Origin of the sequence: Rhodanobacter sp. MP7CTX1 (assembly GCF_014205795.1) — a bacterium.
Lineage (GTDB): Bacteria > Pseudomonadota > Gammaproteobacteria > Xanthomonadales > Rhodanobacteraceae > Rhodanobacter.
The window spans coordinates 1-57,671 of the sequence record NZ_JACHCN010000005.1 but is presented as its reverse complement, the minus strand read 5'-3'; the positions used below and the strand labels follow the sequence as shown (position 1 = coordinate 57,671).

49 protein-coding genes (1 of these 49 running past the window's edge) are annotated in these 57,671 nt (G+C 62.2%); 43 read left to right on the top strand and 6 right to left on the bottom strand.

From position 1 onward, the window contains the following. The 5 genes from ldcA to HDE77_RS08460 all read left to right on the top strand — a co-directional run. A protein-coding gene (ldcA, locus tag HDE77_RS08480; protein ID WP_184416745.1) for a muramoyltetrapeptide carboxypeptidase crosses the window boundary here: on the top strand, positions 1–792 show its 3' portion. 156 nt of this gene lie to the left of the window's left edge; the window shows 792 of its 948 coding nt (coding positions 157–948); its start codon lies off the left edge, out of view; it ends in the stop codon at positions 790–792. A 279-nt stretch (positions 793–1,071) separates the two neighbouring features. Next, a complete protein-coding gene (gene ribE, locus HDE77_RS08475; RefSeq protein WP_184416744.1) occupies positions 1,072–1,533 on the top strand; it encodes a 6,7-dimethyl-8-ribityllumazine synthase in 462 nt (153 codons plus the stop codon). Further along, complete coding sequence (nusB, locus tag HDE77_RS08470; protein WP_184416743.1) at positions 1,533–1,985, top strand: transcription antitermination factor NusB; 453 nt, start codon at positions 1,533–1,535, stop codon at positions 1,983–1,985. Before ribE ends, nusB begins: the two co-directional genes overlap by 1 nt. A 52-nt stretch (positions 1,986–2,037) precedes the next feature. Further along, entirely contained in the window at positions 2,038–3,006 is a 969-nt protein-coding gene (gene thiL / locus HDE77_RS08465; RefSeq protein WP_184416742.1) for a thiamine-phosphate kinase, read from the top strand. After that, positions 3,003–3,527 carry a phosphatidylglycerophosphatase A gene (locus HDE77_RS08460; RefSeq protein WP_184416741.1) on the top strand — a complete coding sequence of 175 codons (525 nt, stop codon included), beginning with the start codon at positions 3,003–3,005 and terminating at the stop codon, positions 3,525–3,527. Before thiL ends, HDE77_RS08460 begins: the two co-directional genes overlap by 4 nt. Before the next feature lie 104 nt (positions 3,528–3,631). Here HDE77_RS08460 and HDE77_RS08455 read toward each other — a convergent pair whose 3' ends face one another. Then, positions 3,632–4,630, bottom strand: a complete 999-nt coding sequence (locus tag HDE77_RS08455; protein ID WP_184416740.1) for an NAD-dependent epimerase/dehydratase family protein — start codon at positions 4,628–4,630, stop codon at positions 3,632–3,634. 90 nt (positions 4,631–4,720) lie between these two features. Here HDE77_RS08455 and HDE77_RS08450 point away from each other — a divergent pair, with 90 nt between their 5' ends. After that, a complete protein-coding gene (locus HDE77_RS08450) occupies positions 4,721–5,617 on the top strand; it encodes a LysR family transcriptional regulator (RefSeq protein WP_184416739.1) in 897 nt (298 codons plus the stop codon). A 2-nt stretch (positions 5,618–5,619) separates the two neighbouring features. On the opposite strand, the gene HDE77_RS08445 is transcribed toward HDE77_RS08450, so the two are convergent. Further along, a complete protein-coding gene (locus tag HDE77_RS08445; protein WP_184416738.1) occupies positions 5,620–6,633 on the bottom strand; it encodes an NAD(P)-dependent alcohol dehydrogenase in 1,014 nt (337 codons plus the stop codon). Between the two features lie 140 nt (positions 6,634–6,773). On the opposite strand from HDE77_RS08445, the gene HDE77_RS08440 reads away from it, so the two are divergent. The 33 genes from HDE77_RS08440 to HDE77_RS08280 all read left to right on the top strand — a co-directional run bounded on the left by HDE77_RS08440 (position 6,774) and on the right by HDE77_RS08280 (position 47,980). Next, positions 6,774–7,748 carry an aldo/keto reductase gene (locus tag HDE77_RS08440; protein ID WP_184416737.1) on the top strand — a complete coding sequence of 325 codons (975 nt, stop codon included), beginning with the start codon at positions 6,774–6,776 and terminating at the stop codon, positions 7,746–7,748. A gap of 205 nt (positions 7,749–7,953) precedes the next feature. Next, positions 7,954–8,172: a hemin uptake protein HemP gene (locus HDE77_RS08435; RefSeq protein ID WP_255482609.1), complete on the top strand. Its 219-nt coding sequence runs from the start codon at positions 7,954–7,956 to the stop codon at positions 8,170–8,172. 153 nt (positions 8,173–8,325) lie between these two features. Next, positions 8,326–8,916 carry a hypothetical protein gene (locus HDE77_RS08430; protein ID WP_184416736.1) on the top strand — a complete coding sequence of 197 codons (591 nt, stop codon included), beginning with the start codon at positions 8,326–8,328 and terminating at the stop codon, positions 8,914–8,916. Between the two features lie 177 nt (positions 8,917–9,093). Continuing rightward, complete coding sequence (locus tag HDE77_RS08425) at positions 9,094–10,365, top strand: efflux RND transporter periplasmic adaptor subunit (RefSeq protein WP_184416735.1); 1,272 nt, start codon at positions 9,094–9,096, stop codon at positions 10,363–10,365. A 152-nt stretch (positions 10,366–10,517) separates the two neighbouring features. Then, positions 10,518–11,240 (top strand): ABC transporter ATP-binding protein, encoded by a 723-nt coding sequence (locus HDE77_RS08420; protein ID WP_184416734.1) that lies wholly within the window; start codon positions 10,518–10,520, stop codon positions 11,238–11,240. Between the two features lie 58 nt (positions 11,241–11,298). Then, complete coding sequence (locus tag HDE77_RS08415) at positions 11,299–12,642, top strand: TolC family outer membrane protein (RefSeq protein WP_184416733.1); 1,344 nt, start codon at positions 11,299–11,301, stop codon at positions 12,640–12,642. A 63-nt stretch (positions 12,643–12,705) separates the two neighbouring features. Next, positions 12,706–14,016, top strand: a complete 1,311-nt coding sequence (locus tag HDE77_RS08410) for an ABC transporter permease (protein ID WP_184416732.1) — start codon at positions 12,706–12,708, stop codon at positions 14,014–14,016. A 12-nt stretch (positions 14,017–14,028) separates the two neighbouring features. Next, positions 14,029–15,261, top strand: a complete 1,233-nt coding sequence (locus HDE77_RS08405) for an FtsX-like permease family protein (protein ID WP_184416731.1) — start codon at positions 14,029–14,031, stop codon at positions 15,259–15,261. Between the two features lie 60 nt (positions 15,262–15,321). Continuing rightward, a complete protein-coding gene (locus HDE77_RS08400) occupies positions 15,322–16,638 on the top strand; it encodes an ABC transporter permease (protein ID WP_184416730.1) in 1,317 nt (438 codons plus the stop codon). Between the two features lie 10 nt (positions 16,639–16,648). Further along, on the top strand, positions 16,649–17,878 hold the full coding sequence (locus HDE77_RS08395; protein WP_184416729.1) for an FtsX-like permease family protein: 1,230 nt from the start codon (positions 16,649–16,651) through the stop codon (positions 17,876–17,878). A gap of 52 nt (positions 17,879–17,930) precedes the next feature. Beyond that, a complete protein-coding gene (locus HDE77_RS08390) occupies positions 17,931–19,250 on the top strand; it encodes an ABC transporter permease (protein ID WP_184416728.1) in 1,320 nt (439 codons plus the stop codon). A gap of 10 nt (positions 19,251–19,260) precedes the next feature. Continuing rightward, on the top strand, positions 19,261–20,505 hold the full coding sequence (locus tag HDE77_RS08385; RefSeq protein ID WP_184416727.1) for an ABC transporter permease: 1,245 nt from the start codon (positions 19,261–19,263) through the stop codon (positions 20,503–20,505). A gap of 72 nt (positions 20,506–20,577) precedes the next feature. Continuing rightward, positions 20,578–21,897: an ABC transporter permease gene (locus HDE77_RS08380; protein WP_184416726.1), complete on the top strand. Its 1,320-nt coding sequence runs from the start codon at positions 20,578–20,580 to the stop codon at positions 21,895–21,897. A gap of 10 nt (positions 21,898–21,907) precedes the next feature. Next, positions 21,908–23,158 carry an FtsX-like permease family protein gene (locus HDE77_RS08375; RefSeq protein WP_184416725.1) on the top strand — a complete coding sequence of 417 codons (1,251 nt, stop codon included), beginning with the start codon at positions 21,908–21,910 and terminating at the stop codon, positions 23,156–23,158. A 143-nt stretch (positions 23,159–23,301) separates the two neighbouring features. Continuing rightward, on the top strand, positions 23,302–24,600 hold the full coding sequence (locus HDE77_RS08370) for an ABC transporter permease (RefSeq protein WP_184416724.1): 1,299 nt from the start codon (positions 23,302–23,304) through the stop codon (positions 24,598–24,600). Position 24,601: 1 nt separating this feature from the next. Beyond that, positions 24,602–25,834 carry an FtsX-like permease family protein gene (locus tag HDE77_RS08365; RefSeq protein WP_184416723.1) on the top strand — a complete coding sequence of 411 codons (1,233 nt, stop codon included), beginning with the start codon at positions 24,602–24,604 and terminating at the stop codon, positions 25,832–25,834. Positions 25,835–25,885: 51 nt separating this feature from the next. Then, positions 25,886–27,211 (top strand): ABC transporter permease, encoded by a 1,326-nt coding sequence (locus HDE77_RS08360; protein WP_184416722.1) that lies wholly within the window; start codon positions 25,886–25,888, stop codon positions 27,209–27,211. A 13-nt stretch (positions 27,212–27,224) separates the two neighbouring features. After that, positions 27,225–28,439, top strand: coding sequence for an FtsX-like permease family protein (locus tag HDE77_RS08355; RefSeq protein WP_184416721.1), 1,215 nt, complete (start codon positions 27,225–27,227; stop codon positions 28,437–28,439). Positions 28,440–28,499: 60 nt separating this feature from the next. Then, on the top strand, positions 28,500–29,807 hold the full coding sequence (locus tag HDE77_RS08350; protein ID WP_184416720.1) for an ABC transporter permease: 1,308 nt from the start codon (positions 28,500–28,502) through the stop codon (positions 29,805–29,807). Positions 29,808–29,815: 8 nt separating this feature from the next. Then, the gene (locus HDE77_RS08345; RefSeq protein WP_184416719.1) at positions 29,816–31,048 is read left to right on the top strand and encodes an FtsX-like permease family protein; all 1,233 of its coding nucleotides are present in this window, start codon (positions 29,816–29,818) and stop codon (positions 31,046–31,048) included. 82 nt (positions 31,049–31,130) lie between these two features. Next, entirely contained in the window at positions 31,131–32,432 is a 1,302-nt protein-coding gene (locus HDE77_RS08340) for an ABC transporter permease (protein ID WP_184416718.1), read from the top strand. Positions 32,433–32,439: 7 nt separating this feature from the next. Continuing rightward, positions 32,440–33,645 carry an FtsX-like permease family protein gene (locus HDE77_RS08335; protein ID WP_184416717.1) on the top strand — a complete coding sequence of 402 codons (1,206 nt, stop codon included), beginning with the start codon at positions 32,440–32,442 and terminating at the stop codon, positions 33,643–33,645. A 78-nt stretch (positions 33,646–33,723) separates the two neighbouring features. Further along, positions 33,724–35,553, top strand: a complete 1,830-nt coding sequence (locus tag HDE77_RS08330; RefSeq protein ID WP_184416716.1) for a DUF885 domain-containing protein — start codon at positions 33,724–33,726, stop codon at positions 35,551–35,553. 64 nt (positions 35,554–35,617) lie between these two features. Further along, positions 35,618–36,052: a PDZ domain-containing protein gene (locus HDE77_RS08325; RefSeq protein WP_184416715.1), complete on the top strand. Its 435-nt coding sequence runs from the start codon at positions 35,618–35,620 to the stop codon at positions 36,050–36,052. A 100-nt stretch (positions 36,053–36,152) separates the two neighbouring features. Next, on the top strand, positions 36,153–37,493 hold the full coding sequence (locus HDE77_RS08320) for a sigma-54 dependent transcriptional regulator (RefSeq protein WP_184416714.1): 1,341 nt from the start codon (positions 36,153–36,155) through the stop codon (positions 37,491–37,493). Positions 37,494–37,624: 131 nt separating this feature from the next. Then, complete coding sequence (locus tag HDE77_RS08315) at positions 37,625–38,998, top strand: ATP-binding protein (RefSeq protein WP_184416713.1); 1,374 nt, start codon at positions 37,625–37,627, stop codon at positions 38,996–38,998. A gap of 387 nt (positions 38,999–39,385) precedes the next feature. Continuing rightward, complete coding sequence (locus HDE77_RS08310; protein WP_184417013.1) at positions 39,386–40,330, top strand: SPFH domain-containing protein; 945 nt, start codon at positions 39,386–39,388, stop codon at positions 40,328–40,330. Positions 40,331–40,340: 10 nt separating this feature from the next. Next, positions 40,341–40,787, top strand: coding sequence for an NfeD family protein (locus HDE77_RS08305; protein ID WP_184416712.1), 447 nt, complete (start codon positions 40,341–40,343; stop codon positions 40,785–40,787). A 391-nt stretch (positions 40,788–41,178) separates the two neighbouring features. Then, on the top strand, positions 41,179–41,721 hold the full coding sequence (locus HDE77_RS08300; protein ID WP_184416711.1) for a fimbrial protein: 543 nt from the start codon (positions 41,179–41,181) through the stop codon (positions 41,719–41,721). Positions 41,722–41,846: 125 nt separating this feature from the next. Next, entirely contained in the window at positions 41,847–42,602 is a 756-nt protein-coding gene (locus HDE77_RS08295) for a fimbria/pilus periplasmic chaperone (protein WP_184416710.1), read from the top strand. 4 nt (positions 42,603–42,606) lie between these two features. Beyond that, entirely contained in the window at positions 42,607–45,234 is a 2,628-nt protein-coding gene (locus HDE77_RS08290; protein ID WP_221444186.1) for a fimbria/pilus outer membrane usher protein, read from the top strand. A 10-nt stretch (positions 45,235–45,244) separates the two neighbouring features. After that, complete coding sequence (locus HDE77_RS08285; RefSeq protein ID WP_184416709.1) at positions 45,245–46,414, top strand: fimbrial protein; 1,170 nt, start codon at positions 45,245–45,247, stop codon at positions 46,412–46,414. 291 nt (positions 46,415–46,705) lie between these two features. After that, positions 46,706–47,980 (top strand): threonine/serine exporter family protein, encoded by a 1,275-nt coding sequence (locus tag HDE77_RS08280; protein WP_184416708.1) that lies wholly within the window; start codon positions 46,706–46,708, stop codon positions 47,978–47,980. Between the two features lie 175 nt (positions 47,981–48,155). On the opposite strand, the gene HDE77_RS08275 is transcribed toward HDE77_RS08280, so the two are convergent. The 3 genes from HDE77_RS08275 to HDE77_RS08265 form a co-directional block, all read right to left on the bottom strand. Further along, positions 48,156–48,479 carry an H-NS histone family protein gene (locus tag HDE77_RS08275; protein ID WP_184416707.1) on the bottom strand — a complete coding sequence of 108 codons (324 nt, stop codon included), beginning with the start codon at positions 48,477–48,479 and terminating at the stop codon, positions 48,156–48,158. Between the two features lie 351 nt (positions 48,480–48,830). After that, positions 48,831–50,528 (bottom strand): proline--tRNA ligase, encoded by a 1,698-nt coding sequence (locus tag HDE77_RS08270; RefSeq protein ID WP_184416706.1) that lies wholly within the window; start codon positions 50,526–50,528, stop codon positions 48,831–48,833. Between the two features lie 113 nt (positions 50,529–50,641). Then, positions 50,642–51,070, bottom strand: coding sequence for a DUF4124 domain-containing protein (locus tag HDE77_RS08265; protein ID WP_255482607.1), 429 nt, complete (start codon positions 51,068–51,070; stop codon positions 50,642–50,644). Positions 51,071–51,178: 108 nt separating this feature from the next. Between HDE77_RS08265 and HDE77_RS08260 the strand changes: the two genes are divergently transcribed. The 3 genes from HDE77_RS08260 to rimI are packed head-to-tail and all read left to right on the top strand — an operon-like array spanning position 51,179 to position 52,937. Next, a complete protein-coding gene (locus HDE77_RS08260) occupies positions 51,179–51,961 on the top strand; it encodes a phosphatidylcholine/phosphatidylserine synthase (protein WP_184416705.1) in 783 nt (260 codons plus the stop codon). Next, positions 51,958–52,461, top strand: a complete 504-nt coding sequence (locus tag HDE77_RS08255) for a hypothetical protein (protein ID WP_184416704.1) — start codon at positions 51,958–51,960, stop codon at positions 52,459–52,461. The genes HDE77_RS08260 and HDE77_RS08255 overlap by 4 nt, the downstream gene beginning before the upstream one ends. A gap of 5 nt (positions 52,462–52,466) precedes the next feature. Further along, the gene (rimI, locus tag HDE77_RS08250; RefSeq protein ID WP_184416703.1) at positions 52,467–52,937 is read left to right on the top strand and encodes a ribosomal protein S18-alanine N-acetyltransferase; all 471 of its coding nucleotides are present in this window, start codon (positions 52,467–52,469) and stop codon (positions 52,935–52,937) included. A gap of 605 nt (positions 52,938–53,542) precedes the next feature. Here rimI and HDE77_RS08245 read toward each other — a convergent pair. Next, positions 53,543–56,437 carry a valine--tRNA ligase gene (locus HDE77_RS08245; protein WP_184416702.1) on the bottom strand — a complete coding sequence of 965 codons (2,895 nt, stop codon included), beginning with the start codon at positions 56,435–56,437 and terminating at the stop codon, positions 53,543–53,545. A gap of 604 nt (positions 56,438–57,041) precedes the next feature. Here HDE77_RS08245 and HDE77_RS08240 point away from each other — a divergent pair. Next, positions 57,042–57,671: DDE-type integrase/transposase/recombinase (locus HDE77_RS08240; RefSeq protein ID WP_184416701.1), on the top strand; the 630-nt coding region annotated here is incomplete at its 3' end.

Here is a 57,671-nt window from a genome sequence, read left to right as displayed (position 1 = left end):
GCCGAGCGGGTGGCCGACATCAATGCATTGGCGACATTGCCGTCGTTGCCGGACATCGCGCTGGCCATTCGTGGCGGCTACGGCGCAACGCGGTTGCTGGAGCACCTGCACTACGACGCGCTGCGCGAGCGCTTGGCCAGTAATAGCACCGTGTTGGTCGGGCATAGCGATTTCACCGCCCTGCAGATGGCACTGTTCGTGCGTAGCGGGCTGGTCACCTTTGGCGGCCCGATGCTGGGCCCGGATTTCGGCGCCGAAATCGCCAACGAGCGCTCCCTGCAGCATTTCTGGGACACCGTGGGGTCGCCACAGTCGCAGGCAAGCTGGACCACCGGCGACGAGGCGGACATCGACGTGGAGGGGCCGCTATGGGGCGGCAACCTGGCGATGTTGTGCAGCCTGCTTGGCACCTCCTATTTTCCCGGCGTCGATGGTCGCGGGATCGACGGCGGCATCCTGTTCGTCGAGGACATTGGCGAACCGCCGTTCCGGATCGAACGATTGCTGTATCAGTTGCATCTGTCCGGTGTACTGGGTCGCCAGCGCGCGCTGTTGCTGGGCCATTTCAGTCATTGCCGCCCAACCGGTTACGACAACGGTTACGGTCTGACGGACGGTTTTGCGCAACTGCGTCGCGTGACGGACATCCCGGTTATCGACGGGCTGCCATTCGGTCACGAGCCGGACAAGTTCACCCTGCCTTTTGGTGTTCCCGCGCGGTTGCGGGTTTCCGGTGGGCGCGCGCAGCTGGACTTCAGCGGCTATCCGCATCTGGCTGCTTGGGAGCAATGAACGACGGCTCCCTCGCCGCCGGTTTTGCTCCTCCCTCTGATTGCCGGGGGAGGTAGGGAGGGGGTGGCGCTCTAGATTGAGGGTCAAGAGCGACCCCACCCCCGCCGCGTCCCCTGCAAGCAGAGGAGGGAGCACAGCGGGAGCACAGCAGGGAGCGGGGCAGAGAGCAAGGCTGCGTGCGGGGCTCAGGCCAATGGTGGCCTGCCGCAAGCAGGAGTTTGGGCAAACCCGTAAAATAAGCGGCCCGAATGGGCTTGTCGCCTACAGGAACAGCAATCCATGAAGATCATCGAAGGCGATTTCGCCACGCCGAAAGGCCGTTTTGCCATCGTCGCCGGCCGTTTCAACGGCTTCGTCGTGGAGCCGCTGGTGGCTGGTGCGCGTGATGCGCTGGTACGCCACGGAGTGAAGGACGACGCGATCGAGTTGATCCGCGTGCCGGGCGCATGGGAAATCGCGCTGGCCGCGCACAAGTTGGCGAACTCCGGTAAATACGTGGCGGTGATCGCGCTGGGTGCCGTGATTCGCGGCTCTACTCCGCATTTCGACTTCGTAGCCGGTGAATGCGCCAAGGGTCTGGCACAAGCCGCCTACAGTTCCGGTGTGCCGGTGGCGTTCGGCGTGCTGACCACCGACAGCATCGAACAGGCGATTGAGCGCTCCGGTACCAAGGCCGGCAACAAGGGTGCCGATGCAGCGATCGCAGCGCTCGAGATGGTCAATCTGTACGGGAAGCTTTAATGAGCCAGCATCCGCAGGGCCTCGATCTTGCCGCGCGTTCACGCGCTCGGCGTCGCGCACTGCAGGCGCTGTATGCGTGGCAGCTGAGCGGCAGTCACATGAACGCGGTGATCGACCAGTTCCGCCACGAGCAGGACATGGAAGTCGCCGATCTCGAATATTTCGAAGACTTGCTACGCGGCGTGGAGACCAACGTCGCCACGCTGGACGAATCCCTGCGTCCGCATATCGATCGCGAGGTTTCGCAGATCGATCCAATCGAACGTGCCGTGCTGCGATTGGCTGCGTACGAACTGAAGTACCGTCCGGATGTGCCATACCGGGTAATCATCAACGAGGCGATCGAAGTCACCAAGCGCTTCGGTGCCGACCATGGCCACAGCTACGTCAACGGCGTGCTGGACAAGCTGGCGGTTGACCTGCGTTCGGTCGAGAAACAGCACGGTCGCTGAGTGACGTTGCGGCAAGGTATTGTTTGCGGATCAACTGCCAGCCCGGAGCGTCATGGAATTCCGACTGATCGAGCGCATCCGCGAACTGACGGCGCAACCTCGCGACGATGTGCGGATCGGCATTGGCGACGATGCTGCCGTGTTGGCGGTGCCGCCGGGGCAGGAACTGGTGGTGGCGATCGATACGCTGGTCGATGGCGTGCATTTCCCGCGAGGCACGGCGCCGGTAGATATTGGCTGGAAGGCGCTGGCCGTGAATCTGTCCGATCTCGCAGCGATGGGCGCCACGCCTGCATGGGCGCTATTGGCGCTGACGCTGCCTGATGCGGATCCCATTTTCGTCGATGGATTCGCGGAAGGTTTTTCACGGCTGGCGCAACCGCATCGACTGGCGCTGGTCGGTGGTGACACCACCCGCGGACCGCTGAGCATCAGCGTGGCCGTGCATGGCTTCGTGCCACCCGGTCAGGCACTCACGCGAGCCGGCGCGCGAGTTGGCGATCTGGTGCTGGTCACCGGCACGCTGGGCGATGCCGCCGCTGGACTGCATGCGTTGCAGAATCCATTGCATGGTGACGACCCCCGCGCCAGCTTGCGCGACTTCCTGATCGCGCGGCTAAACCGTCCTACGCCACGACTGGCTGCCGGTGCCGCGTTGCGAGGGCAGGCGAATGCATGCATCGATATCTCCGATGGCCTGCTCGCGGACCTGGGACATATCTGCACCGCCAGTGGCGTCGGTGTGGAAATCGAGGCTGCCCTGCTGCCACGTTCATCGGCACTGCTGGACTTGTACGACGAGACCAGCGCGCTGCACTTTGCGCTGAGCGGCGGTGACGATTACGAGCTTTGTTTCAGCGTGCCCGCGCAGCGACTCGCCGAGGTGCAGTCGGATCTTTCCCGGCTCGGTTGTGGCGTCACCAAGATCGGCCGCGTCGTGGAAGGCGACAGCGTCCGTGTGCGTGGCACCGACAACGCATGGCTCGCGACCGACCATCGGGGCTGGGAGCATTTCGCTTGAACCCGAAGAAGTATCTGAGTCCCGAACAGCGCCTAGCGCTGTTGGCAACGCCTGCCGGTTGGCTGGCTTGCGGTTTCGGTTCGGGCCTGACGCCCGTCGCGCAGGGCACGTTCGGTTCGCTGGCGGCGTTGCTGCCATGGTTGGCGCTGCGCGAGCTGTCGCTGCCCGTCTATCTGGTCGTGTTGCTGCTCGGCTTTGCCGTGGGCGTGTGGGCGTGCAACGTTGCCGGGCGCGCGGTCGGCGTGGATGATCACCGCAGTCTGGTGTGGGATGAATTCATCGGCCAGTGGATCGCGCTGATCCCGCTGCTGATTCCTGCGCTACTCCCGGACAGCGGTGTCAGCTGGTGGATGTTGCTCGCCGGTTTCGCGCTGTTTCGTCTATTCGATGTATGGAAGCCATGGCCGATTCGCTGGCTGGATCGGCATCTCAAGGGCGGTATGGGCGTGATGGTCGATGACGTGGTTGCCGGCGTGTTTGCTGCGGTCGTGCTTGGGTGTTTACTGCGCGTTGTGGTTTAGGAGATGTACGTCCGTTTCGTTTTCCGGGCTCGGGTGAATTGAGCAGAGCAAACACCGGGCGATCGCGGTGATTTGATGTTGGGCATCACTGCGTTCAGCCCAACCTACGCGTTTCGATGAAGCTGTCGCGGGTTGCCTGGCTCGGCGGCAACGTTGTCCAGGCAATGCAGGCCGAGCAGGGTCTCGCGGGTTGCTTGATCCAGGCTGGTATGTGGTTCTGTTCCGAGCAGGCTGACCAGCTTGCGGTTGTCCAGTTGTAGCGGCTGCTTCCAGAGATAGTGCATCTCGCGCAGTTCGCGGAAAAGCGTCACGAACGGGGAGGCGAGTGTCACGAGCCACCAGGGGAAACTCCGCACGGAGAGCTGCGGATTGCCCACGGCATGTCGAATGGCATCCGCCATGGTGTTGCCATCTACCCAGTGGCCAGCGAAGTGGAAGCGTTCAAACACAGCCAGTTCGCTCTCGCGCTCCAGCAATCGCGCCACGGTTTCACCGACGTCCGGCAGATATGCCCAGGCGTGGCGCAAGTCTCGGCGGCTTGGGTAGGTCATCGAGCGCACCGGCTTTCCCGGTTTCACCATGGCCGCAAACCAGTTGTTCCCGGCATGCGGGCCGAAGAAGTCGCCGCAGCGCAGGATCAACGAACGCACACCCTCTTGCGCTGCCTGTTCCAGACGACGTTCCATTTCCACCCGGATCGCACCCTTGCGGGTCAATGGTCGCTGTGGCGAGGTTTCGCCCAACAATGGAAAAGCGTCCGGTCCAAAGTTGTATACGGTGCCGGGCAACACGATTCGCGCACCGGCCGAACGGGCTGCGGCAATGGTGTTGTCGAGCATCGGCAGTACAAGCTTGTTCCAGTCGCGGTAGCCGGGTGGATTTACCGCGTGGACGATGACCTTGACACCGCGTGCCGCCTGCGCCACATCAGCGGCATTCATTGCGTCGCCGGCACGCCATTCGATGTTCGTTGCCAGGTTGGGTCGCTTCGTATCGCGCACCAACCCGCGCACCATCCAGCCGCGGCGCAGTAGTGCGGCGGCGATCTCGCCGCCTGAACCACCAGTGGCTCCGATGACGAGGGCTGTACGTGGGTTGTTCATGCCGTTCTCCTGCTCAAGGTGAGATCAGGATGGTCCTTTCCGGCATAAATGAGAATTCGCCATAAGCGAACTTTTGCTATACATATATGCATGGCCAAGAGCGAACCCGGTTGGGAGCTGTATCGATCCTTTCTCGCGGTCGTGCGCGAGGGAAGCCTCTCCGCCGCGGCACGCACGCTGGGCATGACTCAGCCCAGCCTCGGGCGTCATGTCAGGCAACTCGAAGCGGATCTCGGCGTGGCCCTGTTCACTCGTTCGCCACAAGGGTTGACGCCTACCGACCTTGGTGAAGAACTGGCTACTCACGCGCAGGCGATGCTTGCGGCATCCGCTTCGCTGCGCCGTGCCGCTTCAGGTAGCAATCACGAAGTGCGCGGAGTGGTGCGCATTACCTGCAGCGAGGTCATTGGCGCTGAAGTACTGCCACCGATCCTGGCGGACTTCCGACAGCACTATCCCGGCATCGTGATCGAGCTGTCGCTCTCCAATCAGAACGAGGATCTGCTGCGCAAGGATGCGGATATCGCCGTGCGCATGTTGCGTCCCGTCCAGGCAGCGCTGGTGGCGCGCCACATCGGCAAGATCCCGCTGGGCCTGTACGCGCATCGCCGCTATCTGAAAGCGCATGGCCAGCCGCAGGCGCTGGTCGATCTGACGCAGCACGCGATCATTGGCTTCGACCGCGAAACACCTGCGCTGCGTGCGGTGCTAGGCAAGCTGCCGTTTGGGCGCGAAGATTTCGCGCTGCGTAGCGACAGCGATCTGGCGCAACTGGCGGCGATCCGTGCCGGTTACGGTATGGGTGTCTGCCAGCAACAGATCGCACGACGTGATCGCAACCTGGTGCCTGTGCTGCCAGAAGCATTCAAGTTCGATCTCGATACGTGGCTGGTGATGCACGAGGATCTCAAGACGAGTCGTCGCACGCGCCTGCTGTTCGATCATCTGGCACAAGCGCTGTTGGTCTATGTGGGTGTTGTCGACTAGCTCTACGCATTCGCCTCCAGCACGACGCGATAGCGTGCCTTGCCAGCTTCCAGATGGGCGAGTGCTTCGTTGGCCTTGCTCATCGGGAACATCTCGATCTCCGGGCGCACGTCGTGGCGCGCGGCGAACCTGAGCATGCGGGCAATGTCCACGGGAGAGCCGCTGGGCGAACCGGACACATCGCGTTGACCCAGGATCAGCGTGAATGCTGGCACCGGGATTGGTTCCAATACCGCGCCGACCACGTGCATGCGGCCCTTCGGCGCCAGCGTGCCGAGCAGCGCATTCCAGTCCATGTTTGCATTGACGGTCACCAGCAGCAGATCGAGCGTTCCAGCAATCGCGTTGATCGCATCGGGATCGCGGCTGGCAACGACGTGGTGTGCGCCGAAGCCGCGTGCTTCATCGGCCTTGCTGGCGGTGGAGGTAAACGCGGTGATGTCGCAGCCCCACGCGGCGGCAAACTTGATCGCCATGTGGCCAAGGCCCCCGATGCCGACCACGCCGACACGTGCGGTCGGCGAGATGTTGTAGGCAAGGAACGGTTTGAGCACGGTGATGCCGCCGCAAAGTAGCGGGCCGGCGCTGGCGCGATCGATCCCGTCCGGCAATGGAACCGTCCATGCCCAGTGCGCGCGCACCTTGTCAGCGAAACCTCCGAGATGGCCTCCTGCCGTCGGGATCAACGACGCACACAGATGGTTGTCGCCGGACAGGCATTGCTGGCAGTGCATGCAGGTGGCAGCGGTCCAGCCGATGCCGACGCGCTGGCCGATGACCAGACCTTTGGTTTGTTCGCCCAGTGCCACCACACGCCCGATGACTTCATGTCCCGGGATGAAGGGGTATTTGGAAATGCCCCATTCGTTGTTGATCAGTGACAGATCCGAATGGCAGACGCCGCAGTACTCGACGCTTACCTCGACTTCTTCGGCGCCGAGGGCGCCAACGTCAAACGTTTTCTGCTCGAGCGGTTGATGAGGGGCGATGGAGGCCCAGCCCTGGATCTTCGACATGGCGAACTCCGGCTTCGGGAAAGAGCACCAGATTACGCCGATGTGCAGACGCCGACATCAGCATAGACGCAAATGACGATTGGACGCGGTACCACCGGTGTTGGCATGCTGGGCGTCTTCCCCCTGAGAGGAGCGTCCCCATGCTGTATCGCCGCCTTGGCAAGACTGGTCTGCAAATATCCGCGTTGTCGTTTGGCGCCTGGGTCACGTTCGGCAAGCAGGTGGGCCGAGCACAGGCACGCGACTTGCTTGCGCTCGCCCACGACCGCGGCGTCAATTTTTTTGACAACGCGGAGGTCTACAACAAAGGCGTGGCCGAGCAGGTGATGGGCGACGTGCTCGCCGACCTGCGTTTCCCGCGCGACAGCTATTGCGTGTCGAGCAAGGTTTTTTTTGGCTCGGCGGAAAATCCGCTGCCAACCCAGCGCGGTCTGTCGCGCAAGCATGTGATCGAGGCCTGCCAGCAAGCGCTGCAGCGTTTGCGCGTCGACTATCTGGATCTGTATTTCTGTCATCGGCCGGATCCCGATACACCGATCGAGGAGACAGTAGCGGCGATGGATACGCTGATCCGTCAGGGCAAGGTGCTGTACTGGGGCACCAGCGAATGGCCGGCCGAGGCGATCCACGAAGCGCACCGCATCGCGCGCGAAAATCATCTGTACGCACCAGTGGTCGAGCAGCCGCAGTACAACCTGCTGCACCGCGAACGGGTGGAGCAGGAATATGCGCCGTTGTACGAAGCGTATGGCATGGGCACCACGATCTGGTCGCCGCTGGCGTCGGGTTTGCTGAGCGGCAAGTACAACGATGGCATCCCAGCCGATTCGCGCCTGGCACAGCCCGGTTACGAATGGCTGCGCGAGGACGTGCTGGGCAAGGGCGACGAGCGCCTCGGCAAGGTGCGCGCCCTGCAGTTGATTGCGGCCGAGTTGGGCGTCCCACTGACCCAGTTGGCGATCGCCTGGTGTCTGCTCAATCCACATGTTTCCACGGTGATGCTCGGCGCCAGCCGGGTTGAGCAGCTGGAACAGAATCTGGGGGCGCTGGAGGTGCTGCCGCGTCTGGATGTGGCAGTCGTCGAGCGTATCCAGCGAGCTATTCAAACGACCTGAGGTGCTCTGAGTAAGTACGAACGTTACCCGGCTCGTCATTCCAGCGAAGGCAGGAACCCAGGGACCTCGAAGCCACTGGGTTCCTGCCTTCGCAGGAATGACGGGCAAAGGGCAGTTGTCGAGATTAGTCACAGGGGCCGCGGACAGTTGACACTTAAATGAGAATCATTATCATCTAAGTCACTGCCTTCCTGCGGAGCCCGTCATGCCAACGCCCATGCCCACGCCCATTCTGTCCGTGATACCGATGCACGCATCGCTGCGGCGACCGACGCTGGAGCCAGTGGCGTCCGCGGCCGCGGCCGCGCGGCGTGTTTCCAGTCAGTCGTTGCTGGAAGGGGGGCGCGAGCTGGTGATCCAGCATCAGGGCAGCGAATACCACCTGCGCCTGACCCGCAACGACAAGCTGATCCTGACCAAGTAGAGCCATTGGCCAGGAAGTCATCGTTGAGTTCGGGCATCCGAGGCGCGCATTCATGACGAGGTTGTTGTGGCCATCCCGCGTATTCCATCGCTGCTGCCGCGAATGCAATTCGTCCCGTGGTACCCGCGGACCGAGAACCGCCGGAGGTGATCGATGTTCAGCCGCTTAGCCACTGGCAAGTTCCACAGCCTGCATGTCAGCGTGCCCGCAACAAGACGGCGCTGTTGGCGAGTCTCGCCTGCCATGCTGCTGCGTTATTTGTCTCCGCTGGGTAGCGTGCTGTATCTGCCCATGCAGTTACGTGCGTCGGCCATCGAGGAAATCCCGCGCGGTCTGTTGGTCGAGAACATGCAACTGGCGCCGTTGCTGCAAACACACTACCTGGTAGCAGCCAGCACCATCACCAGCGAGGGCCCGCGCGAGTGGATCGAATGCGTTGATCGGCACGGCCATCTGCTCGCGCGGTTGTATCTGCTGCCGGATACCGACTACCTCGCGTGGGATGCGCTGCCGGCCGGCGCCGAAGCGATGACGATGTCGACGACCGCTTCGATGCAAGCGCGCTGGCCACGGAACACCCGCTCGGTCAGTGCGCATCTGCTGCGTTTCCACTGGCGACAACTCGCCGGCCTGGACGTGCTGGGCGCTGAAGTCGCCACGCAGGTTTCCATCTTGAGCCGGCATCTGGTGGGGCAGGTGGTCGGTGCTGAAGCGCTGTCCTTACAGCCCACGCCTGACGAGTGAATGGGCTGCGCGGACGGCCGTCCGGCTGTCCGTGAAATGTCCGCGGACAGTGATGTACCTCGCTGGATGACTTGCAAGCCATTGAAATAAATCGAATCACCTGAAGATTTTTGGCTGGCACATGGATTGCAATGATCCGTGTGCGACCGCGCTGTGACCGTGGTCAGGAACAGGATGATGATTCGCGATACTTCCGCACAGGACCGCATGGTCGAGGTCAAACCCAACCGCAAGCGCCGGCTGATTCTGCTGGGCGGCGGCGTGCTCGCGCTGGTCCTGCTGGTATGGCTGGCACCAGGCATTGGCCGTCTGTTTTCCGCATCCTCTTCAGTCAGTAGTACACGGCTTTCGTTCGCTGACGTCGAGCGCGGCCCGTTCGTGCGCGATATCGCTGCCGAGGGCAAGGTGGTCGCCGCGGTCAGCCCCACGCTGTATGCCACGTATGGCGGTGCGGTCACGCTGCAGGTGCATGCGGGCGATACGGTGAAGAAAGGGCAGGCACTCGCCGTGATCGATAGCCCGGAGCTCACCAACAAGCTCGCACAAGAGCAGTCCAAGGCTGACGCGATGCAGGTCGATTATCTGCAGTCGCAGGTAGACGCGCGGACCAAGCGCAGCGATCTGCAGAAGGCTTTCGACAATGCGCAGATCGATGCGAAGAGCGCGGAAACCAACCTGGCGCGCGAGCAGAAAGCGTTCACTGCCGGTGCCGCGACCGGTGTGGAAGTCGATCAGTCCAAAGACGCGCTGGAAAAATCGCGCATCACGCTGGCGCATGCCAAGTCCGATCTGGGCATGAACAACGACAGCCTGAAGTTCAACATCCAGTCCAAGAAACTCGCCCACGACAATCAACTGCTGGTGGTGCAGGACCTGCAGCGTCAGGTCGACAACCTCAATGTGAAGTCGCCGGTCGATGGCCAGGTCGGTCAGCTTTTCATCGCCGAGCGCGCCACCGTGGCCAAGGATGCCCAGCTGCTCAGCGTGATCGATCTGTCGGCACTGCAAGTAGAGATGCAGGTGCCGGAAAGTTTTGCGCGCGATCTCGGTATCGGCATGTCCGGTGAGATCAGCGGCAATGGCAATACCTGGAAGGGTCTGGTCAGCGCGATTTCGCCCGAAGTCGTCAACGGTGAAGTGGCGGCTCGGCTGCGCTTCGCTGGCGCCACCCCGAAGGAATTGCGACAGAACCAGCGCCTGTCGGTGCGTGTGCTGCTGGATCATCGCGAGAACGTACTCACCGTGCAGCGTGGCTCGTTCGTCGATGAATCCGGTGGCAGCTACGCGTATGTCGTGCGCGACGGCATTGCGACGAAAACCCCGATCCGCGTTGGCGCAAGCAGCATCGACAAAGTGGAGATCCTCGATGGCCTGAAGGAAGGCGACCGCATCGTGATTTCCGGTACCGACAACTTCAAGAACGCGGATCGCGTCGCGATCAGCAACTGACGAATTCCCTTCTCCCCTTGGGAGAAGGTGCCCGCAGGGCGGATGAGGGTACGGGGCTTGCGCAACCCTTTTCGCAAGACCGAACCCTCACCCCAACCCCTCTCCCGGTGGGAGAGGGGCTCAAACAACTTCACCACCACCGAGGAACAACCATGCTGAAGATGACCCACCTGTCCAAGGTCTACCGCACCGAAGTGGTGGAGACCTATGCGCTGCGCGATTTCAACATCGACGTCAAAGAAGGTGAATTCGTCGCCGTCACTGGCCCATCCGGCTCCGGCAAGACCACCTTCCTGACCATCGCCGGCTTGCTGGAAACCTTCAGTGGCGGCGAGTACCACCTCGACGGCATCGAGGTGAGCAACCTCAACGACAACGCGCGCTCGAAAATCCGTAACGAGAAGATCGGCTTCATCTTTCAGGCGTTCAACCTGATTCCCGATCTCAACGTGTTCGACAACGTCGAAGTGCCGTTGCGCTATCGCGGCATGAAGGCAGCCGAGCGTAAACAGCGGATCATGGATTCGCTTGAGCGCGTTGGTCTGGCTTCGCGTGCCAAGCACTATCCGGCAGAGCTCTCCGGCGGTCAGCAGCAGCGCGTGGCGATCGCCCGTGCGTTGGCTGGATCCCCGCGCCTTCTGCTGGCGGATGAACCGACCGGCAACCTGGATACGCAGATGGCGCGCAGCGTGCTCGAGCTGCTCGAGGACATCCATCGTGAAGGCGCGACCATCGTGATGGTCACGCATGATCCGGAGCTGGCCGCGCGCGCGCAGCGCAACGTGCACATCATCGACGGCCAGGTCGTCGATCTTGCCGAAGATCCGCGCTTCCACAACGTGGCGGCGGCGCATGGCGGCGCCCACTCGATCTGACGCTGATGTCTGCCCCTTGTCCCACTACATGCCTATTCACAGCCTGCGAGTCTGATTCATGCGCCTGAAGTTGCTGCCCTTGCTGCTTTTGCTGGCCGTTGCCCCACTGCCGGGTCACGGCGCAGACCTGATGGAGGCCTACCATCAGGCGATCGCCAACGACCCGGTGCTGGCTACGGCCGATGCGACGCGCCTGGCGGTTGCCGAAGGCGTGCCGCAGGCGCGTGCAGCGCTGTTGCCGCAGTTGTCTGCCGGTCTGGGTCTGGAGCAGATCCATGGCGGCAGCGGCACATCGGTCGACGCGAACGGCAACTCGGTGACCACCAGTGGGGTCGGCCACACCCGCGACCGCGACATCAGTACGCAGCTCAGCCAGACGCTGGTCAATCTGGCTGATATTTCCACGCTGCGGGCCGCGCACGCCACTCGTGACTCGCAGGAGCAGACCTATCTCGCCGCGCTGCAGAACCTCTACGTGCGTGTCGCCAATGCGTACTTCAACGTGCTCATTGCGCGGGATTCGGTAGACGTCTATCAGTCCTACGAAGATGCGTACAAGCAGGAATACGCGCAGTCCAGCGAGCGCTTCAAGGACGGTCTCGCCACGGCGGCGGACATGTCGCAGTCGCAGGCGTTCTACCTGTACATCAAGGCGCAGCGGATTGCCGAACAGGACACCCTGAAGGATGCGTTGCGGGGTCTGGAGCAGATTACCGGGCAGCCGACTGGCGACTTGAAGAAGCTGCGCGAGGACCTGCCCATGCAGGCGCCCACGCCGAACGACGCCAAGGCCTGGGTGGATGCGGCGATGGAGACCAATCCGGCGATACTGGCTGGTCGTTATGCGGTGAGTGCCGACGAGCGCAAGGTCTCCGCAGCGCGTGCCGGACACCTGCCCACCATCAGTGCCAATGTGACCTACGGGAGGTTTGGCAGCTGGTCAGATGCGGTGCCTGGCAGCTCCGCCAACGGCCCCGGGGTTACCACGGTGGGTCTGACACTCAACGTGCCGATCTTCAGCGGCGGCCTCACGCAGTCGCAGGTACGTCAGGCGATCTATCAGCGTGATGAAGATCAGGGCACGCTGGAAACCGAACGCCGCCAGGCCGCGCGTGACGCCAACAACTACTTCAACCTGGTCGCAGATGGCATCGACGCGGTGCAGAGCGCGCGCACGTCGGTGGATGCAGCACAAAAATCCGTGGCCTCGATGCGCGCCGGTTACGCGATCGGTACGCAGAGCCTCACCAACGTAGTGGTCGCGATCGAGCAGCTGGCCCAGTCGCAGTTCCAGTACATCGTCGTGCGCCACCAGTTCATCCTCAACAAGCTGTTGCTCAAGCAGGCAGCCGGCACGGTGGACGTGCACGACCTGGAAGACATCAACCGGTTGCTGCAATGACTACCGACCGTCACTGCCGTGCATTGCGTCTGAAGCCTGGGCATTCACGTGGAGGGCTGAGCCATGTTCGGCTACTACGTTGAACTAGGACTGCGCAGCCTGCGGCGCAACCCGCTACTGACCGCGCTGATGGTGATGGCGATCGGCTTTGGCGTGGCTGCGTCGATGATCACCTGGTCGGTGTTTCGCGCGGTGTCGGGTAATCCGATTCCTGAAAAGTCGAGCCAGTTGTTCACCGCGTTGATCGACAGTCGCGGCCCCAACAACAACAAGGGCGAGCCGCCGTTGGCGCTCAACTACACCGATGCGACCGCCTTGATCAAGGCGCACAAGGCCGAGCACCAGACGTTGCTTTACAACGTATCCCTGTCGGTGCTGCCGGCAGACAGCGACAGCCTGCCTTTCACGGCAGCTGGCTACGCGACCAATACCGATTTCTTCAGCATGTTCGACGCCCCGTTTCAGTACGGCAGCGGCTGGAGCGCGAGCGACGACGAGCGGCACGCGGCTGTGGTGGTGATCAGCCACGAGCTCAACGAGCAGTTGTTCGGCGGTGCCGACAGCGTCGGTCGGGACGTGACGCTGGGCATGCACACCTATCGCGTCGTGGGCGTCACTGCCCACTGGGATCCGAAACCGCGGTTCTACGATTTGTTCGACGGCAACGAATTCGGTGAGCCGGTGCAAATGTACGTGCCGTTCACTCGCGCGATAGATCTGCAGATCGATACCGCGGGCAACAACAATTGCGGCTCGCTCATGGATTACGGCAATGGACGCGAAGCGTGGCTGCGCGGCGAATGCGTGTGGATACCGGTGTGGGTGGAATTGCAGACCGCGGCGGACGTCGCGCGTTACCGCGACTTCCTCACCGCCTATGCGGATGAGCAGCAGCGCGCCGGTCGCTTCCATTGGGCACCGAACGTGCGCCTGCGCGACGTCGCCAATTGGCTCGACTATGAACACGTGGTGCCATCGGAGAGTCGCATTTCGCTGATGGTATCGCTGGGTTTCTTTGCGATCTGCCTGATCAACACGATCGGCCTGCTGCTGGCCAAATTCATGCGCCGTGCGCCGGAGATCGGCGTGCGCCGCGCGCTCGGTGCGCCACGCCGCCAGATCTATGGCCAGTTCCTGATCGAGGCGGCAACGGTCGGATTGGCTGGCGGCTTGCTGGGTTTGTTGTTGACCGCGGTAGGCATGCTTGGCGTCGGCTTGTTGTTCGAAGCGGACATCGCTCGTCTTGCCCATCTGGATCTTTCGCTGGTAGCGACGACCCTGCTGGTGGCGATCTTCGCCACCGTGCTGGCCGCGTTCTACCCCGCATGGCGCGCTGCGCAAGTGCAGCCGGCGTGGCAGCTGAAGTCGAACTGAGGCCGAGCGATCATGCAGATCAAACCCATACTCGCCGCCATGCGCCACCACCGGGCCGGCACCTTGCTGATCGCATTGCAGATCGCACTGACGCTGGCCATCGTGTGCAACGCGCTGTTCATCATCCAGCAGCGAATGACGCGCGTTTCGCGCCCCAGTGGCGTGGACGAATCCAACCTCTTTGTGGTCGAGAACTACTGGGCGGATCAATCTTCGCCGCAGCGTATCGACGCACAGATGCGTGCGGACCTGCTGGCCTTGCGTCAGCTTGGCAGTGTGCAGGACGTGGCGCCCGCGAACAGCTTTCCCCTCCACGGCTCGGGCTGGGACAACTTCGTCAAGACTACACCGGACCAGATCAGGTCGACGCTCGACTCGGCGATCTATTTTGCCGACGACCATACCCTGGCGACGCTCGGTGTACGGCTGATCGCCGGGCGCAATTTCACGAGTAGTGAAGTCGGCAGCCAGACGCCGCCGGATCCGATGCTGGCCTCCGAAGTGATCATCAGCAAGGCGCTCGCGAAGGTGACTTTTCCGCAGGGCTCGGCACTGGGCCAGACGATCTACGTGTCGGGCGGTAACCGTCCATCCACCGTGATCGGTGTCACCGACACATTGCAGGCGCATACCGTCGCCAGCTGGATGAACAACTATGCCTACAACGCCGTACTGCTTCCTGCGCGATTGCTGACCGATCGCACGTTCTACCTGGTGCGGGCGCGGCCGGGGCAGCTGGACGCCGCCATGCGTGACGCACCGAAGACGCTGTACGCGCAAAGCCGCATGCGCATCATCAACCGCAAGGACGGCGTGTTGAGCTTCGCCCAGGTGCGCAAGGCTGCCTATGGCCGAGACCTCGGCATGGCGATCCTGATGGGCATCGTCAGCATGGTGCTACTGGCGATCACCGCTGCCGGCATCGTCGGACTCACCAGCTTCTGGGTGGGTCAGCGGCGCAAGCAAATCGGCATTCGTCGCGCGCTGGGTGCCACGCGGCACGACATCCTCAGTTATTTCCTCACCGAAAACCTTTTGATCGGCATCAGCGGCGTCGTCATCGGCGCGGTGCTCGCACTCGGCATCAACCTGTGGATGGTGACCCAGTTCGAGATGGCGCGGTTGTCGCTCGCCTATGTGGCGATCGGTGTGGTTGCTTTGCTGTTGCTCGGCCAGGGTGCGGTGCTGGCCCCGGCGATGCGTGCCTCGAATGTGCCGCCGGTGGAGGCGACACGTTCGGTTTGAAAAACGTCGCCCTTTCCAGGTGGGAAAGGGAAACATCGGAAAGGGAACCTGGAGGTGCACATGCTTGCCTACTATCTGCGACTCGGCCTGCGCAGCCTGCGTCGCAACCCGGTACTCACCGGGCTGATGATCATGGCGATCGGCTTCGGCGTGGCGGCGTCGATGACTACCTTTGCAGTGTTCCGCGCGGTCTCGGGCAACCCCATTCCGTGGAAGTCCGGACAGCTGTTCGTGCCGCAGATCGACGGCTTTGGGCCATCCGGTCGCGATCCCGGTGACAACGGCGAGCCGCCGGATGCGCTGAACTACCAGGACACGTTGGCGCTGATGCGGGCGCATCCGGCGTCGCGGCAGACGGCGCTGTATCCGGTCGCCATCTCGGTGGTGCCGGCTGACGCGTCCAAGCAGCCGTTCTCGATTAGCGGCTATGCCGTCACCACTGACTTTTTCGGCATGTTCGAGATGCCGTTCCAGTACGGCAATGGCTGGGGCACGAACGAGGACGACAGGCGCGCCAGCACGGTAGTGATCAGCAGCAAGCTCAACCAGAAAGTGTTCAACGGCGCCAACAGCGTCGGCCGCAACATCGTGCTGGATAACCGCGACTACCGGATCGTAGGAGTGGCGAAGAGCTGGGATCCGCACCCGCGGTATTACGACGTGGTCAATACGAGTGGTTTTGGCGATGCACCCGATTTCTTCATGCCGTTCAGTCGTGCCATCGATCTGCAAATGGATACCGATGGCAACAACAACTGCAACAAGTCACCCGAGGGTGGCTGGGATGCATGGCTGCAATCCACCTGCGTGTGGTTGACGGTGTGGGCGGAACTGCCTGATGCCGCCGCGGTGCAACGTTACCGCAGCTATCTGGATGGCTATGCGGCCGATCAAAAGCGTGCCGGCCGCTACAACTGGGCACCGAACAATCGCCTGCGCAACGTGATGGAGTGGCTCGACCACGAGCACGTGGTGCCGCAGGAAACCAAGGTCTCGCTGCTGGTCGCACTGGGCTTCCTGGCGGTTTGCCTGGTCAACACGATCGGCCTGCTGCTGGCCAAGTTCATGCGGCGCTCGCAGGAGATCGGCGTGCGTCGCGCGCTGGGCGCTTCGCGACGCGAGATCTACACGCAGTTTCTCGCCGAGGCCTCGATGGTCGGCGTGGCCGGTGGTGTGCTCGGCCTGCTGCTGACGGCTGGAGGTGTGTACAGCATCGGACTGGTGTTCGAGCCTGAGGTTGCCGCGCTGGCGCATGTCGATTTTGGCCTGATCGGGCTCACCCTGCTGGTCGCCATCGGTGCCACGGTGATTGCGGCGTTCTATCCGACCTGGCGTGCCGCGCAGGTGCAGCCAGCCTGGCAACTGAAGTCCAACTGAGGCGACGACCATGCAGATCCAACCGATACTCGCCGCGCTCAAACGTCACAAGGCCGGCACCATCCTGATCGCACTGCAGATCGCGCTGACCCTGGCGATCGTGTGCAATGCACTGTTCATCATCAAGCAGCGCGTCACGCATTTATCGCGCGCGACCGGCATCGATGAACAAAACATCATCAGCGTGAGGAACCAGTGGGTCGGCAAGCCACCTTCACAGCAGGTCAGCGGCTTGACGGCTACCGACCTGACGGCATTGCGTCAGATCCCCGGCGTAGTCGATGTCTACTCGACCAATTCCTATCCGCTGCGCCAGGGCGGCTGGTCGGAGGGGCTGGACTACAAGCCGAATCAGGATCACTCGACGGCGCACACGGCGATCTATTTTTCGGACGAGCACACGCTGGGCACACTGGGCCTGAAGCTGGTCGAAGGGCGCAATTTCCGCGCCGACGAGATTGGCCGTATGGACATCCGCGACAAGTTGGGGCCGCCGACCATCATCGTCACAAGGGAATTGGCGCACAAGCTCTACCCGGATGGTTCGGCGCTGGGCAAGGTCCTGTACTTGAATGAGAACCCGACCACCATCGTCGGCGTCGTCGATCGGCTGGAAGTGCCTTGGGTGGACAACTGGGCCTCGCAATGGGCCGAGCAGTCGACCCTGGTGCCGGTCCGCCTGGCGATGTCGATCGGTGGCTTCTACTTGATCCGTACGCAGCCGGGTCAGGTCGATTCCGTCGCCAAGCAGGTGTCGAAGACGCTATACGGGGTCAATCGCATGCGCGTGATCGACCCCAAGGACGGCGTTCAGAGCTTCAGCCAGGTGCGTGCCAAGGCCTATGCCCGCGATCGCGGCATGGCCATCCTGATGGGCGTGGTCTGCGTGGTGCTGCTGGCGATCACCGCTGCCGGCATCGTCGGACTGACCAGTTTCTGGGTTGGTCAGCGGCGCAAGCAGATCGGTGTGCGGCGTGCGCTCGGTGCAACCCATCACGACATCCTCAGTTACTTCCTTACCGAGAACCTGCTGATCAGTCTGGGTGGCGTGATCATCGGCGCGCTGCTCGCGATCGGCATGAACATGTGGATGGTCAGTCAATTTGAAATGGCGCGGTTGTCTCCGACTTACGTGCTGGCAGGCGTAGTTGTGTTGCTGCTGCTCGGTCAGGCAGCCGTGCTGGCGCCGGCGCTACGCGCCTCGCGGGTGCCGCCAGTGGAAGCAACACGTTCGGTTTGATTTGCCCCTCTCCCAGCGGGGGAGGGACTCATATTTTTGGAGTAATGAATAGATGTTCGGCTACTACCTTGAATTGGCCTTGCGCAGCCTTAGGCGCAGCCCGGGCCTGACCGCGCTGATGGTGCTTACCATCGGCTTCGGTGTGGCCGCGTCGATGACGACCTACTCGGTGTTTCGTGCGGTGTCGGGCGATCCGATGCCGTGGAAATCGTCGAAGCTGTTCGTGCCACAGATCGACATGTGGGGGCCCTCCGGACGCGCCAGCGACGGCGAGCCACCGGATGCGATGGACTACACCGACGCGATGAAGTTGATGCGCGATCACCGCGCCAAGCTGCAATCGGCGATGTACGAGATTTCCCCGTCGGTGGTGCCGGCGGATGCCGGCAAGCATCCGATCCACGTGAGCGGGCACGCGGTCTACAGTGAATTCTTTCCGATGCTGGACGTGCCGTTCAAATTCGGCAGCAGCTGGAGTGCGGACGACGACGCGCAGCGTGCGGCCGTCGCAGTGATCAGCAGCAAGCTCAGCCAGAAGTTGTTCGGTGATGCCAACAGCGTGGGCAAGACTGTCAATGTCGAGGGCAAAGACTATCGCGTGGTCGGCGTGTTGAATGAATGGAATCCGCAGCCGCGATTTTATGACGTGGTCAACAACGGCGGCGGTTTTTCCACCGACTTCGAAGACGTGTTCCTGCCGTTCCAGACTGCGGTCCAGGCGAGCATTCGCAACGACGGGAATACCGACTGCAATGCGACTCCCGCTGAATCAGGCTTTCTCGGCCTGCAGCATTCGAGCTGCACGTGGATTGCCTATATGGCCGAGCTGGACGACGCAGCGGCAGTGACGACTTACCGGCAGTATCTCGATGGCTATGCGCACGACCAGCAGCAGGCTGGCCGTTTTGGCTGGGCGCCGAACAATCGCCTGCGCAACTTGCCGCAGTGGCTGGACTACAAGCATGTGGTGCCCAGCGACACCAAAGTAGCGTTGCTGGTCGCGCTGGGTCTGCTGATCGCATGCCTGGTCAATACCGCGGGTTTGTTGCTGGCGAAGTTCCTGCGCCGCAGCGGCGAGATCGGCGTGCGCCGTGCGCTGGGCGCACCGCGCCTGGCGATCTACACGCAGTTCCTCACCGAGGCCGGCATGATCGGTCTGGCTGGCGGTGCACTGGGTCTGCTGCTGACCGGCATGGGTGTAGCCAGCGTGAGTTGGGTACTGCCGAGGGACATCGCTTCGCTGGCGCGAGTGGACTTCTCCCTGCTCGTGCTCACCCTGCTGGTATCCGTCATGGCGACCACGCTGGCCGGTCTCTACCCCACCTACCGTGCCGCATGCGTACAACCCGCATGGCAGCTGAAGTCGAATTGAGGAACCTGCCATGACCCTGCATCCCATTCTCGCGGCACTGCGCAAACACAAGGCCGGCGTGGTGCTGATCTCATTGCAGATCGCGTTGACCCTGGCCATCGTCTGCAATGCGATCTTCATCATCCAGAAGCGCATCGACATGGTGCATCGGCCGACCGGCCTCAACGAGGACAATCTGTTCCTGGTCACCCAGCAGTGGGTAGGTGCGCCGGACGGAGATGATCCGGCAGGTCTGGAAAAGCTCGACAGCATGCAGCAGGCGGATCTGGCCACCTTGCGCAACCTGCCGGACGTAGCTTCAGTATCGCCGATCCGCTCGCTGCCACTGCTTCGGTCCGGATCGGTCGGCGGGATTGGGATGAAGCCGTTGCAACAAAAGTCAACGGTCGATGCGAATTTCTTCTTTGGCGACGAGCATATGTTGTCGACCTTGGGCTTGAAGCTGGTTGCCGGTCGCGACTTCACGGCCGCCGATGTCCAGCACAAGGGATTCCGCGACGAGAGCGGGCCCGTGCTCACCATCATTACCAAACCGATCGCCGACAAACTGTTTCCGCGCGGCGATGCCGTCGGCAAGGTGATCTATTTCGACAGCGGCAGCACGCCTACCACCATCGTTGGCGTCGTCGCTCGGCTGCAGAGCCCGATCGACTCTGGAGACAGTGGTCTTGCCTGGAATTCGGTGATGTTTCCCATTCGGCAGGACGCGAACTTTGCGCGCTACGTGTTGCGCGCCAAGCCCGGTCGGCTGGTGCAAGCGATGAATGCGGTGACCCCCGCGCTCTATGCAGCGAACCCGATGCGCGTGCTCGACGACCGCAGCGTCAGGTCGTTCGCCGACATCCGCGCCCGAGCCTATCGCGCCGATGTCGGCATGGCGATCCTGATGAGCGTGATCTGCCTGATTCTGCTTGCCGTTACCGCTGCCGGCATCGTCGGCCTCACCAGTTTCTGGGTGGGTCAGCGGCGTCGACAGATCGGCGTGCGGCGCGCATTGGGTGCCCGCAAGGTCGACATCCTGCATTACTTCCAGCTTGAGAATCTGTTGATCGCCGGCATCGGCGCGGTGATCGGCATCCTGCTCGCGGTGGGACTCAACCTGTGGTTGATCACGCGCTTCGAGATGGATCGCATGCCGGTGATCTACGTGGCAGTAGGTGTGCTGGCGGTACTGGCATTGGGCCAGGCTGCGGTGTTCGTACCGGCGCGCCGCGCCTCCAACGTGCCGCCGGTGGTGGCGACGCATGCGGCGTGACGATCTTCGTTCACTTCCGTCAGCAAGGGGTTGCTGATGGAAGCGGGACTCAAGTGAAGGAGCAATGGACGGATGTTCGGCTACTACCTTGAACTGGCTTTGCGCAGCTTGAAGCGCAGCCCCGGACTTACCGTGCTGATGGTGCTGGCCATTGGTTTCGGCGTTGCTGCGTCGATGACGACGTATGCGGTATTCCGTGGTGTCTCCGGCGATCCGATCCCGTGGAAATCGTCCAGGCTGTTCGTGCCGCGGATCGACATGTGGGGCCCAAGCGACAGTGGCCATGTCGGTGAGCCACCGGATGCGCTGGATTACACCGATGCGATGGCGCTGATGCGCGACCATCGCGCGAAATTGCAATCCGCGATCTACCTGATTGCTCCGTCGGTGATTCCCTCAGGTGCGGGACGCAGCCCGATCCCGGTCGACGGCTATGCGGTCTACGGCGAATTTTTCCCGATGCTGGATGTGCCGTTTCTTTATGGCAGCGGCTGGAGTGCGGACGACGATGCCCATCAGGCGGCCGTAGCCGTGATTGGCGACAAGCTCAACCAGCAGGTATTCGGTGGCGGCAACAGCGTCGGCAAGACGATCGATATCGAAGGCAAGGACTATCGGGTGATCGGTGTGCTGGCTGACTGGAATCCGCAGCCGATTTTCTACGATGTGCTGGATACCGGTGGTTACGGTGGCGGCGATGGTCCCGGGGTATTTGTTCCGTTCCAGCGCGCGGTCGCGGTGAACATGTCGAACAGTGGCGTGAATTTATGCCGTGTGGAGCCCACGGAATCCGGCTTTGTCGGCCTGCAGCACTCCAATTGCATATGGATCGCCTACATGGCTGAGCTGGATGGCGCGGGAGCCGTGCAGAGCTATCGGCAATACCTGGACGACTATGCGCGTGAGCAGCGGACGGCAGGACGATTCAGCTGGTCACCGAACAACCGTTTGTTCGATGTGCCGGCCTATCTGGAGCATGAGCACGTCGTGCCGAGCGACACTAAGGTGTCGTTGCTGGTGGCGCTCGGCCTGCTGATCGTGTGTCTGGTGAACACGGTGGGCTTGCTGTTGGCGAAGTTCCTGCGCCGCAGTGGTGAGATCGGCGTACGCCGCGCGCTGGGTGCGTCGCGCCGCGCGATCTACGCGCAGTTTCTCACCGAGGCCGGAATGATCGGCGCAGGCGGTGGCGTGTTGGGGCTGTTGCTCACTGGCTTGGGCGTACTCGGCGTCGGTGTCGTCTTGCCCGCGAGACTCGCCCATCTGGCGCGGATCGATCCGAGCCTGCTCATGCTCACCGTGCTGGTGGCGGTCGTCGCGACCTTGCTGGCTGGCATCTATCCCACCTTTCGTGCGTCACGCGTGCAACCCGCGTGGCAGCTGAAGACTAATTGAGGATCGCGTCATGACCGTGCATCCCATCCTCGCAGCGTTGCGCCGACACAAGGCCGGCGTCGTGTTGATCGTGCTGCAGATCGCGCTGACGTTGGCGATCGTGTGCAATGCGGTCTTCATCATCGGCCAGCGTATCGAGCGATTGAATCGTCCGACCGGTATCGATGAAAGCAACCTGGTGCGGGCCGCGCAGGCATGGGTGGGAGCGCCTAGTGGTGACGATGCAGCGTCCGTCGAAAAGCTCGATGAGTTGCAGCGGGCGGACCTCGCTACGCTGCGGGGCCTGCCTGGCGTACAGGAAGTGGCAGCATCGGAGAGCCTGCCCATACAGGGAATGATATGGAGCGGCGACGTCTCCCTCACGCCGGACCAAAAGGGTATAGACGTCCAGGCCGCCTACTATTACGGGGACGAACATCTGCGCTCTACCCTGGGTGTGCACCTGATCGCCGGTCGCGATTTCAACGCCGGTGAAATCCTGCATCGCACCATCCGCGGTACCGAGGCCTCACCGGTGATCATCGTGAGCAAGCCGGTGGCGGACAAGCTTTTCCCGAAGGGTGATGCGCTGGGCAAGACGGTCTACCAGGATGGAAAGGCGCAGCCCTCGACCATCGTGGGCATCGTCGAACAACTGCAGACGCCGACCACGGACAGCTGGGGCAATCCCTTTGCCTATAACTCGATACTTGAACCGGTTCGCCTGGACGGAGTGATGGCGAGCTACGCGGTGCGGACGCTGCCGGGGCGCGAGCAGGACGTGATGCATGAGGCGCGCAAGGCGCTGTTTGCGGCCAATCCCAAGCGCATCATGCCCGACAGCTGGGGCGTGCAGTCGTTCTCCGACATCCGCACGAAAGCCTATCGCGCCGATCGCGGCATGGCGATCCTGATGGGTGTGGTCTGCCTGATCCTGCTCGGTGTCACGGCCGCCGGCATCGTGGGTCTCACCAGTTTCTGGGTCGGCCAGCGGCATCGGCAGATCGGAGTCCGGCGTGCGTTGGGTGCGCGACGGATCGACATCCTGCATTACTTCCAGATCGAGAACCTGTTGATCGCCGGTGTCGGTGTGGTGCTGGGCGTGCTGCTCGCCGTCGGACTCAACCTCTGGCTGATGACGCATTACGAGATGGAGCGATTGCCGGTGCTTTACGTGCTGACCGGCGTGCTGGCGATGTTGGCGATCGGGCAGGGCGCGGTCTTCGTGCCGGCCCGACGCGCCTCCAACGTGCCACCAGTGGTGGCGACACGAGCAGCGTGACTTTAGAAAGGGACGAGAAGTGAGGGCGCAAGAATCACACCATATGCACGCGGTGAGGCATCCCACGGGCGAGGACGCACGGACTTGCGCCCTCGCTACTCGTCCCTCGCTACTCGCTGTATCTGCTTAACCAGGATCCAACTATGTTTGGCTACTACCTCGACATGGCATTGCACAGCCTCAGGCGCAACCGGATGCTTACCGCGCTGATGGTGCTGGCGATTGCCCTGGGCATCGGCGCCAGCATGACCACGCTGACCGTGCTGCATGTGCTGTCGGGTGATCCGCTGCCCGGAACCAGCCAGACGCTGTTCTATCCACAACTCGAGCCGCGGGATATGGACGGCTATCAGCCGACGGACGAACCGCCGGATCAACTGACCTGGATCGACGGCATGAACCTGCTGCATGCCAGGCGCGCGGATCGGCAGGCACTGATGACCGGCGGCACGGTGCCGGTGCAGCCGGTGCAATCCAGCGTGGATCCGTTCTATTCGGATGCACGCTACACCACCGCCGATTTTTTTCCGATGTTCAAGGCGCCGATGTTGTATGGGCGTGCCTGGTCTGCATCTGATGACGACAGCAAGGCGCGTGTAGCGGTGATTTCCAGCAAGCTCAACGACAAGCTGTTCAGCGGCAAGGACAGCACCGGTCAGATGCTGCAGCTGGGCGATGACGCCGTCCGCATCGTGGGCGTGCTCGACCGCTGGCGGCCGAATCCGCATTTTTACGATATCAACATCAGCGGCAGCTACGGGCCGACGGAGGATGTGTTTCTGCCCTTGAGTACCGCGCGTGACCTCAAGCTCACCAATAACGGCATGATGAATTGCTGGGGCGGCCATAACGACCATCTGGAGATCGCACCCTGTACGTGGCTGCAGTTCTGGGTGCAGCTGGACAGCCCGGCGAAGGTCGCGGCGTATCGGGAATATCTCACGCACTACTCGCAGGAACAGAAAGCGCTCGGGCGTTTCCAGCGCCCGGTCAACATACGCCTGCTTGATCTGATGGGCTGGCTGGATTACCAGAAGGTAGTGCCCAGCGACGTGCGCCTGCAGACCTGGCTGGCATTCGGTTTTCTGCTGGTGTGCCTGGTCAACACGGTGGGCTTGATGTTGGCCAAGTTCATGCGCCGCGCCGGCGAGCTGGGCGTGCGGCGGGCCTTGGGTGCGTCGAAGCGCGCCTTGTTTGCGCAGCTGCTGGTGGAGTCCGGCGTGATCGGTCTCAGCGGCGGTATCTGCGGGCTGCTGCTGGCCTTTGTTGGCCTGTGGCTGGTGCGACAGAGGCCCTCCAGTTATGCCGGGCTTGCGCAACTGGATATGTCGATGTTGCTGACCACGTTCCTGCTTGCCATCGGCGCCAGCCTGATCGCGGGCCTGCTGCCGGCCTGGCGCGCATGCCAGATCACGCCCGCACTTCAATTGAAGAGCAACTGACATGGAAATCCGTCCGATACTCTCGTCCCTGAGCCGGCACAAGATCACCGCATGGCTGGTGATCATCGAGATCGCGCTGACCTGCGCGATTGTCTGCAATGCGGTGTTCCTGATCAGCCAGCGAGTGGATCGCATGAACATGGTCAGCGGCATTGCCGAGCATGAGCTGGTGGAAATCCAGTTGGCCAATCTCGGCGTCCGCCCGGACGCAAAGGCGCGTACCCAGGAAGACCTCGCCGCGTTGCGGAAGATCCCCGGCGTCACCCAGGTCAGTCTTGCGAACCAGATGCCATTCAGCGATTCGGAAACCAACAACAGCATCAAGCTCGACCCGACACAGAAATTGCCCTCGCTCAGCGCAGCTCTGTACTGGGGCGAAAATCTGGCGCAGACCTTTGGCACCCAGCTGGTGGTCGGGCGCAACCTACGTGAAGACGATTACCGCGACCTGGACGCCGTCAACAAGGCTGCTGCCGGTGGCGATCCGAATGACAAGGCCTTGCCCCGGGTGCTGGTAATTACTCAGGCCGTGGCCGACAAGCTGTGGCCCGGCAAGAACCCGCTGGGGAGGTTCATCTATTTTGGCAAGACACCGGAGACCGTAGTGGGCGTGGTTGCCCATCTGGTCAGGCCAGCCAGTTTCTCTCAGGGTGCCGAATTCAGCCTTCTGGTACCGATTCGCCCCGTGGTAGGCGACGGCTCGAGCTATCTGATCCGTACGGCACCACAGGAGCGGCAGCGCGTGCTGAAAGCGGCGTTGGCTGCGCTCAAGGCGCTCGATCCCCGTCGCGTCGTGATCGAGAAGCGTACGTGGGATGACGTACGCAGCGAGTTCTTCCAGAACGATCGCGCGATGACCGGATTGCTGGTCGGCGTGTGCGTGGCGCTGCTGGTGGTGACAGCACTGGGCATCGTCGGGCTGGGCAGCTTCTGGGTGGCACAGCGGCGACGCACGATTGGCGTGCGACGTGCGTTGGGCGCTACCCGCGGCAACATCCTGCATTACTTCCAGACTGAAAACTTTCTGCTGGCGACCATCGGCATTGTCATCGGCATGGTGCTCGCCTATGCCATCAACCTGTTCCTGATGCTGCATTACGAATTGCCGCGACTGCCGGTGATCTATTTCCCGGTCGGTGCGGTGCTGTTGTGGTCGATCGGCCAGCTCGCCGTGCTCGGTCCTGCGCTGCGTGCGGCGGCGGTACCACCGGTGGTGGCGACGCGGTCGGTGTGATGTGAGGCTCGCTTCCCGCGTCGGGAAGAGGGAATTCAAGGGAGCGGATGAATGTTTGGCTATTACCTCGATCTGGCGGTGCGCAGTCTGAAGCGCAACAAGGTGCTGACAGCCTTGATGGTCATCGCCATCGCGGTCGGCATCGGCGCCAGCATGACAACATTGACGGTGATGCACCTGCTGTCCGGCGATCCGCTGCCAGGAAAAAGTGGCACGCTCTTTTATCCGCAGGTGGATGCAGACCCGACCACCGACTTCAGCCACAAAGATCCCGTCGACGTGATGGACTATCACTCGGCGGTGGATCTGTGGACTGCACACCGTGCGGATCGGCAGGCGCTGATCGTCGACAGTCAGCTCAAGGTACGTGCGCCGGAAACAAGTCTTCCGCCGCTGATGGAGATGATGTTGTCGACGACATCGGATTTCTTCCCGATGTTCGACGTGCCGTTCCAGTACGGCAGCAGCTGGCAGCCGCAGGACGATGAGAAACACGCACGGGTGGCGGTGATCTCGGCCGACCTCAACGACAAATTGTTTGGGGGCGCCAACAGCGTGGGCCGCACGCTGCAACTGCGCGATACCGACGTGCGCATCGTCGGCGTGCTGAAACCATGGCGGCCTTCGCCACAGTTCTACATGGTGGCTGGAGGTCGTTTCGCCCATGGCCAGACAGCGGATTTCTATTCCAAGCCGGAGGATGTGTTCACGCCATTCACTAGCGGCCTCGAGATCAACGATGGCAATTTCTGGCAGTTCACCTGCTGGCATATGCCCGACAAGCCTGGCTATCTGGTGGACTCGCCGTGTGAATGGATCAGGCTGTGGGTTGAATTGGATAGCGCGGACAAAGTTGCTGGCTATCGTAGCTTCGTGGCCGGCTATGCCGAGCAGCAGAAGGCGCTTGGCCGCATCACCCATGCCGAGAACACGCGCCTGCGCAGCCTGATGCAGTGGCTGGACTACAACGGTGTCGTACCGAGCGACGTACGACTGCAAACCTGGCTGGCGTTTGCGTTCCTGGCGATCTGCCTGTTCAACACCGTGGGGCTCTTGCTGGCGAAATTCCTGCGGCGCAGTGGCGAGATCGGCGTGCGTCGCGCGCTGGGTGCCAGCCGCGCCGCGGTATTCGCGCAGTGCCTGGTGGAGGCGGGCATGATCGGCCTGCTCGGTGGCATCGGCGGCTGGTTGCTGACGCTCGCCGGACTCTGGCTGGTGCGTCGTCAGCCCGCGGTCTATGCCGACATGGCGCATCTAGACGTGAGCATGTTTCTCGTCACCTTCGCATTGGCCATTGCCACCAGCCTGCTTGCTGGCCTGCTGCCGGCGCTGCGCGCATGCCAGCTTGCGCCGGGCCTGCAACTGAAGACGCTCTGAGGAAGTCATCGCTATGCAGATTCAGCCCATTCTTGCCGCACTGCGTCGTCATCGCCTCGCCACCTTGCTGATCGCCATGGAGATCGCATTGGCCTGTGCGGTCCTTTGCAATGCATGTTTCATGATTGCGAACCGGATCGCGATGATGCATATCGACAGCGGTGTGGATGAAACCTCGCTGGCGACCGTACAGTTGACCGGCTACGAGGACAGCCACGCTGTCGATCTGAATGCACGGGTCTTGGCCGGCTTGCGCAGTATTCCCGGCATGCAATCGGTCACGGTGCTCAATTCGATACCGTTCGGTGCTCGTCGGGGCACTGCAGGCATCACTCTGGATGCAGCTGCTCAGCATTTTGGCGGCGTGGTGGAGTTCTACGTCGGAGGTCCCGGCAGTTTGCAGGCCCTGGGTGTGCACGTGATCGCTGGTCGTGGTCCTCAGGCCGATGATTTTCGAGCGTTCACCGGCCTTATGCCGAGTGATGCGTCCGTGCAGATCACCCACTCGCTTGCCGAGCATCTGTGGCCGGGCGTCGATCCACTGGGCAAGGATTTCTGGCTGGACAAAATGCATTACCGAGTGGTCGGCGTCATCGATCATCTGGTCAGGCCAGACCCGCCCGGCTGGCCCGACAACAGTAAGGACTGGTCGATCTTCGTGCCGGCACAACCGGGCAAACTTCTCGCCGGGAGTTATTTGCTACGCGCGGACCCCAGGGATGTGCCGCGCGTGTTGCGCGATGCCCGCGCGATGATTGCGAAAGTTGCTCCGGATGCCGTATTCGACCAGGAGGGTAGTCAGACCCTCAGCGATCTGCGCGCCACGTGCTTTCGCCAGGATCGTGCGATGGCCGGCATCCTGGTCGGTGTGATCGTGGCGCTGCTGCTGGTCACCGCGCTGGGCATTGTGGGTCTCGCCAGTTTCTGGGTGCAGCAGCGACGCCGACAGATCGGCATCCGTCGTGCGATTGGGGCGACCCGCGGCGACATCCTGCGCTACTTCCAGACCGAGAACTTTCTCATCGTGAGTTTCGGGATTGCGCTCGGCATGGTGCTGGCGTTTGCGCTGAACGTCATGTTGATGAAGTTCTATGAGTTGCCGCGCCTGCCGTTGTACTACCTGCCGATCGGCGCGTTGGTGCTTTGGGCACTTGGCCAGATCGCCGTGCTCGGCCCCGCGCTGCGCGCGGCGGCGGTGCCACCGGTCGTGGCGACGAGGAGCGTGTGATGAAAGGGGATTGCAGAAGCAAGAAGCAGCGGTTCGGCTTACTTTTGATGGAGTCATGACATGTTTGGCTATTACCTCGATCTCGCCCTGCGCAGCCTCAGGCGCAACAAGATGCTGACGGCACTGATGGTGCTGGCGATCGCGCTGGGCATCGGCGCAAGCATGACTACGTTGACCGTCCTGCATGTGTTGTCCGGCGACCCATTGCCAGGTCGAAGCGGCAGCTTGTACTACGCACAGATTGATCCGCAGGACATCAAGGGCATGGACTCCAGCAAGGAGCCACCGGAGCAGGTCACCTTGATCGACGGCCTGAATCTGCTGCATGCCGGACGTGCGGATCATCAGGCGTTGATGACCGGTGGGTCGGTACCGGTGCAGCCCGAACAGTCCTCGCTCGATCCGTTCTACGTGGAGGCGCGTTACACCTCGGCCGACTTCTTCGGAATGTTCGACGCGCCGTTCCTGTACGGCCAAGGCTGGACCGCAGCGGAGGGCGAGGCGAAGGTACGCGAGGTGGTGATCGCAAAGTCACTCAACGACAAACTGTTTGACGGCGCCAACAGCGTGGGCCGCACGTTGCGCATGGCCGGCACCTCCTTCCGCATCGTGGGCGTGCTGGACAGCTGGCAGCCAAACCCGCATTTCTACGACCTCAACAGTGGCTCCTACGCCTATGGCGAGGAGGTGTTCCTGCCGCTGCAGACCATGCTGGAACTGCGCCTGGATCGCGGCGGATCGACCGATTGCTGGGGCAATGGTGGGGGCGGCGTCGGCAACATCCTGCCTTCGAATGACTGCGTGTGGCTGCAGTTCTGGGCGCAGCTGGACAGCCCCGCGAAAGCAGCCGCGTATCAGGAATTTCTCGTGCACTACTCACTGGACCAGAAGGCACTGGGCCGCTTCCAGCGTGTCCCCAATGTGCGCCTGCGCAATGTGATGCAGTGGCTTGACTACAACAAGGTGGTGCCCAGCGATGTGCGGCTGCAGAACGGGTTGGCATTTGGCTTTCTGCTGGTATGCCTGGTCAACACGGTGGGGTTGATGCTGGCCAAGTTCATGCGTCGCGCCGCGGAGCTCGGCGTGCGCCGTGCGCTGGGTGCGTCGCGGCGCGCGTTGTTTGCGCAGCTGCTGATCGAATCGGGCGTGGTCGGTCTGGTCGGCGGCGTCGGCGGCCTTTTGTTGGCGATGTTCGGGCTGTGGCTGGTACGGCAGCGTCCTTCGGACTATGCCGCACTGGCCCACCTGGACCTGAGCATGCTGTTCGTCACCTTCGTGCTGGCGGTTCTCGCCACGTTGCTGGCGGGTCTGCTGCCCGCCTGGCGTGCCTGCCAGATCGCGCCCGCCCTGCAACTGAAAAGCAATTGAGGCGACCCATGGACATTCTTCCGATTCTTTCCACGCTGCGCCGTCACAAGCTCACCGCGTGGCTGTTGATCCTGGAAATCGCGTTGACCTGCGCGATCGTCTGCAACGCGGTATTTCTGATCGGTCAACGCCTGCAGCGCATGGACATGCCCAGCGGCGTGGCCGAACACGAGCTGCTGCAGATCCAGGTAGCCGACGTGACGACACCGTCCAATCCGTATGCCCGGCTCGCGGAGGATGTCGCGCTGCTTCGGCAGGTGCCCGGTGTGCAATCGGTGGCTTCCTCCAACCAGGTGCCGTTTGGTGGTTCGTCGTCGAACGGCAATATCCGGCTCGACCCGGCGCAGCCCGAGCGCACGCTCAGCGCTACCACCTACTTCGGCGAAAACATTCCGCAGACGCTGGGCACGAGGCTGGTGTCCGGGCGCGACCTGCAGTCCGACGACTTTGTCGACGTGGAAACGGCGATGAAGGGACTCAGCACGGGTGACAGCAAGAGCCTGCCGCACGTAACCCTGATCACCCAGACCCTGGCCGAGCGCCTGTGGCCAGGACAGAATTCGCTGGGCCGCCTCATCTACCTCACGCCCACCGTGGGCCTGCGCGTGGTCGGTGTGCTGGACAGCCTGGTGCGGCCGAACGCCTTCGATCCAGCCAAGGCACAGTTCACCATGGTCGTGCCGCTGCGAATGGGCGCGAACAAGGACCAGAGCTACGTGATCCGCACCCGACCGGAAGATCGCGCGAAGGTGTTGGCTGCCGCGGTGGCTGCGCTGAAAAAGGCTGATCCGGACCGGGTAGTAACCACCAGGCGCAGCTTCGACGAAGTGCGCCGGAAGTTTTTCCAGGACGACCGTGCGATGGCCGGCATCCTGACCGGCGTGATCGCGGCGCTGCTCATCGTCACCGCGCTGGGCATCGTCGGGCTGGCCAGCTTCTGGGTGGCGCAGCGCCGTCGCACGATCGGCGTGCGCCGGGCCCTGGGCGCCACCCGCAGCAACATCCTGCACTATTTCCAGACCGAGAATTTCGTGCTTGCGACCCTGGGCATTGCACTGGGCATGGCGCTGGCTTTCGGCATGAACCTGTTCCTGATGACCCACTACGAATTGCCCAGACTACCGGCCGTCTATTTCCCGGTCGGAGCGGTGTTGCTGTGGCTGATCGGGCAGCTTGCCGTGCTTGGCCCCGCACTTCGCGCGGCGGCGGTGCCGCCGGTAGTGGCAACGCGGTCGGTTTGAATGATGTGACCCCTCCTTCGGCTTGCCCCGAAGAAGGGACTCCCTTCGGTCGCAGGGGAGGGCGTGTTGACGGAGTGCACGAATGTTCGACTACTACCTCAATCTGGCGCTGCGCAGTCTGCGGCGCAACAAGGTGCTTACCGCGCTGATGATCATCACGCTGGCGCTGGGCATCGGTGCGTCGATCACGACGCTGACCGTGCTGCGCCTGCTGTCGGGCGACCCGCTGCCGCAGAAGAGTGCGCAGCTGTTCTATGCCCAGGTCGATCCGTATACCAGGGATGGCTATGTGCCAGGAAAAACCAAGCCGCAACGCCTGATGGCCTATCCCGATGCGATGAACCTGCTGCACGCGCACCAGGCCAGGCGGCAGGCGGCGATGGCCCTGACCGATGCCAAGATCGCGCCGCTGCACGCGGGTGAGCATCCGTTCTTCAGCGACGGGGTGATGACCACGGCGGATTTCTTCACGATGTTCGATGCACCGTTCCGCTACGGCGGCGGTTGGACGGCGGACGACGACGAGAGCCGTGCACAAGTCGTGGTGATCTCCGATTTCCTCAACGACAGGCTGTTCGGCGGGGCCAGCAGCGTGGGGCGGACCATTCGCGTCAATGACCACGATCTGCGCATCATCGGCGTGCTGAAACCGTGGGCGCCGCAACCGCGCTTCTACGCGCAAGGGCTGGGCGGCCGCAGCTATGGCGATGGTGATGCGGTATTCCTGCCGCTGCAGACCGCGCGTGCCGCGAGCATGGATCCGCAGAACGACGACTGCTGGGCGGTCGCCGACACCAGCAAGCTGGAAACGGCGCCCTGTATATGGCTCGGCTTCTGGGCCGAGCTTTCCAGTGACGGAGAGGTCGCTGCGTACCGTCAGTTCCTGTCGAACTACGTGCAGCAGCAGATCGCCTTGGGGCGCTTCTATCGCCCCGAGGTGGCGCTGTCGGATCTGCCGCAGTGGCTGCGCGACGAGAAGGTGGTACCCGACGATGTACGCCTGCAGGCCGGGCTTGCGTTCGGCTTCCTGCTGATCTGCGTGGTGAACACGGTAGGCCTGCTGCTGGCCAAGTGTCTGCGCCGTTCGCAGGAAATCGGCGTGCGCCGTGCACTTGGCGCCACGCGGCGCGCAATCTTCGCGCAGTTCATGGTCGAGGCCGGCATTGTCGGCATGGCCGGTGGTTTGCCGGGTCTGGTTTTTGCGGAACTGGGTCTATGGTGCATCCGCCATCAGCCCGCCGAGTACGCCGGACTCGCGCATCTGGACGTCCATATGTTTTTTCTCACTTTCCTGGTGGCGCTCGTTGCCAGCATGATCGCCGGCTTGCTGCCAGCGTGGCGTGCCAGCCTGCTTGCACCGGGTTCGCAACTGAAGGCTGCCTGAGGTGCTTATGGAAATCCGCCCGATTCTCGCCAGTCTGCGCAAGCACCGGATTCCGGCCATCCTCATCGTGCTGGAGATCGCGCTGGCCTGCGCCGTGCTGTGCAATGCGGTATTCATGATCGGTCAGCGCGTGGTCGATATCCATCGGACCAATGCGATCGATGAACGAGGCATCGGAGTGATCACGGTCGATGGGGCCGATCCGAAGATGGCTTCCAGCGAGATCCCGCGCAATCTTGCCCGGTTGCGGGGGATTGCCGGTGTGCAGGCGGTGGCTGTGACGAACACGGTGCCGTTGAGCAACAACAACTGGGGCTGGGCATTTGGTACCAACCCGGATACGAGATTCAACGACGCCGTGAATGTCTCGGCCTACTTTCTCGGCGAGGGCGGTGACAAGGCGCTTGGCCTGCAGTTGCTGCAAGGCCGTTTTTTCAGTTCTGACGAATACGCCGACAGCAAGCGTGGCTCCATGCCGCTGGTGGATACACACGTCGTCATCGTCACGCAAAGCGTGGCCGAACGCATGTGGCCTGGGCAGCCGGCGCTGGGCAAGGTGCTCTATTCCAAACCGCTCGCGTATAGGGTGGTCGGCGTGGTCGTCGATGTGCTGCGTCCGTTCGTGAACAGCCAGCGGGCCTGGCACAGCGTCTTCTTTCCGCTAAGCCCGGACAGTGCGCTGAGCTACTACGTCGTGCGCAGCGCGCCGCAGGATCGCGACCGCATCGTGCTGCAGGCGCAGCAGGCGTTGAGTGAGCTCGACCCGATTGCTGTCGTCAAGGGTCACAGCTTCACCGACATCCGCGACAAGTATTTCGCGGACATGAGCAGCATGGCCTGGATGCTGGTGCTGGTGTGCATCGTGATGCTGGCGGTGACCGCGTTCGGCATCGTTGGCCTCACCAGTTTCTGGGTGCAGCAGCGTCGGCGGCAGATCGGCATACGCCGTGCAGTGGGCGCTACCCGCGGCCACATCATGCAGTACTTCCAGACGGAGAATTTTTTGCTCAGCAGCGCGGGGATCGTGCTTGGCATGGTGCTGGCCTTCGCCATCAACCTGTATCTGATGCATCACTACGAGATGACACGCATGCCCTGGTTTTATCCGCCAGGCGGCGCCATTGCCCTTTGGGCGCTTGGCCAGCTTGCCGTACTCGGGCCAGCCCGACGGGCGGCAGCGGTGCCGCCGGTGGTGGCGACACGATCCGTATGAAAACCGTGCTATCTGGCACGGGTTGATGAAGCCCATGGCAGGCACAATCGTGCTTCACAACTGAGGAGGGTGAGCCTGATGAAAACGTTGCCATTGCTGATCTGTACGAGCCTGCTGGGCTCGGTGACTCTCGCTGCGTCCGTACAGGCGGCGCCAGCTGCGCAGACGGCGGCTTCCCAAACCGATGTCGCGACCCGAGTGCAGGCGCTGAACGCATTGCTGGCGGAGCAGTGGCAGCATACGTTGCAGAACCAGCCGGAGTTCGCCACGACGCTCGGCGATCTGCGTTACAACGATCGCTGGAGTGACCTCTCGCTGGCGCATGTGGCGGCCGAGCACAAGGTCAACCAGGATTTCCTGAAGCGCTTCCAGGCGATCGATACCACCGGTTTCTCCGACACGGACAAGCTGAACCAGCAACTGATGGTGCGCCAGCTGACGGATGGTCTGCGCGCCGACGACCTCAAGCTGGATGAGATGCCGCTCGATCAGATGAGTGGCGTGCATATCGCGCTGGCCGGTTTCATTAGTTCGATTCCGTTCGACAACACCAAGGAATACGACGACTACCTCACACGTCTGCGCGCCGTGCCGAAAGCATTCGATCAGGTCATCGACGTGGCAAAGCAGGGCATGCGCGACAAGATGATGCCGCCGAAATATCTGCTGGAGGAAGTCGTTACGCAGATCGACAACATCGACAAGTCGGCAGGCATGGACAGCGCATTTGCCGAACCGCTGAAGCATTTTCCGGCATCGGTGTCGGCCGCCGATCAAAAGCGTCTGCATGATGCAATCCTCGCTGCCATCGACAACGATGTGCGTCCGGCCTACCGCAAGCTCGGCGAGTTCGTGGCGAAGGATTACGCGCCGAACGGACGCACCCAGCCGGGTGTCTGGAACCTACCGAACGGCGAAGAGATCTACCGCTTCGACATCGAACAGATGACCACCACGCACAAGTCGGCGGAGGAGATCCACACGTTGGGTCTGTCCGAGGTCAAGCGGATCGAGGGCGAGATGACGCAGATCGCCAAGTCGCAGGGCTTTGCCGATCTGGCCAGTTTTCGCGCCTCTCTGAAGAGCAATCCGAAGACGCACGCCACGTCGCGCGATGACATTCTCAATCGCTATCGCGGCTATCTCGCACAGATGCAGCCAGAGTTGCCGAAGTTGTTTGGCCTGCTGCCGAAAACCAAGGTCGTCGTGATGCCGGTCGAGGCGTTCCGCGAGAAGGAAGCACCTGCCGCCGAATACCATCAGGGCACGCCAGACGGCTCGCGGCCGGGGCAGATCTTCGTCAACACCGGGGACTTTGCCAATCGCAGCGTGCTGACGATCGAATCGACCTCGTATCACGAGGGTATCCCGGGACATCACCTGCAGATATCGATCGCGCAGACGCTGCCGAAGCTGCCGCCGTTCCGCCAACAGGGTGGCTACACCGCCTATATTGAGGGCTGGGCGTTGTATTCCGAGCAGCTGGGCAAGGACATCGGTTTCTACAAGGACCCGCTGTCCGACTACGGCCGGCTCTCCGACGAATTGCTGCGCGCGGATCGTCTGGTGCTCGATACCGGCGTGCACAGCAAGCACTGGACGCGCCAGCAGATGGTGGATTTCTTCCACGCCCATTCCAGTGAAGACGAGCCGGATGTGCAGGCCGAGACGGATCGCTACATCACCTGGCCCGCCCAGGCGCTGGCCTACAAGACCGGCGAGCTGAAGATCCTCGAATTGCGTGCACACGCCAAGCAGGAACTCGGCGCCCAGTTTGACATCCGCGCTTTCCATGACGAGATCCTCAACGGCGGCGCGTTGCCGCTGGACGTGCTGGAAAGCCGCGTCAATGACTGGATCGCCGCGGTGAAGGCAGGCAAGGCACCCGCGCATCCGATGGCGAACTGACAGGTGCGCGCTGTCCGGGCATGGCCCGGGCAGCGCGTTTCAACAGCTCATGCGGAGATACGACATGCGATGTCTTGCACTCTGCGGCACCCTGGTACTGGCCACCGTTCTGGCGCAGCCGGTGATGGCCGGTGACTGGTACAAATATCAACTGAACACCGACGACAGTCTCAGCTGGCGTGATCCCGGTCACGCACTCAAGCTGCATTCGGATAGCACCACGGGGATCACGGTCAGCAAGACCAGCCCCGGCTCGCTATGGGGAATGCAGCAAGGCGACGTGATCGTTGCGGTCGACGATCACCCCGTGCAGCACGTGAGCGAACTGCTCGCCCGACTGCGTTCGAGCAAGCCGGCAGCGGTGAAGCTGCACTTGCGCCGGGGGGATGCCTCCCTGGTGCTGGCGGTGGCTGCTGCCGACTACGCAAGCATCGTGGACGCTGCACCGCCTGCACCGCCTGCACCGCCATCTCCACCCGCACCCCCGTCTGGAGGGTGAGGAATCGACCCGGTAGTTGCCCTCGACGGTCGACTGGCCCGATAGTCATGGCAACCATTTGGCAGGGAGCGGCATCAATGACCGCATGTGTAGACGAAAAATGCGAACTGTCCTGATCATCGACGACAACCCGGCCGTGGGCGAAGCGCTCTCGCTGGCATTGTCGCTGCACGAAATTCGGCCGCTGGTCGCATTGACGCCCGAGCAAGGCCTGAAGCTGCTGGAGACCGAGCAGGTCGACGTGGTGATCCAGGACATGAACTTCACGGCCGACACCACCTCGGGCGAGGAGGGCGTGGCGCTGTTCCGGGCTATCCGCGAGCATCACCCGGATCTGCCGCTGATCCTGCTCACTGCATGGACACATCTGGAAACCGCGGTCGAGCTGGTCAAGGCCGGTGCTGCCGACTACCTGGCCAAACCGTGGGACGACAGCAAGCTGCTGGCCACGGTGGAAAACCTGCTGGAGCTGTCCGAGTCGACGCGGGAAGTGGCACGTAGCCGGCGCGAGCGCCGCCATCGACGTGAAGCGCTGCAGGGCAAATACGATCTGGACGGTCTGGTGTTCGCCTCCGAAGCGATGGCGCGCACCCTGGAGCTGGCCTGCCAGATCGCCCGTTCGGATGTGCCGGTGCTGATCACCGGCCCGAACGGCACCGGCAAGGAGCGCATCGCCTCGATCGTGCATGCGAACTCGGCGGTAAAGCGAGGTGCGTTCGTCGCGGTGAACTGTGGCGCGCTGCCGGGCGAGCTGATCGAGGCCGAACTGTTCGGTGCCGATGCTGGCGCATACACCGGCGCGAACAAGGCGCGCGAGGGCCGCTTCGAGCTGGCTGATGGTGGCACGTTGTTTCTGGACGAGATCGGTAACCTGCCGCTGCCCGGGCAGATGAAGTTGCTGCGGGTACTGGAAACCGGCCAGTTCGAAAGGCTTGGCTCCGGCCGCACGCGACAGGTCAAGGTGCGCGTACTGAGTGCGACCAATGCCGATCTCAAGGCGATGATCCGCGCCGGCACGTTCCGCGAGGATCTGTATTACCGGCTGAACGTGATCGAAGTGAACCTGCCGTCGCTGGCCGAGCGCAGCGACGACATCCTGCCACTGGCGGAATATTTCCTGGACGGCCGCGCCGAACTCGGTGATGCCGCACGCGAAGCCATGCTGAACTATCCGTGGCCTGGCAATGTGCGCGAATTGAAGAACGCGATCGAGCGCGCTGCACTGCTTGTCAGTGGTGGCCCGATCACACCCGAACTGCTCAACCTGCCACTGCACGTTGCCACCGCTGCGCGTAACCTGGACGAACCCAGCCGCGAGGCGGTAGAGACGGCACTGCACAAGGCCGATGGCGTGGTCAGTCGCGCTGCGCAGAACCTGGGGCTGTCGCGGCAGGCGTTGTATCGACGGATGGAGCGGTATGGATTGGCCGCGCCTGCCTGAGCGCTTGTCGATGGTCTTTGATACGGGCCGGAGAAACCATGAACAGGCTCCAAGGGGTAGGCTCTTGATCAACTTTTCAGGGATGCTTTGGCCATGCGACCGTTGGTGCCTCTCATCGTGATCCTCATCAAGTGATTACCCTAAAAGTCCGCCTGACCCTTCTGCTAGGCGTGGCGGCGCTTGCCGGCGCGTTGATCTACGCCGGCGTCACGCAGTGGCCGCTGCCGCAGTTGCTGGCCTGGTCGCGGAATGATCTTGGCCTGAAGCTTTCTGTATTCAATCAATTGAGCATGCTTGGCGGCTTGCTGGTGACCGTGCTGTTGCTGCTGCCGCTGGCATTCTGGCTGGCAGGCCAGGTGATGGCGCCGGTGAGCCGGCTGCTGCGTGCACTGGAAGGCGCGGTGGCGAGCTACCGCGATGGCGATTTCAGTTTCTCGATCGCCATCAATCGACGCGACGAGCTCGGCGAACTGATCCGCATGCACAACGCACTGGGCCAGACCCTGCGCGAGCAGCGCCAGCATCTGGTGCAGCGCGAACTGCTGCTGGACACGGTGGTGCAGAACACGCCGGTGGCGCTGGTGCTGACGGATGCTGCCGGTCGCGTGGCCTACGCGAACATTGCCTCGAGACATCTGTTCAATGAGGGCCGCAGCCTGCACGGGCTGGATTTTTCCGAGCTGTTGGCCGACGCGCCCGAAGCGCTGCGTCGCGCGGTGGAAAGCGGTGAGGACGCGCTGCTCAGCGTGGAGATGGATGGCAGCGACGAAACCTTCCATCTCTCGCAGCGGGCGTTCCGGCTGCAGGGTCGACCGCATCGGCTGCAGTTGTTCCGACGCATGACGCGCGAGCTGTCACGACAGGAAGTGGCAACCTGGAAGCGGGTGATCCGGGTGATCAGCCACGAGCTCAACAACTCGCTGGCACCGATCTCCTCACTGGCGCATTCCGGTGCCGAGCTGGCGCGGCGTGGCGACACTGCGCGCCTGCCCGGCGTGTTTGCCACCATCGGCGAGCGTGCCCGACACCTGCATGGGTTCATCGCCGGCTACGCCAGTTTCGCCAAACTCCCGGCACCGCAGCTGGTGACGGTGGAGTGGGCGCCGTTCCTGGAAGGACTGTCGCTGCATTGTCGCTATCGCCTGGCGACGCCGATACCGGCACAGCCGGGTCGTTTCGATGCGGTGCAGATCGAGCAGGTGCTGATCAACCTGATCAAGAATGCGCATGAGTCGGGCAGTGCGGAGGATGGCGTCACGCTGTCCATCCTCGAAACGGGCCGCGACCTGCGCATCGAAGTGGCTGACCGCGGCCCCGGCATGACCGAAACCGTGCTGGCCCAGGCGCTGCTGCCGTTCTATTCGACCAAGCGTTCCGGCACGGGGCTCGGCCTGGCACTGACCCGCGAAATCGCCGAGGCGCACGGTGGCCGTGTGCTGCTGGCCAATCGCGAAGACGGTGGCTTGCGCGTGAGCTTGTTGCTGCCACATACCGTGACGCATTGAGCGACCCTCGTTGACGACCCATGGTTTGCGGACCATGTAGGAGCGCACCCTGTGCGCGAGCTCTCGCGGGACACGCCCTTTGTGGAAGCGACTTCAGTCGCGATAGCACTTCGTGCAAGTCACCACTGAAAACACACAAGCCCAGGTTGTGCGCCCTCCCCTGCTTGCAGGGGAGGGCTGGGGGTGGGGTTGCTCTTTAGTCCGAAGATCAAAAGCACCCCCTCCCAACCTCCCCCTGCAAACAGGGGGAGGAGCAAGGACTGTGGCTCACACGATTCTTGGCAGGGATGATCGCCAGTCACCGTGTCGAAAAAATTTATAGCAGCCTCTGACCTACAAGCTTCCTTATACTCAAGGCTCATCAGGATAGGGAGTCGGGTAATGGCAATGGGACAGCTTCTTGCGTTGGTCATCGTGCTGGTCGTCGTCATCGGCGTGGCCAAGCTGGTGCGTATCGTGCCGCAGGGTTTCGAATGGACGGTGGAAACGTTCGGCAAATACACCCGCACGCTCAGCCCGGGCCTGCACCTGCTGATTCCGATCTATCAAACCGTAGGCCGCAAGATCAACATGATGGAGCAGGTGCTGGACGTGCCGTCGCAGGACGTCATCACCAAGGACAACGCGGTGGTGCGCGTCGATGGCGTGGTGTTCTACCAGGTGTTGGATGCATCCAAGGCTGCCTACGAGGTGTCCAATCTGGAGCAGGCCTCGCTCGCGTTGATCATGACCAATATCCGTACCGTGCTCGGTTCGATGGACCTGGATGAATCGTTGAGCCAGCGCGATGGCATCAATGCGAAGTTGTTGCGCGTGGTCGATGAGGCGACCCATCCGTGGGGTGTCAAGGTCAACCGCATCGAGATCAAGGACATCGCACCGCCGCGCGATCTGATCGACGCGATGGCGCGACAGATGAAGGCCGAGCGCGAGAAGCGCGCGAACATCCTTGATGCGGAAGGTTTTCGTCAGGCCGCGATCCTCAAGGCCGAGGGTGAAAAGCAGTCGGTGATCCTGGCCGCAGAAGGCGAGAAAGAAGCAGCATTCCGCGCGGCCGAGGCGCGCGAGCGTTCGGCCGAAGCGGAAGCGAAGGCAACCACGATGGTGTCCAACGCGATCGCCAACGGCAACGTCAATGCGCTGAACTACTTTGTCGCGAACAACTACGTCGAGGCGTTGAAGGAAATGGCGAAGTCGCCAAACCAGAAAATGCTCTTGCTGCCCATCGAAGCCACCGGAATTCTGGGTTCACTGGCCGGCATCGCCGAGCTGGCCAAGGAGTCGCTGGGCCAGCAGCAGAAATCGGCGGCGATCCAGCCGCCGCTACGCTGAGGACCGCGTTATGTGGGAGCTATCGACGCATTACCTGTGGTGGATCCTGGCGCTGCTATTGATTGCCGGCGAAGTCCTGATGCCGGGTTACTTCATGTTGTGGATCGGCCTGGCGGCAGCGGCGATGGGCGTGGTGTTGTGGCTCGTGCCGTCGCTGGCATTGCTGGCGCAGGCGGTGCTGTTTGCCCTGCTGGCGTTCGCCGCCTGCCTGGTCTATGCGCGCCTGTTACGGCCGAGGCTGGAACGGCGCGTACCGGGCAGTGAGCGGTTGAACCGTCGTGGCGAGCAGATGATCGGTCAGCGTTATGTGCTGATCGAGCCCATCATCAACGGTCGCGGCAAGGCATGCGTGGGCGACGGTCAGTGGCTGGTCAGCGGACCGGATCTACCCCTGGGCAGCACCGTGGAAGTAGTGGCCGTCGATGGCACCACGCTGAAAGTGCGTGCCGCGCCTTAGCGCGCCTGCGCGAAAAAAAACATCATCTGGCGTCATTCCCAAGGCCTCGCAAGAGGCCTTTTTTTTGGCTGTCAAAAACAGGGCTGTATCTATCGCCTGCCACACGGTTGTGTCGATGCACTGCGCGGACGAGGCCATGGCGGTACGCGATTTAAGGGTTTTCTCATACGGGATTCAGACCTTTCTCATATCAGCTCTGTGATGGGCATCACATCATGTCGGGGTCAGATCCGACCCATCGCTGACTTCCCAGAGCCATCCGACACAGGCAGCCAAGGGTGGTGAACGAAGGGTCTGCTGGCGGTACGACCTTGCCGACACAGGTCGAACAAACCCCTGGCCAAATGCGGAATTTCCCCGTGACTCTCACCATAGATAGAAGGTTCTACGCATGAAAATCAACAAGCTCTTCCTTGCCATGGTCATCGGTGCTGGCGCGCTGGCCTCGCAGTTTGCGTCGGCTGCTCCCACCACCGGAAACATAACGTTCAATGGTGCCCTGACTGCCGATACCTGCGTTGTCACGAACGGCACCTCGGGCAACATCACCGTGACCCTGCCGACCCTGCCGGCGGCAAACTTGAGCGCGGGTGGCACCACTGCGGGCAGCACGCCGTTCCAGATCGTTCTCACCAGTTGCCCCACGCTGATTCCGGTGCGTGCCTTGTTCAGTGCGGGCAGCGCAGGTATCACCACTGACCGACTGAACAACACCGGCTCGGCTGCCAAGGTTCAGATCCAGCTGCTCAACTCCGCGTCCACGGTGATGACATTGAGCCAGACCACCGCTGCCACCCAGGGCGACTTGCAGGTGGTGACGGACGCAACAGGTGCCGCGACGCTGAAGTACACCGCCCAGTATTACGCCAATGGCGGCGCATCTTCGGCCGGTTCCGTTACCTCCAACGCGGTGTACACGATCGTCTTCAACTAAGACGTCGCGACAGAACGGCCGCAGTCATCGACTGCGGCCGCTTTCGGGCCCTCGTCCATCGACAGGGTTCTGTATCTCCTTCACTCCCCCTCAAGTGCCATGTGCAAGGTGTTTACGTGAAACCCATGTCGACGTTCCGTGCGTTGCTTCACGCCAGCCTCGCGATCACAGGTCTGGTGGCTGGCCTGAATGCAAATGCTTCCGTGGTGATTTCGGGTACGCGCGTGGTTTACAACGGCGCGGACCACGAAACGACCGTCAAGCTCACCAACAAGGGTGAGATGCCGGCACTCACCCAGGTGTGGATCGACAAGGGCGAGGCCGAGGACGCACCCACCAACATCCAGGTGCCGTTTACGGTGACGCCACCGGTGGCGCGTATCGATCCGGACAAGGCGCAGACGCTACGTGTGCTCTATACCGGCGAGCCGTTGCCGAAAGACAAGGAATCGGTGTTCTGGCTCAACGTGCTGGAGATCCCGCCGAAGGCGGGCGAGTCCGACGAGGCCAGCCGCAACTACCTGCAGTTCGCCATCCGCTCGCGCATCAAGTTGTTTTTCCGCCCGGCAGGACTGGAGGGAAGCGCCATGGACGCTCCCTCGAAGCTGAGCTGGCGTCTGGTGCAGGACGGCACCACGCAGATAATCGAAATCCGCGACCCCACGCCCTTTTATGTCTCGTTTGCCAGCGTGGATGTCGGTGCGGGCGGCAAGCACGCCACATTCGATGAGGGTGGCATGGTCGCTCCCGGCGAAACCGTTCGCTTCAAACTGAAAGGAACGAGCGCACCTGCGGCCGAGGCCAAGGTGCATTACCGGGCCATCAACGATTTTGGCGGAATCACCGAAGGAGATGCGTCGCTGTCGTCAGCTGCGCGTTGATTCGATGAAAAAGAACAAGGCAGGGAAGAGGAACAAAGCCCGCCTGTTTGCATGCGGCATCTACACCGGCAAGGTATTGATGCTTTCGTTGGCTGGCGGCGCGTCTGTTGCGATGGCCGCCGAGTCTGGCAGCGCAGTGAACGAAGTCGACTTCAGCACCGATTTCATGCGTACCGGCGGTACGGTCATCGACGTCAGCCGCTACAGCAAAGGCGCTGTCCTCGTTCCGGGGCAATATCGCGCGGATCTGTATCTCAACAAAGTCTGGATAGGCCTCAACGACGTGAATCTGCGCAGTTTCGACGGCGGAGTGCAGCCATGCTTCGATCGCGCATTGCTCGAGCGTATCGGTGTGGATCTCTCCAAGCTGAATCCCGACGCCGCGTCGAAGGTGGAGCAGGGCGAGTCATGCACGCCGCTGTCGCAGCTGGTGCCGGATGCGACGGCAGTGTTCGACATGTCGGAGCAGCGGCTCGATATCAACCTGCCCCAGGTTGCACTGCTCAACCATGCGCGCGGTTACGTCGATCCCGCGTATTGGGACAATGGCGTAACGGCCGGCCGGGTGGCCTACAACGCCAACGTCTATCACGGCAACTCGGGCGGGCATACAGACACGCAGAGCTATGTCGGTCTCAACGCGGGCTTCAACGTGGGCGCGTGGCGCTTCCGTCATGTTGGCAACTACAACAGTTCGGACACGGGCACGCACTACCAGAGCGTGCAGACCAGTCTGCAGCGCGCCATCGCGCCGCTCAAGAGCCAGCTGACCCTCGGCGATGCGTTCACTGACGGCATGATGTTCGACAGCGTCGGTTTCCGCGGTGCGCAGCTCGCCACTGACGACCGCATGTATCCGGAGTCGCAGCGAGGCTACGCGCCGGTCGTCCATGGCATTGCCAATACCAACGCCAGGGTGCAGATCCGCCAGAACGGCAACATCATTTACGAGACCACCGTGGGTGCAGGTGCCTTCGAGATCAACGACCTGTACCCGACCGGCTACGGCGGTGACCTCCAGGTCGTCGTCACCGAAGCCGACGGCAGTGTGCACACCTCGCAGGTGCCGTTCGCGCCGCCAGTCAACGCAGTGCGCCAGGGCGTTACGCGTTTCAGTGTCACTGCCGGTGAGTACCGGAACCCGTCAGTGCGCGATACCCCGTGGCTGACTCAGGCCACCATGCAGCACGGCTTCTCGAACCTGCTGACAGGCTATGGTGGCGTGACGGCTGCCGACGGATATGCCGCAGCCGTGGGCGGTGTGGCGCTCAATACCAGCTATGGCGCCCTCGGACTCGACGTGACGCAGGCCGATACGTCTCTGCGCAATGCGCCGGACATGCAGGGGCAAAGCGTGCGCCTGAGCTATAGCAAGCTGGTGGCGCCCACCAACACGAACATCACGCTGGGCGCTTATCGCTACTCGAGCAACGGCTACCTTGGTCTGCAGGACGCCATGCTGATGCGCGAGGTCGACCGTGGCCGCAGCCTCGGTGGTGTCGGCCAGATCGACCGAACGCGCGGGCGTTTGCAGGCCACGGTCAACCAGGATCTGCCCGCGGGCTATGGCAGCTTCTATGCGTCGGCATCCACGCAGGACTACTGGAATCGCAGCGGTCGGGATACCCAGTTCCAGTTTGGCTACAACAACAATTTCCGGCGCTTCAGCTTTGGCGCAACGGCGGCACGGCAGTTCGATGTCATCAGAAAGCGCTGGGACGACCAGGTGATGTTCACGGTCGGCATTCCGTTGGGCAGCGGCGCGTACCGTCCTTATTCGACGAGCACCCTGCAGCACGACAGCATGGGTGCAACCACCATGCAGGAGTCGTTGTCAGGAACGCTCGGCACCGACAACGCTTTCGGCTACGGTCTCAATGCCTCGCATGCCACTGGAACAGATTCGGGCAGCACATCCAACGCGGGCGCGAATCTCAGCTACGTCTCACCTGTCGCACGCTTTACGGGCACGGCGAGCCGTGGACAAGACTATACGCAGACCGGCGCCGGTATCTCCGGTGGCTTCGTGGTGTACGGCGGTGGCGTGGCGTTCACGCCGAGCATGGGCGAGACCTCGGTCATCGTCGAGGCCAAGGATGCCGCCGGCGCACGGGTGGCGAACGACATCGGCCTGAAGGTCGATCGTTGGGGTCACGCGCTGCTCGCGAACGTTGTGCCGTTCTCGCGCAACAGCGTGGAGATCGACCCCAAGGGCCTGCCACTCAACGTGGAATTGAAGTCCACTCAGCTGCAGACGGCGCCCACTGCAGGCGCCGTGGTGAGGCTCAAGTTCGAAACCGAAAACCTGGGCCGTTCCGCTGTTCTGCGACTGAGTACCCCCGACGGCAAGCTGCCGCCGTTCGGTGCGGAAGTATTCGACGCCGAAGGGAACAGCATCGGCACCGTCGCCCAGACCGGCCGCGTAATCGTGCGCGGCCTCAAGTCCAACCAAGGCGAAGTCGTCGTGAAATGGAACGGGCCACTGGCGCAGAGTTGCCACGCGCGTTACACGCTGCCGGAAGGTGCCAAGGGTGATCCCAATGCGATCACGATCGTGTCCACGCCGTGTCTGCTGGATGTGGTCCAGATGGGTAGCGCGGCAGCCTCCCCGAACAAGAATGCGACACCGTGAGATTTATCCGATGAAAGCCACTGATCGTTTCAAGCATCGTCATTCGTTCCGGCCTGCGCTTGGAAGGTGGGTGGCCGCCATGGTTGCCGCGCTGGTCACTGGGCGACGGAACGCATCGCTCACCACGGGTCGGCAGACCAAGTCGTCAGCATCGCGCCTGGCTCGACCAGGTTTCGCCTGCGCAATGTTGTTTGTCGGTCAGTTGGCGCATGCCGGTGTGACCTGCGTGGGTGGGTTGTCGGGGCCATTCCGACTTCCCGTTCCGTCTGCGGCGGCGATTCCACCTGATCTGCCGGTGGGGAGCTGGGTTGGCGGCTATACCGCGTCAGTGGGCAACACGAACGGATTGAGCTGCACCGCGGCCTTTGGCTCTCCGCTGCAGATACAGGCCGAATCGATGATATCGGGCGGTAGCACGATATCGGTTCAAGGCGCCTCGTACACGGTGTACCCCACTGGCGTGAGCGGTCTTGGCGTCGTGCTGTTGTTTACGGGGTACCTCGGCGGCACCACCTCGTATGGTCCGGGTGAAGTGGCTTTGACGGGCAATGGCTATATTTCGGGGGGCAGCCACAGTTACGGTTTGACGTACATACAAAGTGAGGGCGCGATGATCAGGGCGCGATACGTCAAGACCGGACCTATCGCAGCGGGCTCGTTCACTTTGTCGGCGGCCCAGATCATGGACATCAGGCCGGTGACCGACGGGAATAACTACCATACCCAGGTATTCTTCGCCGCCACGCCGATCGTCGTGACCGTACCCACCTGCACCACCGCCGATGTGACCGTGCCCATGGGCAACAACAACTCGGTGACTGGCTTCAAGGGAGTGGGTAGCCGGCTCGCGAACAAGTCATTCGTGATACCGCTCACTTGCCAGGCGGGAATCAACTCCATCTCTTACTCGCTTAGCCCGAACAATGGCAGCATCGGCCAGACGAACAACGGCGTCGCCCAACTGACGACGACCAGTAGCGCCAACGGGGTCGGCATCCGGATTGCGGACCCGAGCACCGACAACCCCATCGCGTTCATCTCATACAACACCTATACCGGGTATGCCGGTGCCGCCGGCAACTACACGATTCCGTTGAGCGCTTCGTATGTCCAGACCGGCTCCAGCGTCACGCCCGGCACCGCCAACGCAGGCGTGGTCTTCACGCTGAACTACCAATAGCCGGGACGCGTCGGCGATCCGCATCGGCGTTTAGCCCAGACGCCCCAACCGATCGCATCTCTCGAGGCCACCGCGATGGCGCGTTCTTCCTTGTCATGTAGTGCTGGCAGAAAGGCGTGTGCTGTTGCAGCGTACCGGGTATGGCGGACATCCCGAGGCAGGCTGTGGTTTGGCGTCGTCGCTGCAGGTAGGCATGGACGTCCAAATCAGTTCTACTAACCGCATGTCTACAGCGCACTCTAAATCTTCGCTTCCGCCACGCATGCGTCCCGCCACGATGATGCGCACCCGATGAATCCTGCCTTTGTTGTCACCTCACTGGCCACGGCACCGCTGAATACCCGTATCGCATTTTTGCTGGAGCTGGCGCGGCGGCTGCATCAGTACGGCACCTCTGCGCCGCGACTGGAGATGGCGATCGCCGGCGCGGCCCAGCGGCTTGGGCTGACCGCCGATGTGTGGTCAAGCCCCACCGCCATCATCGTCTCGTTCACCGACCTGATGCAGAGCGACGAAGCCATAGCGCAGACCACCCAAGTGATGCGGCTGGCGCCAGGGGACGTCAACCTGGGGCGGCTGTGCGAGGCAGATGAAATCGCCGACCAGGTGATTGCCGGCGAACTTGATTTGCGTGAAGGCTTTCATCGATTGCGCGAACTGGGGCGTCCCGATGGTCGCCGTGCGCAGGCCGGGGTGATCGCCACCTATGGTTTGTCCGCCGCCAGCGTGGTGGCCCTGTTTCTGCACAGCTCGTGGCCGGACCTGCTGACCGCGGGCTTCATTGGCCTGATCATCGGCACGATTACCGTGCTCGCGCCCCGTAGACCTCGGCTGGCGGCCGCTAGCGAGGCGATCAGTGCGATGGTGGCCACCGCCGTCGCCATCATCGTCAGCGCGTTCGTGGTGCCGTTGGCGATCAAGTCGGTGGTATTGGCCAGCTTGATCGTGCTGGTTCCGGGCATGTCGTTGACCACCGCGGTGCGCGAAATCTCCAGCCAGCATCTGGTGGCCGGCATGGCGCGCATGGGTGGGGCGGTGTCGACCCTCCTCAAACTCACGTTCGGCACGGTGGCAGCAACCCAGCTGTGTGCCGCAGTGGGTATCCATGCGCGCGACTATGCGTTGTCGCCCCTGCCTGGCTGGGTCGACTATCCCGCGCTGGTGGTTGGGGCGTTCGGCTTCGCGATCCTGTTTCGTGCGGCCCGCAGGGATTGGCTGGTGGTGATGGGAGCGGTGATCGTCGGTTATCTCGCAACGCGTTGGGGCGGCCAAATCTCCGGCTCCCTGCCGGGTGCGCCGACTGGCGTATTTCTTGGCGGCTTTCTGTTGAGCGCGCTCGCCAATGTCTACGCTCGCTGGATGAAGCGGCCGGGCGCGGTCATTCGCGAGCCGGGCATCATCCTGCTGGTGCCGGGTAGCGTCGGTTTTCGCAGCATGTCCTTCCTGCTTGAACGAGACACCACGCTGGGCATGGATACCGGTCTGTTGCTCGTGACGCTGCTGGTTTCACTAGTGGCCGGGCTGATGTTTGGCGATCTGCTGATTTCGCCACGCCGCTCGCTTTGAGGTCGGGGCAGAGGATTTGCAATCCACCCGGAATGCATCAGCTGGTTCCCGACGTTCTGCCATAAATAAAAAAACGCCGGCTTGAGGCCGGCGCTTTTTGTCATGCGAAGTTGACGTTACGCGCAATTGTCGATCAGGACGTCATGCCCGGATCATGACAATGAGGTTGCGTCAATTAAATCGCCAGATCCTTTTCCCTCTTGCCTGCTTTCAACGCATCATTGAACCAATGCGGACGCTTGCCGCGGCCGGACCAGGTCTGCTCCGGGTTGGCCGGATTGCGGTATTTCGGTGCTACCGTGCCGGTGCTGCGGCGGGTCTTGACGCGCCCCTGTCCGAAGATGTCTTCGAAGACATAACCCTCGGCCTTGATCAGCGCATGCACTTTCTCGCGCAGCTTGACGACCTTTTCCTTGCGCAATTCGGTTTGACGCACTTGCGCCTTGCTGATCAGATCAACGAGTTGGGCATGATTGAGGCTCTTGATATCGACGGCCATGATTGACTCCCGGGGGTGGTGTCGTAATTTGCGGTCTGGTTAGAGCAGTCTGGCTATTATTGGGGAAGAAGCCTGACGCAATGAAAGCTGTAGCGGGTTTGATTCTCGCTGATCTGCGGAATGCTTGTAAAGCTTGATCGTGACGTTAACCATGATTTAAACATCAGGCATGATTAATGCCGATCCGTGTAATTTGAATAAGTGTTGTGCGAGAAAGTGTTTTCCGCGTGACGGACACTACGCAAACACGCCACTGGGAACGATTCAATTAAGCCCCAAACTCGTCATTCCGGCTTTTACGGATTGACGAGTTCGGTGTTGCAGTTGTCTCTTGGTACGGTATAGCCGCACTCAACCCAGAAGGGCAAACAGCTCGGCCTGACCGATGGCGCGGCTTTCTGTTTCGTTACGGGCGCGGTATTCCAGTGTGCCGGCAGCCAACCCTCGCTCGCTGATGACTACACGGTGCGGAATACCGATCAATTCCATATCGGCAAACATGCCGCCCGGACGCAGGCCGCGGTCGTCCAGCACCGCTTCGATGCCGCGCTGGCTCAATGCCTGATAGAGCGCCTCGGCGGCCTCGGCCACTTCCGGCGTGTTCTTCGGATTGATCACGCACACCGCGATCCGCCACGGCGCCATCGCCTCGGGCCAGAGGATCCCGGCGTCGTCATGACGCTGCTCGATTGCCGCGGCGACGATGCGGCTGACGCCGATCCCGTAGCAACCCATGGTCATCAACTGAGGCTTGCCCTGGTCGTCCACCACCGTTGCGTTGAGCGCCTCGGCGTATTTCTGGCCCAGTTGGAACACGTGGCCAACCTCGATACCTCGAGCGATATGCAGAACGCCATGACCATCCGGTGACAGGTCGCCGTCGACCACGTTGCGCAAATCGGCGATGCGTGTGATCTGGGCGTCGCGCAACCAGTTGGCGCCGGTGTAATGACTGCCGTCCGCATTACCGCCGCAGACAAAATCGCCGAGTACCGCGGCATCGCGATCAACAATCACCGGAATGGAATCGGGCAGGCCGACTGGACCAATAAAGCCAGGCCGGGTACCTGTGGCGGCGAGGATTTCCTCCTCGGATGCCAGTACGGGTTCATCCGGCAATTCCGCCAATTTGCCGGCTTTCACCTGGTTTATTTCATGGTCGCCGCGCAGGCACAGTGCGACCAGCCCCTCGGTGCCACGCAACAACAGGGTTTTCACGCATTGCTGCGGCGACACTTTGAGATAGCCGGCGACGTCATCGATGGTTTTCTGGGTAGGGGTGTCCACTCGTTGCAAGGCGGCAGTCAGGGCAGGGCGTTCAATCGTCGGCGCCAATGCCTCAGCTTTCTCCAGATTCGCGGCGTAGTCAGAGCCATCGGAAAACGCGATGGCGTCCTCGCCGGAGTCGGCCAACACCTGAAATTCGTGACTTGCATTGCCGCCAATCGCGCCGGTATCAGCCTGCACGGCACGAAAGGTCAGCCCCAGCCGGGTGAAGATGCGCGTATACGCCTGATACATCGCCGCGTAGGTTTCGGCCAGCGATTCCTGGGTGAGATGGAACGAATAGGAATCCTTCATCAGGAATTCGCGCGCACGCATAATGCCGAAACGCGGACGGATCTCGTCGCGAAACTTGGTCTGGATCTGGTAGAAGTTGACCGGCAACTGCTTGTAGCTTTTCAGCTCATTGCGGGCGAAGTCGGTAATGACTTCTTCATGGGTCGGGCCATAGCAGAACTCCTGCTGCTTGCGATCCTTGATTTTCAGCAGCTGGCCACCGAATTTCTGCCAGCGGCCGGTTTCTTCCCACAGCTCTTTCGGCTGGATCGAGGGCATCAGCATTTCGATCGCACCGGCGCGATTCATTTCCTCGCGCACCACGTGCTCGACCTTGCGCAGCACGCGCAGGCCCAGCGGTGACCAGGTATACAGACCCGAGGCGAGTTTGCGGATCATGCCAGCGCGCAGCATCAGCCGATGGCTGGTGATTTCGGCGTCGGCAGGTACTTCCTTGACGGTGGCCAGGTGAAATTGGCTGAGGCGCATGCGGGCAGTCCGGCGTGATAAAGACGCCAATTGTAGCGTTCTGCCGGCGTGCACTGTCATGACTGTGCACGCCGGCATGAGCGAAAGCCCCGTCGGCGGCGTGAACCCAGGGATTATTGGGACTGGCAATACTGCTGATATTGGGCCTGGGCCGAACCCGTTTGTTCCTTGCGCTGACTGTCGTCCAGCGCGGTGGATTTGTCGCCTTGCTGCATGACCACCGGAGCGCTGCCTTGCAGGGCAGCGATATTGGATTTCAGTGATTCGCACAGCGTGTGGCGGTTTTCCGGCGTATCCGCTATTGGTGCGGCAGGAGCGGCAGGCGCGGTCGTGGCTTGCGCGGCATTGGCCGCCGGTGCAGGTGCAGGTGCAACCAGCGGTTCCACGCTGCCATTGGTTTTCACCTTGTTGAATTTGGTGCCCTCTGCCGGCGGAGATTGTGAGTAATGCACGGTGCCACCGGCGTCCGTCCACTTGTAAACCTGGGCATTGGCGAGCGGGGCCAACAACAGCAGCGTCACGGCGATCAGCGAACGGTGCATGGTGCTCTCCATCATGGTTGCGGCAAGGTGGTTAGTTATCACATTCCGGCGGCCCGGACTCAAGCACCCGATGGTTTACACTGCGCGCATCCCGTCACGGATTGATTCATGAGCGACGTTCTGCCAGTTCGCCCACCTCGACATCGAGGTATTTACCTGTTGCCAAACCTGGTGACCACCGGCGCCATGTTTTCGGGCTTCTACGCGATTATCGCCAGTATCGGCGGGCGTTACACGGAAGCGGCGGTGGCGGTATTCATCGCCGCGGTGCTGGATGGCCTGGATGGCCGTGTGGCGCGGCTTACAGGTACCCAGACCGAGTTTGGCGTGCAGTATGACTCGCTGTCCGACTTGGTCAGCTTCGGGCTGGCGCCGGCGCTGGTGATGTACACGTGGTCGTTGTCTGCATTGAAGGATTTCGGCCCGCTGTGGGGCAAGCTGGGCTGGGCGGCGGCATTCATCTATGCGGCCTGCGCGGCGCTGCGGCTGGCACGCTTCAATACCCAGGTCGGGGTGGCCGACAAACGCTATTTCCAGGGCCTGGCCAGCCCGGCAGCGGCCGCCGTTTGCATGTCGTTCGTGTGGAGCGTCGACAAATTCGGCCTCGACGGTAGCGAGTTTTGCTTCATCACGCCGGTACTGGCGGTAGTCGTCGGCTTGCTGATGGTCAGCCGGTTTCGCTACTTCAGCTTCAAATCGTTGCCGATGGGTGACCGCGAGCGCGTGCCGTTTGGCTGGATGGTGGTTGCCGTGCTGCTGCTGGCGCTGCTGATCCTGGATACGGCGCGGGTGCTGTTCATCGGATTCACGACGTATTTGTTGTCCGGGCCGGTATGGACCATCTGGGGACTGGCCACTCATCGGCGCCGGACACGGCGCAACGCGGTATGAACCTGAGCGCCCGCCAGCCCGTCAGTGCCAGCCATCGCGCCCGCGTATTGCAGGCGCTGGGCGTGACCCCATGGGTGCGGCGTGTAGTACCGGACGATGCGGCGGGAGTGACCGAGTCGGGTCGGGCCGTCGATGCAGCAGTGGACATCGGCGCGGGAGTCGCCTGCGTGGTGGTATTGCCGGAGGGTTGCAGCACGCGCGAGCTCGATTTGCTCGGGCGCGCGTTCAGTGCTTTTGGCGCGCTGCTGGCGCGCGCTGCACGAATCACCGTAAGTGGCGGACAACTTGCCGCGAACGTGCCCGAGGCGCGGGCCTATCTGGTGTTCGGCGAGGCACAGGCACATGCACTGGGGCGTACGTTGTCGCCCGAGGTGATGCAACGCGCGCAGATCGTGCTGGCCGATGAACCGGCCCTCGTACTGACCCGTGCGGATGCCAAACGACGGCTGTGGAGCGCACTGCGCAGTTTGCGCCGTGGGCTGGCTCCAACGGACGGCTGACCGCGATGGCCGCCGTCGTTCGCCCCGTTGCCCAGATGCGCACCATGCGCATCGAGGATCTGGCGGTGGTCAGCGCGATGGAAACTGACTCCTACGAATTTCCCTGGTCGATCGGCATTTTCGGCGACTGCCTGAAAACCGGGCACCCCTGTTGGGTGCTGTGCATGGGTGCGGCAATCGCCGGCTACGGCATCCTGTCGATCGGTGCCGGCGAAGCACATTTGCTCAACATCTGCATTGGCCCGGCGTTTCGCGGGCAGGGGCTGGGCCGGCATCTGCTGGGCCGGTTGCTGGACATCGCTCGCTGGCACGGTGCCGAGCGCCTGTTCCTCGAGGTACGTCCATCGAACCCGCTGGCGAAGACGCTATACGAATCGGTGGGCTTCAACGAGATCGGCCGACGGCCGCGCTATTACCCGGCGAGGAACGGGCGTGAGGATGCGATTGTGATGGCGCTGGAGCTGCTGCCTGCGTAGCGCGCTTCGCGGTTTTGAATAAAGTGCTCTCAGCGTTCGCCTCCTCTCCCTTTTGGGGAGAGGATTGAGGTGAGGGGCGGGTGCTCGCGGGACTGCTAATTCTTCATCACCCAGCGCAGGCCGGGGCCCAGCGCCCTTGCTGCGCTTGTTGCCCTTGTGGGAGCGACTTCAGTCGCGATGCTTTGGCTTGGTTGCCTGGCTTGCTTGCTTCAGGGCTTGAGAGCGTTTCACCCTCCTGCGGAGGGCGAGTCACTTTTCTCTTGTGTGGCCAAGAGAAAAGTAACCAAAAGAGAAGGCCACCCCGCTTGGCGCTTGCCGGGCATCCCTGCCCGGCAAGTCCGTGAGGCGGGGCCGGGCTTTTCGACAGGACTCCTGTCCTGACGAAAAGGGATCGACATCCATGTCGATCCCCCTGCGGGCCTGTCGACCCCACCTCACCGCCGCACAGGGGCCCCGGGTAGAGCGGCGCGCGTCCTGCGCGCACTCTTGAAAGAGCCGCGAGCTACGAGCCAAAGGCAGCCCAAAGCCCAAAGCCCAAAGCCCAAAGCTCAAAGCTCAAAGCTGAAAGCTGAAAGCTGAAAGCTTGGGCCATTAAATGTGCGACTTCAGCCCAGCTTTTGCTCTTGTTCGCGCAGGGCGGTCAGCGTGATGTTCCAGTCAGTGATGCGCTGGCGTTCCTGCGTGACCACTTCTGCCGGTGCATTGGCGACGAAGTTGGCGTTGCCGAGTTTGCCTTCGCACTTTTTGATTTCGACTTCGATGCGGGTGATTTCCTTGCCGAGGCGTAGCTTCTCGGCGCCGAGATCGATCAGGCCGGCGAGGGGAATCATCACGCGCAGCGAACCCACCACGGCGGCGGCAGCGGCGGGCTCGTCAGCGCCACTTTCGATCCACTGTGGTGATTCGACGCGGGCGAGGAAGCTGATCTGTGCGGCGAACTTTGCCACGCGTGCTCGATCGCTGGCGTCGCCATCGGCGAGCAGTAGCGGGATGGTCTTGCCGGGCGAGATATTCATTTCCGAGCGGATCTTGCGGATGCCGCTGAGCACGTTCTTGAACCACTCGATTTCGGCCGTCGCAGCGTCGTCAGCAACGATCTCTTCGGCCTTTGGCCACGGGCGCTGCATCAGGCTGCCTTCGGCAAGTGCGAGCTTCGGCGCCACGGCCTGCCAGATTTCCTCGGTGATGAAAGGGATCACCGGATGCAGCGCGCGCAACACGCTTTCCAGCACCACCAGCAGCGTGTGGCGGGTCGAGGCCGCAGCGGCGGTGTCATCACCGTTCAACGCCGGCTTGGACAATTCCAGGAACCAGTCGCAGAACTCGTTCCAGACGAATTCGTAGAGCTCCTGCGCGAGGTAATCGAAGCGGTAGCTGACGAAGTGCTGTTCGACATCGGTGAGCGTCTGCTTCAGCCGGGTGAGAATCCAGCGCTCCGCCTCGGTCACCGGCAGTTTCCCTTCTTCCTGCGGGAGAAGGTGGCGCGAAGCGACGGATGAGGGTGCGGGCGCGCCGGAAGTTGCGGCTTCGTCCGAACCCTCACCCGGCTCCAAATTCATCAACACAAACCGCGATGCGTTCCACAGCTTGTTGCAGAACGACTTGTAGCCTTCGGCACGCTTGATGTCGAAGTTGATCGTGCGGCTGTAGCTGGCCAGCGCAGCGAACGTGAAGCGCAGTGCGTCGGTGCCAATCGACGGGATGCCGTCCGGATAATCCTTGCGGATGCGCTTCTCGACCTTCTGGCGCACCTGCGGGATCAGTAGCGACCTGGTGGATTTTTCCACCAGCGGCTCCAGCTCGATGCCGTCGATCAGGTCCAGCGGATCCAGCGTGTTGCCCTTGGACTTGGACATCTTCTGGCCTTCCGCGTCGCGCACGATCGCGTTGATGTAGACCTCGCGGAACGGCACCTGGCCGGTGAAGTACTTGGTCGCCATCACCATGCGGGCGACCCAGAAGAAGATGATGTCGAAACCGGTAACCAGCACTGCGCTGGGCAGGAAGATCTTGTCGTTTTCCCAGTTCGCGACGACCTCGCCACGCTCGTTCTTCACCGGGCCATCAGCTGGCCAGCCCAGCGTCGAGAACGGCCACAGTGCGGAACTGAACCAGGTGTCCAGCACGTCATCGTCCTGGCGCAACGCACCGACGGGTGCGACGGTCGCGTTCGCGCGCGCGTCCGCCTCGTCTTCGCCCACGAAGATATGGCCGGACTCGTCGTACCACGCCGGAATGCGATGACCCCACCACAGCTGGCGGCTGATGCACCAGTCCTGGATGTTGTCCAGCCATTGCGTGTAGGTCGTCGTCCAGTTCTCCGGCACGAACTTGATTTCGCCCGAACGCACCGCGTCCAGCGCCGGCTCGGTGATCGCCTTGCGGCCACCTGGACGTCCATCCTGCTGCACGTCCGAGGTGAGGTCGACGAACCACTGGTCGGTGAGCATCGGCTCGATCACCGCGTCCGAGCGCTGGCTCACCGGAACCTGCAGCTTGTGCGGTTTGGTCTCGACCAGCAGGCCGAGGGATTCCAGGTCAGCCAGTACCGCCTTGCGCGCGTCGTAGCGGTCGAGGCCCTGGTATTTCACCGGTGCGTTGCCGTTGACCTTCGCCTCCAGCGTGAAGATCTCGATCGGTGCGAGCTTGTGGCGCTGCCCGATCGCGTAATCGTTGAAGTCATGCGCCGGCGTGATCTTCACGCAGCCGGTGCCGAAATCCTTGTCGACATAATCGTCGGCGATCACCGGAATCTCGCGATCGCTTAGCGGCAGCGTCAGCATTTTGCCGATCAGGTGCTGATAGCGTTCGTCGTCCGGATGCACGGCAACGGCGACGTCGCCAAGCATCGTCTCTGGACGGGTGGTGGCGACCACCACCCTCTCATCGCTGCCGCTGACGGGATAGCGAATTGACCACATGTGGCCATCGCGCTCCACGTTGTTCACTTCCAGGTCCGACACCGCCGTGCCAAGCACCGGATCCCAGTTCACCAGCCGGTTGCCGCGATAGATGAGCCCCGCCCGATACCAGTCGATAAATACCTTGCGCACCGCGGCCGAGAGACCCTCGTCCATCGTGAAGCGCTCGCGCGACCAGTCGGCGGCGGCACCGATGCGGCGCATCTGGTTGGTGATGGTGGAACCTGACTCCTCCTTCCATCGCCACACGCGCTCGATGAACGCGTCGCGCCCCAGGTCATGCCGCGACTTGTTCTCGACGGCCAGCTGGTTCTCCACGATTTTTTGCGTGGCGATGCCCGCATGGTCGGTGCCCACCTGCCACAGCGTGTTCATGCCGCGCATGCGCTGATAGCGCACCAGCATGTCCATCACGGTCTGCTGGAACGCGTGCCCCATGTGCAGCGTGCCGGTGACATTCGGCGGCGGCAGCAGGATGCAATACGGCTCACCCTTGCCCGACGGCTGGAACGCACCGCTGGCTTCCCAGCGCGCATACCACTTCGACTCGATCTGGGCGGGTTCGAAACTCTTTTCCATCGGGATTGGGCTCGTTGGCGGGCGCCGGGGCACACGCTTTGTCTTGGGGGGAAAGGGTTGATTGTACGGGGAGGGGGCTGGGCTGCCAAAAATGGGTGGCGCCAGGCTCTAACCACCTTTCTCTGCCGGCGCTGCCTCCTCTTCTTTTGGGAGGGGGCTGAGGTGATGGTTCGGGTGCTCGCGGGAGTGCTTGATTTTCGTCACCCCGGCACAGGCCGGGACCCAGCGCCCTTGCTGCTCTTGTTGCTTTTGTGGGGGCGACTTCAGTCGCGATGCTCTGGCTTTGTAGTTTGGCTTTCAGAGCTTCAGAGGCTCAGAGCCTCAGAGCCTCAGAGCCTCAGAGCCTCAGAGCCTCAGAGCCTCAGAGCCTCAGAGCCTCAAAGCCTCAGAGCCTCAAAGCCTCAAAGCCTCAAAGCCTCAAAGCCTCAAACCTTGAGAGCTCAAGAGCGTTTCGTCCTCCTGCGGAGGGCGAGTCACTTTTCTCTTGTGTGGTGTATAGACCGGAGACACGGGTAACAGACGTGCCAAGACATGGGTTACACCTCGGCAGGAGTTCATTGCCTGATCGAGGTGTCGTTCCATGCCCTGGAAGGAAGCCACACCGATGTCCCTTCGTAGTGAATTTGTCGCCCTGGCCAAAGGCCACGGCATCAGCGTGACTGAGCTGGCCCATCGTTTTGGCATCAGTCGCAAGACAGCGTACAAATGGTTGCGCCGCGAGGCCGCCAGCGAGCCTTTGATCGATCGGTCACGGCGCCCTCGATGCTCCCCGATGCAGACGGCCGAGGTGTGCGAACGTGCTGTGGTGGCACTGCGCCAGCAGCACCCGTGTTGGGGCGGCCGCAAGCTCCATCGCGTGCTGCTCAATCAGGGGCATGACGAGGTCCCGGCACCCAGCACCATCACCCATATTCTGCGCCGGCACGGCCTGATGCCCGGCAGCCAGGTTGCGGGTGGGCCCAAGCCTTGGCAGCGCTTCGAGCATGCCTCGCCCAATGATCTGTGGCAGATGGATTTCAAGGGCACGATCGCCGTGGGCACAGGCCGCTGTGATCCGCTGACCGTGCTCGATGACCACTCGCGCTACAACCTGGTCCTGCAGGCTACGCCGGACATGCGCGGTGCCACCGTACAGCGCACCCTAACGGAGACCTTCCGTCGCTACGGTTTGCCGGTGCGCATGAACATGGACAACGGCTCACCGTGGGGCAGCCCCGGTGGCGATTCACGCGGC

What these genes read in the sequence shown, in the direction of transcription:
- HDE77_RS08325 (WP_184416715.1), top strand. Translation starts at nt 35,618, where the DNA reads ATGCGATGTCTTGCACTCTGCGGCACCCTGGTACTGGCCACCGTTCTG.
- HDE77_RS08245 (WP_184416702.1), bottom strand. Translation starts at nt 56,437, where the DNA reads ATGGAAAAGAGTTTCGAACCCGCCCAGATCGAGTCGAAGTGGTATGCG.
- HDE77_RS08330 (WP_184416716.1), top strand. Translation starts at nt 33,724, where the DNA reads ATGAAAACGTTGCCATTGCTGATCTGTACGAGCCTGCTGGGCTCGGTG.
- HDE77_RS08295 (WP_184416710.1), top strand. Translation starts at nt 41,847, where the DNA reads ATGTCGACGTTCCGTGCGTTGCTTCACGCCAGCCTCGCGATCACAGGT.
- HDE77_RS08380 (WP_184416726.1), top strand. Translation starts at nt 20,578, where the DNA reads ATGTTCGGCTACTACCTTGAACTGGCTTTGCGCAGCTTGAAGCGCAGC.
- HDE77_RS08450 (WP_184416739.1), top strand. Translation starts at nt 4,721, where the DNA reads ATGGCCAAGAGCGAACCCGGTTGGGAGCTGTATCGATCCTTTCTCGCG.
- HDE77_RS08340 (WP_184416718.1), top strand. Translation starts at nt 31,131, where the DNA reads ATGTTCGACTACTACCTCAATCTGGCGCTGCGCAGTCTGCGGCGCAAC.
- HDE77_RS08425 (WP_184416735.1), top strand. Translation starts at nt 9,094, where the DNA reads ATGATTCGCGATACTTCCGCACAGGACCGCATGGTCGAGGTCAAACCC.
- HDE77_RS08305 (WP_184416712.1), top strand. Translation starts at nt 40,341, where the DNA reads ATGTGGGAGCTATCGACGCATTACCTGTGGTGGATCCTGGCGCTGCTA.
- rimI (WP_184416703.1), top strand. Translation starts at nt 52,467, where the DNA reads ATGGCCGCCGTCGTTCGCCCCGTTGCCCAGATGCGCACCATGCGCATC.
- HDE77_RS08265 (WP_255482607.1), bottom strand. Translation starts at nt 51,070, where the DNA reads ATGCACCGTTCGCTGATCGCCGTGACGCTGCTGTTGTTGGCCCCGCTC.
- HDE77_RS08390 (WP_184416728.1), top strand. Translation starts at nt 17,931, where the DNA reads ATGTTCGGCTACTACCTTGAATTGGCCTTGCGCAGCCTTAGGCGCAGC.
- HDE77_RS08335 (WP_184416717.1), top strand. Translation starts at nt 32,440, where the DNA reads ATGGAAATCCGCCCGATTCTCGCCAGTCTGCGCAAGCACCGGATTCCG.
- HDE77_RS08455 (WP_184416740.1), bottom strand. Translation starts at nt 4,630, where the DNA reads ATGAACAACCCACGTACAGCCCTCGTCATCGGAGCCACTGGTGGTTCA.
- HDE77_RS08345 (WP_184416719.1), top strand. Translation starts at nt 29,816, where the DNA reads ATGGACATTCTTCCGATTCTTTCCACGCTGCGCCGTCACAAGCTCACC.
- HDE77_RS08375 (WP_184416725.1), top strand. Translation starts at nt 21,908, where the DNA reads ATGACCGTGCATCCCATCCTCGCAGCGTTGCGCCGACACAAGGCCGGC.
- HDE77_RS08270 (WP_184416706.1), bottom strand. Translation starts at nt 50,528, where the DNA reads ATGCGCCTCAGCCAATTTCACCTGGCCACCGTCAAGGAAGTACCTGCC.
- HDE77_RS08290 (WP_221444186.1), top strand. Translation starts at nt 42,607, where the DNA reads ATGAAAAAGAACAAGGCAGGGAAGAGGAACAAAGCCCGCCTGTTTGCA.
- HDE77_RS08445 (WP_184416738.1), bottom strand. Translation starts at nt 6,633, where the DNA reads ATGTCGAAGATCCAGGGCTGGGCCTCCATCGCCCCTCATCAACCGCTC.
- HDE77_RS08440 (WP_184416737.1), top strand. Translation starts at nt 6,774, where the DNA reads ATGCTGTATCGCCGCCTTGGCAAGACTGGTCTGCAAATATCCGCGTTG.
- ribE (WP_184416744.1), top strand. Translation starts at nt 1,072, where the DNA reads ATGAAGATCATCGAAGGCGATTTCGCCACGCCGAAAGGCCGTTTTGCC.
- HDE77_RS08415 (WP_184416733.1), top strand. Translation starts at nt 11,299, where the DNA reads ATGCGCCTGAAGTTGCTGCCCTTGCTGCTTTTGCTGGCCGTTGCCCCA.
- HDE77_RS08275 (WP_184416707.1), bottom strand. Translation starts at nt 48,479, where the DNA reads ATGGCCGTCGATATCAAGAGCCTCAATCATGCCCAACTCGTTGATCTG.
- HDE77_RS08260 (WP_184416705.1), top strand. Translation starts at nt 51,179, where the DNA reads ATGAGCGACGTTCTGCCAGTTCGCCCACCTCGACATCGAGGTATTTAC.
- thiL (WP_184416742.1), top strand. Translation starts at nt 2,038, where the DNA reads ATGGAATTCCGACTGATCGAGCGCATCCGCGAACTGACGGCGCAACCT.
- HDE77_RS08285 (WP_184416709.1), top strand. Translation starts at nt 45,245, where the DNA reads ATGAAAGCCACTGATCGTTTCAAGCATCGTCATTCGTTCCGGCCTGCG.
- HDE77_RS08310 (WP_184417013.1), top strand. Translation starts at nt 39,386, where the DNA reads ATGGGACAGCTTCTTGCGTTGGTCATCGTGCTGGTCGTCGTCATCGGC.
- HDE77_RS08355 (WP_184416721.1), top strand. Translation starts at nt 27,225, where the DNA reads ATGCAGATTCAGCCCATTCTTGCCGCACTGCGTCGTCATCGCCTCGCC.
- HDE77_RS08360 (WP_184416722.1), top strand. Translation starts at nt 25,886, where the DNA reads ATGTTTGGCTATTACCTCGATCTGGCGGTGCGCAGTCTGAAGCGCAAC.
- HDE77_RS08365 (WP_184416723.1), top strand. Translation starts at nt 24,602, where the DNA reads ATGGAAATCCGTCCGATACTCTCGTCCCTGAGCCGGCACAAGATCACC.
- HDE77_RS08350 (WP_184416720.1), top strand. Translation starts at nt 28,500, where the DNA reads ATGTTTGGCTATTACCTCGATCTCGCCCTGCGCAGCCTCAGGCGCAAC.
- HDE77_RS08435 (WP_255482609.1), top strand. Translation starts at nt 7,954, where the DNA reads ATGCCAACGCCCATGCCCACGCCCATTCTGTCCGTGATACCGATGCAC.
- HDE77_RS08430 (WP_184416736.1), top strand. Translation starts at nt 8,326, where the DNA reads ATGTTCAGCCGCTTAGCCACTGGCAAGTTCCACAGCCTGCATGTCAGC.
- HDE77_RS08300 (WP_184416711.1), top strand. Translation starts at nt 41,179, where the DNA reads ATGAAAATCAACAAGCTCTTCCTTGCCATGGTCATCGGTGCTGGCGCG.
- HDE77_RS08255 (WP_184416704.1), top strand. Translation starts at nt 51,958, where the DNA reads ATGAACCTGAGCGCCCGCCAGCCCGTCAGTGCCAGCCATCGCGCCCGC.
- HDE77_RS08405 (WP_184416731.1), top strand. Translation starts at nt 14,029, where the DNA reads ATGCAGATCAAACCCATACTCGCCGCCATGCGCCACCACCGGGCCGGC.
- HDE77_RS08370 (WP_184416724.1), top strand. Translation starts at nt 23,302, where the DNA reads ATGTTTGGCTACTACCTCGACATGGCATTGCACAGCCTCAGGCGCAAC.
- HDE77_RS08385 (WP_184416727.1), top strand. Translation starts at nt 19,261, where the DNA reads ATGACCCTGCATCCCATTCTCGCGGCACTGCGCAAACACAAGGCCGGC.
- HDE77_RS08410 (WP_184416732.1), top strand. Translation starts at nt 12,706, where the DNA reads ATGTTCGGCTACTACGTTGAACTAGGACTGCGCAGCCTGCGGCGCAAC.
- HDE77_RS08395 (WP_184416729.1), top strand. Translation starts at nt 16,649, where the DNA reads ATGCAGATCCAACCGATACTCGCCGCGCTCAAACGTCACAAGGCCGGC.
- HDE77_RS08280 (WP_184416708.1), top strand. Translation starts at nt 46,706, where the DNA reads ATGAATCCTGCCTTTGTTGTCACCTCACTGGCCACGGCACCGCTGAAT.
- HDE77_RS08400 (WP_184416730.1), top strand. Translation starts at nt 15,322, where the DNA reads ATGCTTGCCTACTATCTGCGACTCGGCCTGCGCAGCCTGCGTCGCAAC.
- HDE77_RS08320 (WP_184416714.1), top strand. Translation starts at nt 36,153, where the DNA reads ATGCGAACTGTCCTGATCATCGACGACAACCCGGCCGTGGGCGAAGCG.
- HDE77_RS08420 (WP_184416734.1), top strand. Translation starts at nt 10,518, where the DNA reads ATGCTGAAGATGACCCACCTGTCCAAGGTCTACCGCACCGAAGTGGTG.
- nusB (WP_184416743.1), top strand. Translation starts at nt 1,533, where the DNA reads ATGAGCCAGCATCCGCAGGGCCTCGATCTTGCCGCGCGTTCACGCGCT.